Raw genomic sequence first — 57,671 nt, 5'->3', positions numbered from 1 at the left:
TGAAGGTGGCCGATGGCTACGGTATGACCGAGAATTTTATTTATGGTTGCTTTGCTCCGCCGGGGGAAGATCCTGTGCCGGGGACGGTTGGTAAGCCTTATCACGGCTGTGAAGTTAAGATTTCTGAGGAAGGGGAGATACTCTTTAAGAGCGGTTCCTTGATGAAGGGATACTATCTTGAACCGGAAAAAACTACGGAGGTAATACGGGACGGTTATTACCACACGGGTGATTCTGGATTTATTGATAAGGACGGTCTGGTACATATCACTGGGCGTATTTCAGAAACCTTCAAAACCAGTAAAGGTAAGTTTATTCAGCCCAGCCGACTCGAAGGGTTTTTTGGTAATGAGACTATGCTGGCCCAGCTCTGTGTCCTGGGGCACGGTATGGATCAGCCGGTAATGCTGGTGACTATCTCCGAGTCTGCTGAAAAATTACCACGGGAGGAAGTTAATGAGCATTTGCAGAAGCTACTGACTTCAGTGAATGATAAGTTACCGCAACATGAGCGAATTAAGACTATCTTTATCACCAAGGAAGAGTGGACACCCCTCAATGAATTCCTAACGCCGACACTAAAGATTAAGCGAAAGGTACTTGAAGCTCATTATCAGCCTTTATTTAAACAACACGTGGATACCAAGGGGATTGTATGGGAGCCTCGTACTGCGGTGAGTGAGGGCTCAAAAGAGGCTTCACTTGAACCTGTGAATTAATCGCCCCCGATTAATAGAAAAGCCCGGTGAATATTGATCCGGGCTTTTTTATTGGGTTGTTGGTTGCCTAGTTAGTGAGTGTAGCTCTGGCAGTGCTGGGATTTTCCTGTCAGTCCAATTTGAATACTTTCTGCTGAGCACTCGAAGTCATCATTAAATTTACAGTCTTCCATTTTGCAGGCACCAACTCCGGCGGTACGGGAGCTACTTGTATGACGGGAGTTGGTGAAGAAAGTATCACAGTCGGGATCGGCACCGTCACCAATGGTAATTGCTCTGGCGTGGCAAGCATCATTGGCGTTATAAGCACATTGGCTGGCGGCACATCGACTGACTTCGGGCATATCGGTTGCGATAATCATGGCAGTCCTCTCCTTAATAGTAAGTTGGAGACTAGACCAGCATGGTTGCATGTCAATGAAAAACCACAGGGTCTGTGTGGTATTTTTATTATCAAGGTGCAGCGACGCTGTATATCAGAATAACTTTCTTAAGAAATAGTTTTTATTCTAGTTTGTTATTTCAGCTGCGTCTTTGTCCCAGGCCATTAAAGCCAGTTTCTCAGTCTCGCCTGGCAATACAATTTGCTTCTCATGGGCTAGGCCGAGTTTTTTCAGTAATCGTATAGAGGGTTTATTTTTTGGTTGTACAATCGCAAGGATTCGCGTTAATCCCAGTGTATCCTTGGCGTACGTCATTACAGCTTTGGCAGCTTCTAAAGCAAATCCCTGGCCACGATAATCGGGTAAAAAGGCAAAGCCAATATCGGCTCCATTGAGCCCCTCTCGCTTAACCAGTCCGCAGATGCCTATTGCAGTGCCATTTTTCAAGGATACTTTATACATACCAAAGCCGTGCTCACGATACATGGCAATGGGACCATTTAGGATATAGTTGCGAGCCTCACTTTTTGTGCGAACTCCGCGATCGCCAATATTCTTTAGAAAATCGGCATCATTGAGTAGTGCCAGCATTAAACCGTTATCCCGGTCTTCATTAAGCTCTTGAATAACCAGGTTGTCAGTTTCCAATCGGAGCATTTGGACGGCCCCTATTTGTTCAATTTCACTGATGAGGGAAGGCTCTGAGGTGAGAAGAATCGTAGTTAAATTAAATAGAAGGGGAGGCTGTGCCCCCTGGCAGGGGGCACAGTTACCACTTAGAAGCGGTAAGTCAAATTGACAGAGGCAGATTCAGTCGTTGGGCGGGAAGCGACAGTTGCGCTAACAGCGATAGCGTCAGCTGCTTGCCAGCGAATACCGGCAATCATACCCATACCACCGTTGAAGATACCTTCGTCGACACTGGCATAGCTAGGCATGGCATTCATATTGCCTTCCATGGATTTTACACCCACTTCAATAGTGTCTTCTTCAGTACCGTTGGTGTCTTCATACCAAATTTCTGCATAGGCATTAATGGTGTCCCAGCTCTTATTGGCGAAAGCACCAAAACGCATATTTCTCAGGCGGCGCTCTTGATCACCGTAGTGCATACCCAGCGGGTCGAGCTCATTGCCACTCAGGTCGGTATAGGTAAAGCCTTCGATGGCATCTTCGGTGTAGCCATCTACATCCGTAGTTACCTTGGTGAAGCTTACAAATGGACCGAACTGGAAGGTTTCGCTATTGAGCAGGTTGGCACCGGCAGTGATACCCAAGGACAAGTTCTCGCCAGAGGTATTCCCGGTCAGGTTACCGTTATAAGTGTCGCCCAGAGAGACAGAACGGCTGACGTCATCGTAATCTACATCGGTCAGGGTCGCGTTACTTTCGACAAAGAAAATGTCGTAGTGCATGCGGCCAAAAACGCTGTAGTTGGTCGAGGTGGAATCAATAGCAAGCTGTGAATTATCCACATCAATATTGGAGCGGCTTACTGCAAAACCGATTTCCGCATTGTCGCGCACGGCGAAAGTCATGCCGAGAATATTGGAGTAGCCATCTCCCCTGACATTGGCGGTGTAATCTGTATCGTAGTCGACGTTACCCAGGGAGCTGCCGGCGAAAACGCCAGTCTGAGCGGAGCGGTAACGAACACTGGCCAGGCTCTCGTCAAGGCTGTTGGTGTGGGTGCGAGTAGCCTGGATTGCGATATCCGGCAGCTGACCGGCAACCTGAGCAGCATTCACGATTGCGGTGTAGTAGTCACCGAGGATTTCCTGACCAATTTGAGTGGGGTGAACACTGTCGTTGAAGATCAGCTTGTCTGCATCGGGGTCGGTGCCGTTAATGCCATAAACTGAGTGCTCAATACAGTCGTTGCCACTGCCGTCGTAACAGAACAGTTGGTTCTCTGAGGAAGATAAACCAAAGATGGTCGGGTTATTAAGGGCGACTTTCAGGATCCCTGCCTGGTCAACCATCAGAACGCCGTCGATATCCTTGGCCTTAGCTAACAGTGCTGAGTTGAAGGTTTCAGAAGTGCTACTTGCTTCGAAAAGTATCTCTTCGAAGGCGGTGGCCTGCTGGGCATCCGCATCTTCCTGGCTCACCAGTCCAGCATCAACTGCAGCTTGCAGAGCCTCTGCATTGTCGCTGGAGTAAACGGCCTCATATGCAGCAGCGTAAACGCCAGGAGTTTTGCTGACATCCGGTACATTGGATACGAGGATGTAATTGGCGCCTGCATCGGATAGGGCGCCAGCTGCGCTTGCCAGCATCGTTGATGCAACGTCCAGGTCCGCAGTGACTTCTTCGATGGTTGAGGTGCCAGCGACGACATCTTCGAAACCGCTGAGCAAGTCGTTACCACCGCCGTTTACCCAATAGAGAGCGTTGTGATCAGCACTTCCCAAAGTACTTTCCAGGTAGCCCATTCCCAGTGGATGTGGGTTACCGGAAGTTCCAGTAGTGGCTATAAGATCAGCAAAGGTGCCCTCAATGGCGTCGCCCATAGCAGAAGCTTGGGTCATCAGGTCAGCATAAGTTGCGGTATCACCTTCTGCCAGGGCAGCTTCGGCTTGGGCTACTAATTGGGCTGCAGTGGCCTGTTGTACCAGCAACTGGGTCAGGAGTTCGGAGTCCGGGTAGCTGGGAGTTAAGCCTTCGTCACCAGTGGTTGGCATCAGGGCGCTTAACAGGTTATGACGGCTCGGGTCAGCCTCCAGGCCATATGCTTGCAGGTAGGCTGCATAGTTGTCGGGACCGATGATATTCATCAGAACATCAGCTGCTTTATGCCCTCCTACGGCCCAGCCTGTACCAGCATTGCTCAAGCCAGCAGCAATCTGAGCAGTAACGGAAGCTTCAAGTTCCTCTGCACTCAGTGAGGGGTCTACGGTGGGTAGGCAAAAGGAAGATTCCATACCTGCACAAGACGGAGTTACGGCACCCAGGCCCAGATTCTGGGATAAAAGACTAATGGCTACTTCGCGATCGTCGCCCCCATTAGTGAATACATCGTAGTTGCCGACATCGGTCAGGCTGTCACCAAAGGCGATAACCTGGGAAAAGGCTGCCTCTTTGGCAAAAGCCGCAGAGCTTGTCATTGTTGCGAGTGCTATGGCCGCTGCGAGGCTACGCTTGGCGTTATGCATGGTTTTCTCCTTGTCGCGGTAATCTCACACCCGCGGAGACATCGGGAGCAGTCCAGAGGAAACTACAGGGCGCGAGTCTTTATTGTTCTTTGCTCCAGTACTTCTAGGAAGCCGGGCAATCTTAGCGGATTTGACTATGACTTGAAAATAAGTCACAAATCATTCCGCAAATCTTGGTTGGCCTTTAAGGCCCCTTTAATAGCTTTTATTCGGCTGGCGCAATATTACTTAATGAGGGTTTCCCGGTAAATGAGGTTTACCCCTAGATACACTCATTTTATAGGAAGCATTTTTTTATAATTTGATTTCTGTCAATGGCGAATTGTATCTGTGTGGTGGGGCTGGTTAATAGCTGCACTATTTGGGCAGAATGGTCATTAGATTTTGTGTTTTTAGTAAAATGATGTAACTCGGGCATTGGGTGTTTATGGTTTATGGAAAAGGGAAGGTGTCTGTCCCTCAAGAAGAAATCGAAATGAGTGCGATACGCGCACAAGGCGCCGGTGGCCAAAATGTAAATAAAGTTTCCAGTGCAATTCATCTGCGGTTTGATATTCGGGCTTCTTCACTTCCACAGTTGATTAAGGATGGTCTTTTAAAGTTAAAAGATCGTCGAATCTCCTCTGATGGCGTGGTGGTTATCAAGGCTCAGAGGTTCCGAACCCAGGAGAAAAACCGCCTGGATGCCCTGGAGCGACTGCAGGAACTGGTGGATAAAGCTGCATTTAAGCCAAAATTCCGCGTGGCCACAAAACCCAGTCGTGGTGCCAAGGAGCGTCGCCTACAAGCAAAAAGTCGCCGCTCTCAGGTGAAGTCAATGCGGGGTAGGATAAAAGACCAGCACTGATCCGGTTGTCCGAAATATAGAGGATAATTTTTCTTGGAAGTGTCTTTTTACTTGGTTCTTTGGTGCAAGTTTTCTGGTGGTTTATAAGTTGCATAGGGGGCAACCGCTGCAAGCCTGCCTTTTGTAGGAGACCTACTTTCTCTATTTATCATATGGTGTCAGTTTGGTAGTGATGGAGACCGGGATTAGAAATGGTTGATTCGCGACAATAGATAGAGACAGGAATTAATCTCTGCAGATTAGGGCCCGCAGAGGTAATCTTGGCTCTTAGTGGATTTTAGAGCAGGGTCACAGGTAGGGAGAACGGGCCAATACTTCCTGATACTCGGCTTCTCGTTGCATTAGTTCGAACTGCAAGCCAGTAATTTCCATCCCCAGTTCTGAATGCCTGACCTTTAGGCGAGTAATATCAGCGAGCAAAGTCACCCGCTCAGAGTTGTCGACTGTCTCATCTACCAATAAAGCACCGATCTCTGTCATATCATCGAGAATATGCTCTCTCGCCAGTTCCAGGTCATGAATTGCCGATACCAGTTCCTCGACAGCAGATTTGGCAAGAAAAATATCCTGGCCTGAATTGTATCCCCGCAAGAATAACCCTTCGAGGTCTGCGGGGCAGACCCCGTTATAGCTGTTGCCAGAGCGACCCTGATCAAAGCCGCGCAGCTCGGTGCAAAAAAGCTCTAGTCCTTCAGCTCGCCCATTGCGATAAGCCGTTGTATTGACTGACACACCGTACTTTGCACAAGCCTCACGACGCCCCCCTAAATAAGAAATGTCTCGACCTGCTGCACCATCTTCATACCCGATTGCCTGCCAGTCTGCGACATAGCATTCATCTTCGCTCATGGTGGCACATCCCGAGATCAATGAAACTAAAAGAAAGAGGAGTGCAATTTGAGAGGGAAATTTCACAGCGGTTATCCGTGTCGGTGATTTCACCAAAGCTTACTGTGAATTTCCTGACTGGAAGCTGAACTTTCTGTATTGCGTGAAATTATTCCATCGGATCTTTTTAAGAGAAGGTGGAGCAAGTATTTAGCTACCGACGACTAGTCTGATGAAGTTAGCGGATCAGTAATTGGAAGGCTTACTCGATGGGCGATTTCGTTGGGATGACAGCTCTTGAGTTGTTGCATGGATACAGGAAGAAGTCTTTCTCACCGGTTGAGGTTACCGAGGAGTTACTCAACCAAATTGAGCGACTTAATAGGCATGTTAAGGCTTTTTGTTTGATTGACAGAGAGACAAGCCTCGCCTATGCGCGGGAAGCTGAACACCGCTATATGTCTGGTAATGCGTGGGGATTACTTGATGGGGTGCCAGTGGCAATAAAGGATGTCTTCTATACACCGATGTGGCCAACGGTTTTCGGCTCCCAAATAATTGATCCAGAGACGACGCTGGGATGTGCGGCCCCTTGCATTGCGGCATTACAGCGCAACGGGTACACGCCAATAGGGAAAACTACGACACCGGAGTTTGGTTGGAAGGCGGTGACGGATAATGCCATAGACGGTATTACGAGAAACCCCTGGGATAGGGATAAGACATCGGGTGGTTCGAGTGGCGGGGCCGCTGTTGCAGTATCACTGGGATTGAGCCCTCTGGCTGTGGGGGCTGATGGTGGTGGATCTATCCGGATTCCTGCCAGCTTTTGCGGCACAGTTGGGTTCAAACCGAGTTTTGGGCAGGTTCCCCATTGGCCATTAGGTACCTTCTCCTCCCTAGTGCATGTGGGGCCCTTAGCATCGACGGTGGAAGACTGTGCACTGATGATGAATGTAATCAGTGAACCGGATCATCGGGATATCCGCGCAATACCTCGCCGGAACATTGATTTCCTTGCAGCTACAGAGGGAAGGTTGATTGAAAGAACAGGAAAGTTGTGTATTGCATACAGCTCCAGTCTTGGTTACGTAGAACCTGATCCCATGGTGGTGAGCAACGTTTCTGCTAGTGTAATGCACTTCCAGGAATTGGGTGCTGAAGTTGTAGAGGTTGACCCAGGTATTGATGATGCTAGTGCAGCTTTTGGCTGTCTATTTTGCGCGGGAATAGCGAGCATCTTTAGGGCGATGGATAGTACCAGGCGTCAACTGGTGGAGCCCCAATTGTTGGAGGTCGCAGAACAAGCGGACAAATTATCCTTACCTGATTATCTCGACGCGCTGAAGTGGCGAGATAATTTTGTCGAGCGATTACAGGAATTTTTTCTGAAATATGATCTGTTAGTGACCCCAACTTTACCCATTACCGCATTTAGTGCTGGGGCCAATGTGCCGGATAATAATCCAGGCTCTCTATGGTATTCCTGGACACCTTATACCTACCCCTTCAATTTATCAGGCCATCCGGCAATATCAATCAATTGCGGTTTTTCAGGGAATGGTCTGCCAGTAGGTCTGCAAATAGTAGGCAGAAAATATGCTGATGAGACCGTTTTATGTGCAGCCGCTGCTTTACAAAACCAGCAGGGATTAAAAAGGAGGCTTCCTGGTTGGGTAGATTCTGTATGAGTTGCAATCTTAAAATTCTTCTTGTAGATCTAATTAAAATAAAGGGCTGAAAAACCCTTTAGTTCAGAAATTATTCCTAGTTCTATTTGCTATTAATAGTGTTTTTATATTCTATGTTTTTTGTGTATTTGTGATCCACTTAAAGTTTATTGCGGCTCTTACGCTGAAAGATGCCAAATTGTTTTAGTATTTATTTGAATGTGCTAGCTTTTCCTTGCCGGATTGGTCAATCCGGTTTTGTTTGTTCTCTCTGCGCTTTTCGAAATTCGAATAATAAAAATATTTCTGGATTGTCCGCGATTGTTTATAGGTATGGCCTGTAGTTCCATCCTTATTGATTTTTATATTATTTGAATATTATTGAGATTCAAAACTGCTGTTTGTGCAGGCTTCTTGCATGTGTGTTTATTGCCTGCCTGTGTTTTTGAAATATCAGGGATTCGCAGGGGGCTAACTTAATGTGGAGAAGATAATGAAAAAAATTATTAGTAGGTCTTTAGTTGGGGTTCTTGCACTCCCCGGCGCTGTTATGGCAGAAGAGCTGTGGATAACTATAGGTAGTGATGGTTATAAAACCTTAAAGCAAAACAGTAGCCTGGTTGCCAAGCAACCACTCGCGATTCAAGGTGAGGAACGTAACGGAGTCACTATTCTAAAAGTTAATGAAAAGAATCTTTCCGAAATATCGACTCTGATGCATATCAACCATAACCGTTGTGGCGGCTTTATGGTACATGACTCATTGGAGGAAGCAGAAGCTGCCCAGGTTTCATCGCTGACGACAACAGTGAATAACGTGATCGCTTACTCTATTGATAATGCAGATGTGGTTAACGCCCTGCAAGCAGAGATCTCAGAGTCTAATATACGGTCGACTATTCAAAGTTTGTCGAATTTTACTAATCGCTATTACACCACCTCAACCGGCGTGGATGGTGCTGAGTGGATAAGGGATGAGTGGCAGGCATTAACGAGTTCACGAAGTGATGCTTCTGTCGAACTTTATAGCCATAGTTGGGCGCAACCCTCTGTAATTTTGACGATTCAGGGGCAAACTGATCCGGATGAAATTATCGTGCTGGGGGCGCACCTGGATTCTACGGTTGGTTTTGGTACTGGTGAAGGTACGAGAGCGCCGGGGGCTGACGACGATGCGTCTGGCATAGCAACATTGACAGATGTCATTAATGCAATTGTAGCTACAGACTATAAGCCGGATAAAACGCTGGCTTTTATGGGGTACGCTGCTGAGGAAGTGGGGCTGCGGGGGTCAGATGATATTGCCAGCGATTACAAATCACAGAATAAAAATGTGATAGGTGCCTTGCAGTTGGATATGACTAATTACTATGGCTCAAATAGTGATATCTATATTATTGGAGATTACACCAATAGTGCCCAGAATAGCTTTCTTGAGGATCTGGCCCAGACCTACCTGAGCGGCCTCACTGTTGGAACAACTTATTGTGGTTATGCGTGTTCTGATCACGCATCTTGGTATAACCAGGGGTATCCGGTTTCCTTTCCTTTTGAAGCGACTTTTAATGGCTCAAACCCTTATATCCACACTTCAAGTGATACCCTCGCCAATAGTGGTGGAGATGCCAGTCATGCGGTGAAGTTTGGAAAGCTTGCTGCTGCCTATGTCGCTGAATTGGCCAAGGGTTATATAGGGGATGATCCGGGCCCAGACCCCGATCCGGACCCCGATCCCGATCCAGACCCCGGTGAGGAACAAACAGAAACATTTAGTGGTGATGTGGGTCGAGGTTCGGAGGATCACTATGGACCTCTCAGTGTAACGCCCGGTACAGATTTTATCGCGGATATGACCGGTACTAATGATGCCGATCTATATGTCCGTTTTGGTGCGGCACCTACTTGGCGCTATTACGATTGCCGTCCCTATGAGGGAGATAGCTCTGAGAACTGTTCCTTAACCGTGCCAAGTGGTGAGAGTGAAGCCTATTTTATGGTGCGGGGTTACAGTCGCCTTGGATCGGATTATGAAGTTGACGTTACTTATACACCTCAATAGACGGTGCTGATTTCACCTATTTATTTTTTTAAGTGAATTCATTGCTGTCACTTTTGCTTCAGCCTTTCTAAAAGTCACGTTTGGCAGTTTTTGGTATTTGCTAAACGTGTACCCCCTCCTTTTAAAATAAATATCGCGACATTAATTTTTTGATTTGTTGGAAGTTGACATTTAATCGCGTAAAAGATCTACCCTAGGCGTGCACTAATTTCTGGCATGGATGCAATTTAACGGAACGTCAGTATGCCGCTTTTTTTGTTTAACCCCTGCACGGATCTAATTTGATGTGCATTGCTTTGATGAATTATCCGGTGATGTTCTGTTTGATGTTAATAATGAGAAGAGAGGGTGGTGAATATGAAGCGTTACTTGTTGAGACCTTTGTCATTGGCGGTGGCAGTTGCGATTTTTAACTCTGGTGGGTATGCGATTGCTGAGGAAAAGGAAGAGGGTGCCTCTAATACTGCTGATCGGGCAATGGAGGAAGTGATAACCACAGGTACACGCAAAGAGGGTGTATCTCCCACCGAGACTCTTTCTCCGGTAGATGTGGTTGGCGGAGAGGACATTGCGGATCAAGCGAGCTTTGATCTTACTGAGTCCCTGGCAAAAATTGCCCCTTCATTTAATACGCAGAGATTTCCAATTGCTGATGGTACCGCTTTTATCCGCCCGGTAACTTTACGTAATTTATCTCCAGATCAAACTTTGGTACTGGTCAATGGAACTCGCCGCCATCGCTCTGCGCTGGTTAATTTGCAGCTTGCCCCTCTGGGCACAGTTAACCAGGGTGCCCAAGCCGTCGACTTTTCGGCGCTACCCTCTATGGCTATAGAGCGAGTTGAGGTTTTACGTGATGGCGCTTCAGCACAATATGGCTCCGATGCGATTGCCGGTGTCGTTAACATTATCCTGAAGGATGATGCAGAGGGATTTAGCTTATCAGCTCAGACAGGGGAGTATTTTGAAGGGGATGGAACCCGGATGAGTATTGCCGCAAATACGGGATTTGCGCTGGGTAATACAGGATTTATTAATGGCACCGTTGAATTTTCCCGCGCAGATAAAACCTGGCGCAGCGAAGCGCGGCCGGATGCGCTGCAGGTAGGATCAGTTGTGGGAAATAATTTAGTACCACTGGATGGATTGGGGCAGAGATGGGGTGATCCCGATGTTGAGTCCCTGAAGTTTTTTATTAACAGCGGCCTGGAGATCTCTGATTCGATAGAGCTCTATGGAAATTTCGGTTATTCACAAAATGAAACAATTTCTGACTTTTTCTATCGTGGACCGGTGCTCGACCCAGAACACCAGTTTACTGCGAGAGGTACCCTGCAAGTAGACAGCCCCAATGATCCCCTTGATCCGAATAGTATCGACTACATGCCCGACCCAGCTCCCCAGTCTTTAGTGGATTCTATTTTAGCGCAAGGCCTAAACCCCTCGGATTACCTGGTAGCAGATACTACCAGCGACAGTGGGTACGTGTTGCGAAACCCAATTTATACTCAGTTCCCCGGCGGCTACAACCCTGAATTTGGTGCAGATATTTATGATATCGCTGCTGTATTCGGGGCGCGTGGAGAGCTTGCCAATGGTCTCTCCTGGGATCTACGCGGACGTTTGGCTGAAAATGAAGTGGACTATGTCCTGAAAAATTCCATCAATCCAAGTTTGGGAATTTTGTCTCCTACCTCCTTCAAGCCGGGCACCCTCACGCAGGAAGAGTCCAGCCTCAATGCAGATTTTGTCTACCCCATTGATGTCATGGCCTTTGCTTCGCCATTGAACCTTGCATTCGGCGCTGAGTGGCGTGAAGAGACTTACTCAATTGGTAGGGGGGATGCAGCGTCCACTGAGGTAGGTCCAACTGCTGCGTATTTTGGTGTGGGTTCAGATGGTTTTCAGGGGTTCCCGATTGAAGCGCTGGGCAGTTTCAGTAGCGAGAGTATTGCAGCTTATATTGACCTTGAAGCCGATGTGACTGAGGCTCTGACTTTGGGAGCGGCTTTACGGTTAGAGGAATATGATGAGTTTGGCTCGACATCGGATTGGAAATTGTCAGCACGGTATGATGTGAATGAACAACTGGCATTTCGAGCGACGGTAAATACTGGTTTCAGGGCGCCAACACCCGGACAGGTGAATACCTTAAATGTTACTACTACGACAGACTCCAGTGGCAACCTGATACCCAATGGAACCTACCCTGTGGCTCATCCGGTGGCATCAGCGCTCGGAGCCGTTGAGCTGGAACCGGAGGAATCCACCAGTTTCACCTTGGGTGCGGTTTTTGCCCCACTGGACAATACCAGTGTGACAATAGATTACTACAACATCGACATCGAGGATCGCCTGGCTCTGCGCAACAATGCCATCGGAGATGACGAAGTGATTCTGTTGCAAAATGCCGGTATAGAAAATGCAGCACTACTCAACGGCAGCAATGCAAACTATTTCGTCAATGCTTATGACTCGGAAGTGTCTGGTATAGATCTGGCAGTTACCAGTGATTTCGAGATTTTTGAAAGTTTATTAGTGGTGGATTTACGCCACAATCACAATCGCCAGGAAGTTACCAGTGTTACGCCAAATACCATCAATGCCTCACGGGTATTTGACCTGGAAAACCAAGTTCCTAGTGATCGAACGACTTTAACTTTTGACCTCGATACGGGTGATTTATTTGCAGGGTACCTGCGTTTTAATCGCTATGGCAGTTGGGAATCAACAGGCGGGTTGTTTGGTGCTGGGGATGCCAATGATACCTATAGTTATGGCAGTGAAATTCTCGTTGATATCGAAGCGACGTTTACGCTGTATGAAAATTATAAATTGTCGTTGGGGGGCGAGAATATCTTTGACGTAATGCCTGATGATGAGCAGGAGCCCACATTGCGATATCTCGGGGTACGCCATGCCCTCACATCACCATTTGGCTTTAATGGTGGTTATTGGTATTTACGTGCTAGCGCAGAGTTTTAAGCTGTATAAATAGGGGAGACTATTTAGCCTCGAGTCTTTTCCTGCTTTAACTCACAGCAGTAGCCCGGTAATTGTCCCGGGTTACTGTCTGTTTTCTTAATTGGTGAAGAGGATCTTCTCCAACGTCTAAGTGCCAGTTTTTGTGAATTCAACACGGGCATTAAAATCGGATACGATTTGAGGTTCATCAGTGAAAACCCCATCAATACCTTGAGCTGCCAACAGCATCAAATCGTTGGGGTCGTTGACGGTAAATACGTAGTTCTTAAGCCCGCGCTGTTTTGCATCGGCTATTAAATCTGCATTTATAAAATCTACGTTCGTATGTAATGAATAGGCCTTTAATGGAGCAGAGCAGGCTGCAAGATCGAGGGGAACACCGGAAACCAGAACTCCCCGCCGAACCTCAGGAGCTAATTGCAGGCACTGGTACAACTGGCGGTGATCAAAAGAGGAGACGATGTATTGCTCGTAGCTTGCACCAGTATCCTGCGTAAAGGTGTGGATTTCATCCGCGAAAAGGGCTGCACAGTTAGGCCCTTTCAGCTCGATATTGAGTTGGGCACTATTTCCCACAAGTTCCAGGACTTCCCTTAATGTAGGGACCTTATTCCCGCAAGGGAGAGGTCTCTCTTTCAGGGCATCGGGATGCATTTCAGTGATGAGTTCAGAGCCCGCGATTAGGCGTCCGAGTCGCCGGTCATGCTTGACCAGAAGCTGCCCACCAATATTCCACACATCAATTTCGATACCCCCGACGTTGAGTTCCAACGCATGCCCGATTGCTTGGAGAGTGTTTTCACTGGCTCGCTGTTGATAGCCCCGGTGGGCGAAACAGAAGAGCGTAGTTGAAGTCATGGCTTATCAGTCCATTTTCATGGTTTGCTTCAGACTGCCCTTGAATTATTACGAGGTCACTAATGCAACACCAAAGTTTCTGCCAAATACTGGTTAATTGGCATTAAAAAATTATTTTTATAGCCTTTGGGTAGTGATTAGGCTCCAAAAAGTGAGCTGCTACTCTCCAGCCAGTGCACGGTAACAGCCTTGATGAAAGACCAGGGGTTCACCACCAAAAGCGGCAAATTCCAGCACCTCTCCAAGCAATATTGTGTGATCTCCACCATCAATGCATTGCGCGCGGCGGCAATGGAAATAGGCTGCACACTCCTCTAGGCGAGGTATACCATTGGGGCCTTCATACCAGTTGACCTGTCCAAACTTGTCTGCCCCTCGACCAGCAAATAGGTTTGAGACATGTTGTTGGTCTGCTCGCAGGATATGCACGGCAAAGTGCTCCCGGGTGGTAAATGCTTTATAGCCCATGGATTGCTTATCGATACTCCATAGAACCAGGGCGGGGTCGAGGGAAACGGAATTAAAGCTGTTAGCCGTCATGCCGGCAGGTTGGCCATTGGTATCCTGAGTGGTAATGACGGTTACACCGGTAGCAAAGTGGCCGAGGGTGTCCCGCAGTAGCCGGCTTTGCTCGGGTGACGGGGAAATCGTACGGCTTTTCTCTGTCGTCATACTAGGGCTACTTGTACCAAAACTTTGAAGGGCCGCCATTTTAAGGCAAAAGTTAACGGTTTGCGCGCTTTACCTCGAATAGCTATTAAAATAAGTATGATTATCAGTCATTTTTTGACTGGTCGTTCATAATTGGCTGGCACTCTTGGCTGAGCCTTTCCCGGAGGGCGATCGCACTACCGGTAAGGGCAAAACCGAGTAGATTGCCCTTTTCGTCGCGAAATTCGGCGCAAACCCCTGAATCTTCTATGTTGATTTGCCAAGTCCCCTTGGTATCAGGGCTTGGCGGGCAAACGGTAGTTGGGTGCAGGGTTGTCTTTACGGCCACAGGAATAACGCCAAAGCAAACGGGAGTCAGATTTCCTGACAAAGTTTGTGCCAGACTCTTCGCACAGCTGATTAGGGGGGCGACAAAGAGTAGCCGATGGCCGTCTATTTCTGCGCAATCCCCCAGGGCGTAGATATCGGGATCGCTTGTTTGCAGATATCGATCTACAGCAATACCTCTTTGCACGGCTATACCGGCCATGGAGGCTAAGCCGGTGTTAGCCTCAAGTCCGAGTGCGGCGAGAACAACATCCGCTTCTATTTGCTCTCCACTACTCAGCTGGGCCCGGAAACCGGTGCTCAATTTCTCGATACGGTTTAATGATGAGCCCCCATGGAAGCGAACGCCATAGTCTTCCAGGGCCGTCTGCAGATCGCGCCCGGCGACTTCCGGCAGCAGTGTCGCCAGTGGCCATTGCTCCATGTCAACCAGATCCACTGCGAAGCCGGTCTGTATCAAATCGTTGGCAAATTCACAACCAATCAAACCAGCGCCCAGGAGTAGTATGCGCTTGCGCCCCACCACGGCAGTGCGAAAACGGTGGTAGTCTCTGAGATTATTTATGCGAAAGATATGTGATTGGGCATCCCCCTCATAGTGGGGAAGTTTGCGGCACTTGGCCCCGGTTGCCAGAACTAGCTTTCCATAGGGAATCTTGGATACATGCTCTGCACCATCCTGCTGAATCGTCAGAGTTTTGTTTTGGCGATCTATATGTATTACCCGCGTGTGAACCAGAATTTGTGCATTGAGTTCGCTAGCCATATCTTCGGCACTGGAAGTGCTGAGTTGCTGTGCAGTCTTGCCGTGAGAGAAAGAGGCTGACAGCAAAGGCTTGGAGTAAAAAGCTCCATCATCGGCAGTGATTAACAGGAGAGGAGACTGGGGGGTAAGCTTGCGAAACTCTCGCGCCAGATTATACCCGGCCAGCCCTGTGCCAATAATAACTAAAAGTGCTGAGGTTGTAGTGGTTGTTTTTTGGTTGGCTGAAGGGGACGGGGCGATGGGGGCTTGGCCTACAAGAACCATATCAAATTCTTGTTTACTAACGCCGCATTGAGGGCAATTCCATTCGTCGGGAATATCCTCCCACCGAGTACCAGGAGCAATGCCATCTTGTGGACATCCCTCGGCCTCATTGTATGTCCAGCCACATACCATGCACTCCCAGATCCGGAAGCCATCATTGCTAGCTAAGCTGGCTTGAGTGGTATCGGCGCCAATCTCCAGCATGGAGAAATCTTGTTTGGCTGCACCACACTCCGGGCAGTACCAGTCTTCAGGTATATCTTCCCAGCGAGTACCGGGAAGAATTCCATCCTCGGGCCAACCTTTGGACTCATCGTATATCCAGCCGCAGTTCTGGCACTGCCACTTTCTGTATGCCGACATGTTTCTCCACCAAGCAGGGTCGAGCCCGATAAATAAATACCGGGGCTTTCCCATTTATAGTGGTAAAAACAAAAGGAGTTGTGGTTGGGCGGTATTATTCCGTGCTGCGTTGGGCGATTTTGCTGAGAGCACTTTGATAAATATCAGCAATTTCCCCCGGGTGCTTGATTGAAATACCCAAATCGTGCACCAGGCCATCCTTGAGTCCATATACCCACCCATTGACGGTCAGTTCCTGGCCCCGACGCCAGGCATCGCGGACAATGGTGGTCTGGCAAACGTGTATTACCTGTTCCAGAACATTGAGTTCGCACAGTAAGTCTGTGCGTTGCTGTTGCTGGAAAAGATCTATCAAGGTGTGATGCTTATCCCTGACATCCTGAATGTGTCTCAGCCAGTTATCGATCAGGCCAAGCTGCTCGTTATTAAGTGCAGCCTGGACACCGCCGCAGCCGTAATGACCACAGACAATAATATGTTTTACTTTTAGGATTTCTACAGCGTACTGCAGTACTGAAAGGCAGTTCAGGTCTGAGTGGACTACTACATTGGCAACATTTCTGTGGACAAAAAGCTCCCCGGGTAATAGGCCGACAATTTCATTCGCGGGAACGCGACTATCAGCGCAGCCAATCCAGAGATATTCAGGGCTCTGCTGCTCAGACAGTTTAAGAAAAAAGTCAGGCTTATCTTCGCGAGTTGCCTCTGACCAATGTTGGTTGTTCTCTATTAAATGATTAAGCGGGTGCAATGAATCTATCCTGATGTGACCGTTTGGACAATTAGTCAGCAGGATAGCGACTTTGTTCGTGCGCGCCAAGTGTATCTGGTCTAATCTAAAAAGATGACTATTGCCTAAAACCTGGTCTAAAAAGGAATCTAAGATCATGGGAAGAAAGAAAAGCGCCATTCCCAGAAGGCGGCAGAGGGTTTCCAGGCACTCGAATTCAGTGGGGCGGCATCGCTTGAGAGTGCGTCAATTGCTTGCAAGACGGACGCGTTTGCGTAGCTATTTACAGCATTTTCCAATGGATGAAAAAGCCAATATCGAGGCAGTACCGGAAAAGAAGGGTGCTGAAGTTACGGAGTAAATCCGATATTGTACCCTCTGTTGTCCACGCTTTATCAGTGATCTATAAGTGTGGTGGATAAGTTGGCTGTATAAGTGGTTATTAAATTACATTCAATAAAACCGTTGAGCTAATGGAAAAGTAAAAAGAGAATCATATGGTGTTGTCAGGTTGTAATGTAGGTATTGATTTAAAAATTAGTTTGGCGAATTATGATGACTTGCATGATGCAAAAAGCATAATTGCTTTAATGGAAGAGTATGCACTTCATCCATTTGGTGGTGGTGAAGCTCTTTCTGATCATTGTCGAACAGGGTTGGTGTCGGCACTAAATGAATTTCCTGGAGCTTTTAGTATTTTAGCATATCGAGATGGTGGAGCTGTTGGTCTTATTAATTGCTTTACTGGTTTTTCCACTTTTTTATGTAAACCTCTTATTAATATTCACGATGTTGTTGTTAGTGAATCTGCACGAGGTTTGGGCGTTTGTACGGCTATGCTGGGTTTTCTTGAGAAAGAAGCAAAAGATAGGGGATGTTGTAAGTTAACCTTGGAAGTTCTACAAAAAAATTACACTGCGCAGGCTGCTTACCGTAAGACTGGGTTTAAACCGTACGCCATGGATGAGGAGTTCGGTCAAGCCGAATTTTGGCAGCGATATCTTTAATGTTCACCTTTTCAAATTTGTAGTCATTGTATGGAGCTATCTTCCGATAAGCCGTGGCTGTGATCTGAAAGCTACGGCTGACCAATACTGTTAGATATTTTATTGGTAGCTGCTGAAGTGCGATGTACCCCAATTATTAGTTCCATAGATTGGGTCTGTAGCCCTGAGACTTTACTGATTGATAATATTAAAAATAATGTCCATACAAACGGTGGTAGTAGATACACAGAAGCTTTATGGAAGGGAATGTTTCTTGGGGTTTTGGGTGTTTTAAGATTCCTAAATACCAACATCATATTTCTTGACTTCGGTGACGCTAGTGCGTGAAAGCTGGTAGGAGAAAGCGACATTTATAGGGATCTAATGGTTGTATTCCAGTAACATCATGGATACCTAAAGATATTGTCTCCGTAGCTCTTCTAAGAGAATTAGTAGTTAAATTAGCGATCCTCTATTCAAACAAATTTCTGACATGCCGTTGCGCCGACTTTTACTCGCCATGAAAGCCATTCATTTTGTTGTACCTGCAAGTTACTGGTTTCGATGAGTGATATGGCTAATGATAAAATTAGAGGGTTTACTCTTTGGTCATGCTCAAGAATTAAAGGCTACCAAATATATTTGGCTCATTCCCCCGGAAATCCTGTGCTGATAGCTGGAGTTTTATGCTTATGTGACGTGGGAAAAATTATTTGATGTTTATTGCGTCAGCTTGACGTTATTTCGCTTAAATAGTTTAAGTTTCTTTTGGGTGAATGAGAATAAAAGAAGAGGCTTTAAGTACTTTTGAAGATATAGGTTTTCCAATGATTGATAGTTGGTTCTAGGTCAGGAGTTACCTGGAATTTTTGATGAGCCTATTTTGGGGATACCTTAAATAAACCTCACTAGAGCTTTATATAAAACGTTCACTCTTTTGGTGCATCCAGCTGGAAAATTCTTCAACTACTTCAGGTTAAGTCATTCACTTTGGAGGTATTTCAGCTGTTTCATAGTTTTCCCTTATTTTTAAATCCTTGTGTTAGTCACTGTCTCCATAGTGTTTGGCTAAAGGAGGCGTAAAAAACGAGGTTAGCCTCCCTCCATGTGCAATACTTTTTGGGTACTGGACCGCCGGTCTGATGTACAGCGAGCAAGGAGGGAACCTGCGATGCGTTTAAATTCAACTTTGGCTCAGGGTCGCTATCACTACAGTTGTGATGGCAGGGAAATGCCTGTGCAAGATAGTTGGCAGTTAGGGAATGATGAGCAGGGGCGACGCTCGCTTGTCAGTCGGCGCTTAGTCGGGGACCAGGGGTTTGGTATCGAAGTATTTGCTCTTTTGGAAGGGGGGCTAGTGAGTGAGTGTGTTGTGCATTGGCGAGATGAAGTTGATGAGGTTAGCGCCCACTACAAGTTAATTCCAGAAGAGGGAAAGAGTCCTGCGATAGGTGATGATATTCAAGCCAGCTGGACAGGCCCCAATGGCCCTCAGCAACTCAATATCGAAGGGGAAGAGCGGCTATTGTTTCCACTGATGCGGGTTTTTATGGGGCCTGTCTTGTCGAGGTTGGTACAACATGAAAATGGCCTGGAAGTTGTGTCCCCTGATATTGTCGATCCATCTCAGCGGGGTAAGTTGCTCTCTCCTAGGGTGAGCCATCGCACGGCAAGATCAATGGCGGGGGATGTTTCGAGCCAGAAGGCTCAGGAACTGGGTTCTGATATTATTGCTTACATTTACCAGGGCGATGAAGCTGAAAGAGATGCCCATTGCTATGTAGATAGTCGGAGCCTGTTAGTGGGGTACGATTGGCCATCTAGTACTGGCCGCCTGTGGCAGGTTCGGCTGAGGGACTTGGAGTGGTCGTCGAGCTTAAAAGGACTACTTTAGCCCAGCTTGAGGAAACTTTATAACCACTATTGGTCACACAAATAGGCTTAAATGGAGATTGCTGTTTCTATACCTGTCATTATTTAGTTTTTGTTCTAGCTAAGCTGAAATAAGGGCTTCTCTAGCCTGATTGGCTGTCTTGTCACGATAATCGCAAAATTATGTAGTGGGACTTGTAATCCTCTCCAGTGTAAGCTTGCATCACGATTGCAATAAATGACTGGGGGAAAGCGTTTTGTCCTACTATCGAAGAAGGGTTTTTGCCGGGCTCACATTACTTTCTTCTGTTGGGTTAGTTGCACAGTTGCCAACAGCTTTAGCTGAAGAGGCGCCAGAATCAACTTTTTCTATGGATGCGGGAGAAAACCTGCAGACCCACCATAAGCGCTGCTTGAACGAGCAAATTCTTGTTTCGGATGCCGATGTCACGATAAGGGAAATCCGACGTATCTGCGCTGAAAGAGTTAGAGCTGAACTGACTCTTGAAGAGGATCCGGTGATAGCGGACTTTATTGTCGACGAGTATGAGGAAGACCTTCCGACAGATGAGATATTGTTAGGGGGCAGGGCTCAGGCTATCAGGGATGCTGCCAATAACCCTTTTACTTTAGCTTCCCATAAAGCTAACTACGTGCTGCCAATGGTCTACAACCCAGCCCCTGAAGAGGGAGGGGTGGCAGATATTGAAGGACCAGATAAAGCTGAGGATTTGGATAACGTCGAAGTACAGTTCCAGCTCTCTGTGCAAGTGCCTATTTGGCGGGGTTTTTTGGGGCAGGCTTCTGTACTGAGTGTCGCCTATACAAATCGTAGCTTTTGGCAGGCATACAACTCTGATAACTCCTCTCCCTTTCGTGAAACAAATCACGAGCCGGAATTGATTCTGAGTTGGCTCAATGATTGGAGCCTATTTGGCTGGAATAATGTAGCTAATCAGGTGGCGATTAACCACCAGTCAAATGGGCGCAGTGAACCCTATTCCCGCAGCTGGAATAGAATATATGCGAATTTCATTTTTGAGCGGGATAATTATTCAATCAGCCTAAAGCCCTGGTACAGGGTCCCTGAAGATAAGGATGATGATGATAATCCGGATATTGAGCACTACCTGGGGCATTTTGAACTAGGTGGGCGATACCGCGATGGAGATCACACGGTTTCACTGATGTTACGTAACAATTTGCGCTCAGATAATCGTGGTGCAGTGGAGCTGACCTGGGGCTTCCCTCTCGGGAAACGCGTCGATGGATATATCCGCTATTTCAATGGTTACGGCGAGAGCCTCCTTGATTATGATGAATCAGTGCAAACTTTAGGATTTGGATTTGTATTAGCCCAGGGGTTTTAGCCTTAACGACGAGGGCGTACTCGCAATGAATAGGCTCTCGTTTTTCCCTTCTTAACCTGACTTGTTATCAGGGTTTGTTCATGGCCTTTGATGATGGTTACCGCTTGAGTGCCCATGCGGTAATCACGAATACTGGCGGAGAAGTACTGCAGCTGAAAGCGACTTATGCTGAGCGTAGCTGGGGCTTGCCTGGCGGAGCATTAGACCCGGGTGAAACTGCCCATGAGGCATTGGTGCGGGAGTGCCATGAGGAACTTGGACGAGAAGTTAGAATAGAGTATCTCAGTGGCATCTACTACCACAACGCTTTTAATTCACATGTTTTTATTTTTCGAGCCCATTTCATTAAAGAGGGTGACTATATTCTCTCTGATGAACATTCCCAATGGGCTTACTTTCCGCTTCACCAATTATCCCAGGTACAACGTCACAGGGTCGAGGATTGCCTCACGTTTAATGGTATTGTGCGTAGCGCAAAGTTCTAACTTTATTATCTTCCTTGGCAATAGATCTGGTATGCCTGGGTACATTTGGCGAAAATCGCCAAATGCAATGTAGTCGCAGAATTCCCCTCCCTCCTACATTAGTATTTGCCCCCTGGTGTTTATTGCCCTGGAATTCCAGAGCCACCGCAACTCGCGGGGGCCTTATAAAAGTTAATAAAATCAAATAGTTGAATAATTGATACAGCAAGTTGTACTCACCTGCAAGCTATGCTGATGGATAAGAATTATGGGTTTGGAATTGAAGATGCCTGAGTTGGGCAACCTAAACGAAAACAGCCTTGAATTAGAGTGCCGGGTCGCTCTGGTCAGTTCTGATAGCAAATTGGCCAATGAGTGGATTACCGCTCTCAATAATACGGCAGCAGTACACGACAATCCTTTTGGCCTTCATTTTGAAGCCGTAACGCCCGCAGATGCTGAAAGGTTGGCAAAAGAAGAGGATTCCCTGCAAGCGGTCATTGTCGATGGTGGCAGTGACGGGCAGGGGCTGGATGCTGCAGATGACCTCGCTGACCGGATTCACGCTTTGCGTTCCCAGCTTAATATCTTCCTCGTAGCTCATAGTGGTTTTGCTGGAACAACCTCCAAGCCGGGCAAATCCGGTTCAAAATCCCTGGCAAATTTGCGTCGCCGCTTCGATGAGTTGTTCGACCGCCGTGAGGGTAATTTCAACCATATGTTCCGCTTGGTGCAGGCGTTTATTGCTCGAAGAGCTTCGACTCCTTTTGCCGACACCCTGAAAGAATACGTATTCTCAGCTCGGGATGCGTGGCATACACCTGGCCATTCTGGTGGTGACAGTTTGCGCAATAGTCCCTGGGTGGGGGATTTTTATCGTTTTATGGGTGAACATATCTTCAATACAGACTTGTCTGTATCTGTTCAAGTTTTAGATAGTTTACTCGAGCCCCACTCGGTTATTCAGGAGGCGCAGGATCTAGCGGCTCAGGCTTTTGGAGCTCGCCATACCTTTTTCCTGACCAACGGCACCTCTACCGCGAATAAAGTGGTTATTCAGCAAATTCTTGGCGGTGGCGGAAAAATTATCGTTGACCAAGCGTGTCACAAATCAGTTCACCATGCGATTGTGATGAATCGCTGTGAGCCGGTTTACCTGAAGTCTGTACTGCATCCAGAATTTGGAATTTACGGGCCGGTAAAGCGTTCGGATATTGAAGCTGCCCTGGATGAGCACAGTGATGCGCGCCTATTGGTAATTACCTCCTGCACATATGATGGATTGCGTTACGACCTTAAGCCAATTATCGACTACGCCCATGAGCGTGGAGTGAAAGTGCTGGTGGATGAAGCCTGGTTTGCCCACGGTTTCTTCCATCCCGAGTTGCGGCCTACAGCACTGGAGTGTGGGGCAGATTATGTGACTCAAAGCACCCACAAAATGCTGTCGGCCTTTTCCCAGGCCAGTATGATCCACGTGCAAGACCCGGACTTTGATGAATTCCGTTTTCGCGAAAACCTGAATATGCACGCCTCTACCAGTCCTCAGTACGCAATGATTGCGAGCCTAGATGTGGCGCGTAAACAAATGGCGATGGAGGGGTATGGTCGTTTGAAGCAATGTCTAAAGATGGTGGAAATTTTACGTAATGCCGTCAATGAGACAGGTGTGTTCCGCGCGCTAACACGTGATGACTTGATTGCTGATCCACTTGCCAGTGATAACATTCGCCTTGATCCCACCAAGGTGACTATTGATATTTCCAAGAGTGGTTACTCTGGCAATGAAATGCAGATTAAATTGTTTGATCAGTATGGCATCCAGGTGGAAAAGACCACCTACAATACCATTACTGTACTTGTAACCCTCGGTAGTACAGAGAGCAAATTACTTCGCTTGATTCATGCTCTTAAGCAATTGGCAGGAAATACTCACAAGCGTATTCATATCGGGTCGCCGAGGCGTTTGCCAGAATTTACCCGTTTTACATGTCTACCGGCTGATGCTTATTTTTCGGAAGCAGAAGAATTGCCGCTGATGGATAATGGCATAGAAGCTATTGAGGACCTGGTTGGTCGGACCAGTGCAGATGAAATTGTTCCCTATCCGCCAGGTATTCCGGTCCTTGTGCCGGGACAGGAAATTTCAGCCCAAATAGTACAGTTTTTACAGCAGCTACTTCAGGGGCAGAATACGATAGAAATTCACGGTCTTATTTTCCGCTCTGATGAGCCGATGCTAAGGGTTGTTAAGGAAGTCTCCAAGGGCAAAGCTGAGAAAGTGCAGTCTTCTGGAGAGAAAAAGAAAGGAAAATAGTAAAACTCCATAATCCGGCATGGAGGCCGGTATGCTCGAAAGTCCACAATCTGTGTTGATAGCCGGTGCTTCCGGTGGCATAGCGCAGGCCATTGGCGCCGAAATTATTCGGCGCTACCCTCAAGTTACATTATTGACCTTGAGCCGAATCACTGTTGATATGATTCCTGGCCATGTCGGTGAGCGACACCATTTATCCGTTTGTCTAGAGCAAGCCGAGTCCATCGATATTGTTGAAAATTTTTTGGCCGAACACTCTGAGCCTCCAGGTTGGGTAATCAACTGCTGTGGCATTTTACATGATGAGTTCCACGGACCGGAGAAATCCCTATCGCAATGTGATGATCACTGGTTATTGCAGTCGATTCAGGTCAACGTACTTTCCCATTTACATTTAGCGCGCGCACTGGATGGATTCTTGAAGCGCAGACGCCCTTTGTTGTGGGCGTCGCTTTCGGCAAAGGTGGGAAGTATCACGGATAACCAGCTCGGTGGCTGGTACAGCTACCGGTGTAGTAAGGCCGCATTAAATATGCTGGTTAAGAACCTGTCTATTGAGTGGGCGCGGAAACTGGAGGAAAGTTGTGTGGTAGCGATTCACCCAGGTACGACAGATACTTCACTATCCAAACCTTTTCAGTCTAATTTGCCCCCAGATAAACTCTACACCCCTGAATTAAGCGCGAATCGTATTGTAGATGTCTTGAGCCAACTGGCATGGTCAGACACCGGGAAATTACTGTCATGGGATGGAAGTCTTATACCCTGGTAGCGATCAGCGTGAAATAGGCGCGATAGTAGCTGTTTTCGTATCTTAAGTTACAAGAGGGTTTCCCCGCTCCAGAATAGTGGCGATGTCAATCCCGGTGGGTAGGCTTCCAGTATTGTGTGTGCCGTTAATCCCTATTCTTGATTTGATAAAGGCATCAGTTACACAAGGGCTACTCCCCTGTAGCAGAAGGTGCGCCTGCATGGTCAGGGCCATTTGATCAATAATATGACGTGCACGGTATTCAAATTGATTTAGGTCGGAAAGGTCGTTTCTTAACTTGTCGACTGCCGTATCAAACTGTGTGTTTATGCCTCGACTAATGTTTAATTCATCAAACCAGTGACTAATTACTGCAGGAGTTTTAGTGATGGCACGTAATACGTCCATCGCTTGAATATTCCCTGAGCCCTCCCAGATTGCATTTATCGGAGCATCTCGGTACAGCCGTGCCGTAATAAAGTTTTCAATAGCTCCATTACCTCCCAGGCACTCCATAGCCTCATAGGCGTGATGAGGACTGCGTTTGCATATCCAGTATTTTCCCACCGCGGCCCCGAGTCTGAGTAGCATTTTTTCGTGTTCGCTGCCCTCTTGATCCATTGCTCTGGCTATGCGCATGGTAAAGGCAATTGAGCCTTCCACCTCCAATTGAAGGTCGGCAAGTACATTTTGCATCAGTGGTTGATCAATCAGCTTTTTGCCAAATGCTTTGCGCTCACTAGCGTTGTAAATTGCCTGGATAACAGCTTGCCGCTGCCCTGCAGATGAGCCCATCATGCAATCAAACCGCGTAATCGCTACCATCTTGATGATGGCGCTGACCCCACGCCCTTCTTCGCCGATTAGCCAGCCCAATGCGCCGCGTATCTCAACTTCTGAAGAAGCATTGGAAACATTGCCACACTTTGTCTTCAGGCGTTGAATCTCCAGCTGGTTCTTCGATCCATCCGGCCTCCATCTTGGAACCAAGAAGCAGGATAAGCCACCGGGTGCCTGGGCAAGAATTAAAAAGGCATCGCACATAGGGGCGGACATAAACCATTTGTGCCCTAATAATTCATAGGTTCCATCGGCGAGGGGAATTGCAGCGGTGGTATTTGCCCTGACATCTGAGCCCCCTTGTTTTTCGGTCATGCCCATACCGATCGTCAATGAGTTTTTCTCAAAATATGGGCGATTACTTCCATCGTAAGTGCGGCTGGTTATTTTGGGTATCCATTCGATGGCGATTTCAGAGTTTAGCTCGATAGTGGGCACTGAGGCGAAGGTCATAGTGATAGGACACCCGTGACCGGCTTCAAGCTGAGTGTGCAAGTAATTTTTTGCAGCTCTGGCCACGTGGGCACCTGCGCGTGGGTCGGTCCAGGGAGAGCTGTGTAAACCTTCTGAAAGTGCCAGCTGCATTAGCTGGTGATAAGAGGGGTGGTATCGAACCAAATCAATGCGGTGGCCGGAACGATCGTGACTTTCGAAGATAGGTTTAAATTCATTAGCGGCATAACCCCGCTCAATCATTTCTGGCCTGCCACACACCTCCCCATACCGCTCCAGGTCATCTTCAGCCCAATGGGCCCCATTTATATGTACGGCTTCCTTTAACGCCTGATCAGCAATATAGAGGTTATGACCAGAAAGCGGGCAGGGCTGGTTGGCAACCTGATAATTGGTTTTGCAATCTGATGTGTGGATCTCACTGTTCATAACTTCACCCTGGAGGATGTAGATTTCTATTTGATGCTGTAATTTAACTTGTACGGTTTTGCCAATTTCCCTAGGGGAATATTACAGACATAGCCGAGTATGAGCATAAAACAAGCTTTTCCTGATTACTATTTAAGCTGTTCAGTTCTAAGTCATGATTTTGCCGTTTTTATTTGCAAGGCTTGGTTCTATGAATTTTCAGATGATTTTACTCGATCAAATATGGCTTAAAAGTAATAAGATGAAATTTATATTTTATTGCTATCGAATATCGCTTTGTCAGTCTTTCTCTGATGAGGCTAGAACCATATTAAGTTTGTCGCCTTATTGTTCGTATAAGTTTTTTTTGTCTTAAGTTGTTCAAAATAAATTTGTTAATAATGTGGATCAGTACAAAAAAATGATATTTATAGAGCTCTATTGCTGATAAAAAATCTATACCAAAGCATGTTTGTTTTTCTTTTTAGTTTACTGATCCATGATACCTTTGTATTACAAAATGGTATTAGAGAATCAAGTTGGCACACTTAAGATTGAATTTTTGATATCTAGATCACTACCGGTTGCAGTTAATGAGTTGATCGAATAGATTTAGCTCACAGCGTAAGATGAGCGCGGGAAATTGATAAAAAATAGTTAGGCTGGTAACAGGCTGAAATATAAAAGGACTGCACATTGGGGGAACCCAGATGAATTTGCATAAGGATTATGCACCATTAAAGGTTGTTAGCCCTAAGTCAGAAAAAACAGGGGTTACGGTTGCCTTTTTGACCGCATGCGTCAATCTTCAATCCTCAATATTTGCCGGGCGAATTGAAGATGAGTTTAAGACTACCTGCGCTATCCTTCAGCGCTCAACACTTTCATCCCTAAGTGGTATTAAGGCCGAATACCTTCTTCTTGATTGTGCCGATGTATCCTCCTCAGATCTGGAGCATCTTTTGAGGGAGATACACACCCTACCCACACCTCCTAACTTAGTATTGATCAATGTCGATCAAAAGGCCGATATTGATTTTGTTCTGCATTGGGAAAAAGTTCTGGGGTTAATACCCTCCGAGTGTGAAGCAAAAGTCATTATGGAGAGGTTGGGCAGGATATTCTCGGGAGAGTATTGGTTTCCAAGAGATGTTCTCCATGATTTTCTCAGGCAACACAGAAAGCCTAAAAAATGGTGCGATAAGGCTTCAAATCTCACACAGCGAGAACGGCAAATTTTACAGTTGATCTGTGACTGTAATACCAATGCAAATATAGCCGAAACATTATGTGTTAGTGAGCACACCGTTAAAAGTCATTTATACAAGATCTATAGAAAAATCGGCTGTAAGAATCGGTTAGAAGCAAGTAGTTGGGCCAGTCAAAACTTGTAATATTATGAAATCACTATTTTTGTGCGCAACTGTGTTAACAGTTGCGCTTTCGTGTATCGTTCACAAAAGTTACGCTCAAGAAACAAGTGATCAAAGCGCTGAGGAATCCCTGCTTACTGGATTGGTAATTGATAATACGGTAAGCGGTATAGGTCATGAGTTCGCTAGATCGCTATCAATTTATATAACAACTAATTTGACAGGATTCGACTATAACCTGACCGTGCATGAAAGGCCTTCGGCAAGGTGGGGCAGTGTTGTTTGGGTGACCTTTGAGAGCAAGCAAGTCTTTAAGACTGTCATTTATCCTGGGCGGAGAAAGTTCGGCGCAATTGTCGAGCAGGCTGCTTCGCAAATAAATAATAATGTGAGGCAGCAGAGGTTGCAGGATCTTTTATCTCAAAATGTTGATTTGGCGGGGGATGAAATATAATGAAATTTTTATTTACAGCGGCTTTTTTATTATTTTCTGGCTCGGTGTTTGCAACAGAACTCGTGTACACGCCTGTGAATCCATCGTTTGGGGGTAATCCTCTTAATGGTAATTATTTACTGAATAATGCTAGTGCACAGAACAGTAAAAAAGATCCTGATGCTAAGGATTCGCCGTACTCTGACTCTTCTTCCCTGGATAGATTTACTGACACGTTAGAATCTCGTCTGCTCTCACAGCTACTAACAGATGTGGGAAATGGAAATGACGGTACTTTGGTAACTGATGACTATATCGTAAATATTGTTGATATTGATGGTGAATTGACGATCACCATTACCGATGCTGTTACGGGTGAGATATCTGAAATTGTAGTTGTAGGTCTTAATCCAAGCAACTAATAAAATTATATTTGCAAGCTTAGGTTTTGTGGGGTGGTGCGATGTTATCGAGAATATTTATTCTAATTATTATTTTTAGCATTAGTGGGTGTAGTTCTGTTAAAGAGGCGTTGTTCGGTCCTGGACAACAAAAGGCAACTTTGACGGATAGAATGAGCACCTATTCTGACTTAGTCAGTTTGCCTGCTCCTAGAGGGAAAATAGTTGCAGCAGTGTACGGTTTTAGTGATCAAACTGGACAATATCGGCCAGCGCCCTCCAGCTCATTCTCAACCGCAGTGACTCAAGGGGCTGCAGCTATGCTGGTTCAGGTTCTGAATGAATCTGGGTGGTTTGTGACTCTTGAGCGGGAGGGTTTACAAAACCTCTTAACCGAAAGGAAAATAATTAGAGCTGCACTGAAAGAGCAGGACAATCCTGCCAGTCCTGTATTCGATCTGCCTTCTCTTATGTCAGCCAATATTATGCTAGAGGGTGGGATAGTCGGTTACGATACAAACATTAAAACAGGTGGCGCGGGGGCACGTTACTTCGGTATCGGTATTTCTGAACAATATCGTGTAGATGAGGTTACTGTAAATCTGCGTGCAGTAGATGTCCGAAGTGGGCGAGTTCTAAGTAGTGTTTTAACGAGCAAGAAAATTTTGTCGAGGCAAGTTCAAGGCGATGTTTACACTTTTGTGGAATATAAGCGCTTACTTGAAATAGAGGCGGGGATGACAACTAACGATCCAGCTCAATTATGTGTTCTTTCTGCGATAGAGTCGGCGGTAATTCATCTTATATCCCAGGGGGTTAATGCTAATTTGTGGGCGTTGGAAGATAATAGCCAATACCCTATGTCTGTCCTCAGTGAATATTCTGCGACACCAGTAAAAATATTATAAATGTTTGGCGGATATTAAATTTTATTGGCATGTTGATTTAGAGGTATATGTAATTTAGTGAAATGGAATTTTATTAAATTATATCTATGTATTTTCATGTTTGTGTGTGTAATTTGGTGGAATTGAACTGTTTTATTTTTTGTGTGTTTTGATTTGAATCACCACCTTAATACAAAAGTTTTACGTTCTTCTTATTCTTTCCTGTTAAATATAATCTTTCTTCTGATTTAAGATATATTTTTTTTACCTATAGTGTCCATGTTGTTTCTTATAGTTGTTAACCGTTCTTATTGGAGAGGTGGTTGGTGATTGCTACAGCTAAACGAGTAACGGCAATTTTATTTCTGTTTCTGGTTTTACCGCTTTCGGTGTGCTGGGCTTCTGATTTAGATGACCACAATGAATTGTCTGCGGGGCAGGGTGCTCTGGATCTTCTTTTGTTAAGAAAAGATTCAATTACGGGTAATTTGGCCCAGGTTTCACAAGTAGGTGATTACAACCTTGCTGAAGTTACCCAGTCTGGTCTTTACAACCAGGCTGTCCTGATCCAGGAGGGTGGCTCCAATGCAGCGTTGGTGCAACAAACAGGCGATTCTAATTATGCTGCGATATCGCAGTCAGGAGCCTACAACCAAGCTACAGCGATACAGAGTGGCGTAGATAATGTGGCTTTAATTAGCCAGGTTGGTTACGGAAATTCTGCAAACATTATTCAAAATGGTGATGGATTGTTTGGTTATGTCGCGCAGTTCGGTGACGACCATGCGGTGCAACTGGTGCAGTACGATTAAGGCATTGCACTATTTTACTTGTATTTATAATTTTATTCCGAGGGAGATTGATAAATGAAAAAAATTACACTTGCTGCTGCTATCGCTCTGATTGCTAGCGCAGGCCAGGCTTTAGCCGACAATAACTACGGTGATCAGGTGCAGGTCGGTGACAATAACTATGCTGATGTTACCCAGGTATATGCGGCTAACAATAATGCTGCTTACCAGTGGCAAGAGGGCAATGATAACTTAGCTTCTGCATCTCAGGATTATGCCGATGATAACTACATAGACCAGACCCAGCTCGGCGATCGCAATGCTGCTTTCACTAGCCAGTCAACCCAAATGGGCAGTGAAGCTTTGACCTACCAAGATGGGGAAGGTAACTATGGAACTATTCACCAGTTTACAGGATCCTACAATAGTGCTTATGCTACGCAATTTGGTAGTGAAAATTTGATCCATTTGGATCAGTATACTGACTCTAACTTTAACTATGCCGATATGTATCAGGACGGCAATGACAACATGGGCGTTCTGCAACAGGAAGGTGATGGCAACTACTTCGTCAGCACCCAGGTTGGAGACAACAACGGTGTTTGGAACAGCACCTGGTACTCCTCATTTGACGGTTTTGTAGGTGGTCAAGTAGGTGACTTCAACGTAGGTACTGTTTATCAGTCAGGTGCCGAGAACACTGCAAATCTGATGCAGAGTGGAGATATAAACCTGCTCGACTTGTCTCAATCCGGCATTAGCAACACCGCTACTATTCTGCAGCAAGGTGATGCTAACGCTGCTTTTGGTTACCAATCCGGTGTTAACAACGTTGCCAATATTACCCAGAATGAGACCAATAACTTCGGTTCTATGGCTCAATTCGGCAATGATAACACCGCTAACCTTGTACAAACCGGTGACATGAATAGCGCTGATTTCGGTCAGTATGGCGATGCTAACCTGGCAAATATTGATCAGACAGGCAACAGCAACTACGCCTATGGTTACAGTGCTGGTGTTGCAAATACTGTAGATATTGATCAAGCGGGTGAGTTGAACCTGGCAGAAGTTCACCAAGATTTTGGTGGCGATAACCTGATTACTGTGGCTCAAACTGGTTATGAGCATTCCGCTCATGTTGGGCAGGGCGGCTATGAGAATGTTGCTACTGTTAGCCAGAGCAGTGCATACAATATGGCGAGCATTGAGCAGGTTGGTGCGAGCAACGTTGCCACCATCACTCAGAACTGATTCTGAAAAGACTCAGGTATGAATAAACCGCCCTATGGGGCGGTTTATTTGTGTATAAAATAGCTGCAGAGACTTCTCTAAAATTAGATTGATTAAATGGTTCTCTGCCCGCAAAAATTGAGAGTCAGCTCTAATAGCCCTGTCCATGGGGATTGCTGACCACTACCACCTTTGATAGAGACATCTATAGCACGAGCGCGAATTAATAAGCTTTCTAGTTGCTTCCTATTAAGTCTGTGTAGGGCTCCTTGGACCAATGGTTGTCGCTTTTGCAGCCGAACCAATCTCGCTAGAGGTTGGCCTTGATCCAGTTTTTCCATGATGTCGAGAAGAGTGCGAATTTCTCTTGCTATTGCCCAAAGTACAATGGGTGGTTCAATACCTTCGACCCTCAATCCGTCGAGTGTTTTGACTGCTTTGGCTGAGTTGCCAGAGAGTGCTGTGTCAATTAGGTCAAAAACACTGTAACGGGCGGAGCTGGTGACACTATGCTCCATCATTTCCCGGGTGATTTCTTGCCTGGGGCTGGAAAGCTTAAGTTTTTCTATCTCCTGGCTTGCGGCAAGCAGGTTGCCCTCTACTCTCTCTGCCAGGATTTGTACTGCTTCTGGTTCGGCTGAGAGGCCTGCAGATGCAAGGCGCTGGTTGATCCAGCGGGGCATTTCCTGAATCGTCACAGGCCATACCTGAACCAATACTCCCGATTGTTCTAGGACTTTGACCCACTTGCTGTTGAGCTGCGATCTATCAAGTTTCGGTAATACCAGTAAAAGCAAAAGATCTTCACTCGCCAGTGAGGCAAACTCTTGCAGGGCTTTACTGCCCTTATCCCCAGGTTTACCTCCAGGCAAACGCAGCTCGACGAGTTTTTTTTCTGCAAAAAGAGACATATTTCCGGCTGAAGCAACCAGCGTGCTCCAGTCAAAATTATGTTCTGCGTGAATAAGTTCTCTCTCGGTGAAACCGTGCTTTTTCGCTGTTGAGCGCACTAAATCGCAGCACTCTTGAACTAATAAGGGCTCATCACCAGTAATAATAAAAATTGGTGATAGGCCCTTTTTTAGATTTTGCGATAATTGATGGGGGTTAACGCGCATTAATAAAACTAACCTAGTAGCTCTTTTCTTCTAATGAAGCATTCACATCGATACGCCGTAAGCGGTCGATAATGCGCCCAATAAGCTCCCGCTGCATCTCCGCGCGCAAGGTATTTTCCTCTTCACTTTTACTGACAATTTCATCGACATCCCACTCCAAGGTGCGGTAAACGTCTGCCTGTGCTTTATTTAGGAGGACTTGGCCTGAAGCTGTGCGTACGCTATAGATTGCACTGGTAATTAATTCGTATTCAGATGCTCGCCCTTCAGAGTCTACAGCTACGGTTAGTTTTCTTTCGGTTTCCTGGTGAATGATGAGTGTATAGTCAGCTTCTGCAGGAGATTCGGCCATAGGCACACCCGCATTATTGAGCAGTCGCGTTAATTGATCTGCGATATCACTGCGAGGGTCTACTGTGGATATATAGAGTGTACTACCGGGAGGAAAATTCTTAGGGGCGCCTCTTAGATGCCAGCCGCAACCGGCAATAGTGATAGCGAGAAGAAAAATAAAGGCTCGATTTGCGATTGTTTTCATAAACTACTTGCCATGGTCTTGTCGGCTACAGCGAGCTGACTTAAGTGAGCCGGGAGTGAAACTCCCGGCATCATATTGCGGGTCTTTACTTGGCGACAATATTAACCAGCTTGCCAGGTACGACAATTACTTTGCGCACCGTAGCTTCACCGATAAATTTCTGAACGTTCTCATCGGCGAGGGCGAGTTTTTCCAGGCTCTCTTTGTCTGCATCAGCAGGCGCATCCAGTTTTGCGCGTACCTTGCCATTGACCTGGACGACCAAAGTAATCGAGGTGCGCACCAGTGCTTTTTCATCTGCCATTGGCCAAGGAGAATCGATTAGGGCACTGGTATTCCCCAGCACCTGCCACAGTTGGTGACAGATATGAGGAGTAACCGGAGCCAACAGCAAGACGGCGGTCTGTAGGGCTTCTCTCTCTACAGCCAGTCCTTGATCACTGTTGCGATCTGCCAGCTTGCCGACTTCATTGAGCAATTCCATTACTGCTGCGATAGCGGTATTAAAGGTCTGGCGGCGGCCATAGTCATCCCCCACTTTTTGGATGGTCTCGTGGGTCTTGCGGCGCAGCTGCTGTTGCTTGTCATTGAGGGACTGCTGGTCGATCTGTGCTTCACTGGAGCCCGCTGCAATATGGGCGTGAACGGTCTTCCAGAGTTTGCGCAGGAAGCGGCTGGCACCTTCCACACCGGCATCGTGCCACTCCAGAGTCTGCTCCGGAGGGGCGGCAAACATGGTGAACAGGCGAACGGTATCGGCACCGTACTCCTCAACCGCAGCGTGAGGGTCTATGCCATTGTTCTTGGACTTGGACATCTTTACCACGCCGCCGGCAATAATCTCTTCGCCGGTGGCTCGCTCAATCGCTTTGGTCGGCTTGCCCTTGTCATCGCGCTCGACGTCCACATCGGCGGGGTTGATCCAGGTCTTGTGGCCGTGTTCTTCCTTGTAGAAGGATTCGGCTAACACCATGCCCTGACACAGCAGCTGCTTGAAGGGTTCATCGCTATTGACCAGGCCCTCATCCCGCATCAGCTTGTGGAAGAAGCGCGCGTAGAGAAGGTGCAAGATGGCATGTTCAATACCGCCGACATACTGGTCCACTGGCAGCCAGTAGTTGGCGCGGTCCGGGTCCAGCATGCCCTCTTCAAAATCGGGACAGGTATAACGGGCGTAGTACCAGCTGGACTCCATAAAGGTGTCGAAGGTATCGGTTTCACGTTCTACGGGAGTGCCGTTGAGTTCGTCTTTACGCCATTCGGGGTCGGCTTTAATAGGTGATTGAACGCCGTCGAGCTCGACATCTTCCGGCAACAGGATCGGCAGCTTGTCTGCGGGTACTGGTATTTCTCCGCCGTCGGCCAGGTTGAACATGGGGATGGGCGCACCCCAGTAGCGCTGGCGGGAGACACCCCAGTCGCGCAGGCGATAGTTGGTCTTAACCCGACCCTTACCTGCAGCAATCAGCGCTTCGGAGATCGCAGTAAAGGCGCCATCAAAATCCAGGCCGTCAAAACTGCCAGAATTCACCAGTTTGCCTTTCTCTGTATATGCCTCTTGTTCCAGGTCGATAGACTCGCCGTCGGCAGCCTCGATAACCTGGATAACAGGCAGCTGGTATTTTTGTGCAAACTCCCAATCGCGCTGGTCGTGTGCCGGTACTGCCATCACCGCGCCTGAGCCGTAATCCATCAGAACATAGTTGGCCACCCATACGGAGACTTCTTCACCGCTGATGGGGTGAATTGCCTTGAGCCCGGTATCCATGCCTTTCTTGTCCATCGTGGCCATATCGGCTTCGGACAGGGACTGCTTTTTGCACTCGGCGATAAAGGCTTTGAGTTCGGGGTTGGACTCGGCAAGCTCCAGGGCGATAGGGTGCTCGGCAGCCAGGGAAACATAGGTAACGCCCATGAGTGTATCCGGGCGGGTGGTGTACACATCGAAGTGGTCCATGCCCGCAATAGATTTGGGCAGGGCAAAGCTCAGCTCTACTCCCCGGCTCTTGCCGATCCAGTTGCGCTGCATGGTGCGCACCTGCTCGGGCCACTCGGGCAGTTTGTCCAGGTCTTCGAGGAGTTCTTCCGCATAGTCGGTGATTTTGATAAACCATTGGGCCAACTCGCGGCGCTCAACGGTGGTGCCACAGCGCCAGCAGGCGCCATCTTCGACCTGCTCATTGGCCAGTACGGTCTGGTCGTGGGGGCACCAGTTCACTGCAGAGTTCTTCTTGTAGACCAGGCCTTTTTCGTAGAGGCGGGTGAAGAACCACTGTTCCCAGCGGTAGTAGGTGGGCTGGCAGGTGGCCAGTTCGCGGGACCAGTCAAAGCCAAAACCCAGGGCCTTGAGCTGGCCTTTCATGTACTCGATATTGGCATAGGTCCATTTGGCTGGAGCGGTCTTGTTCTGGATGGCCGCATTCTCTGCCGGCAGACCGAAAGCATCCCAGCCCATCGGGTGCAACACGTTTTTGCCCTGCATGCGCTGATAGCGAGTAATTACATCGGTAATGGTGTAATTGCGCACATGCCCCATGTGTAGCTTGCCGCTGGGGTAGGGGAACATGGATAGGCAGTAGAACTTTTCCCTGCCGGCGTCTTCCTTTACTTCAAAGCTCTTCTCGGCCTCCCAGAATTCCTGGGCGGAAGCTTCGACTGCGGAGGGGTTGTACTGCTCTTCCATCGATTCGGGACCTATACTCTGTGATCAAAATTTGCGGGAAACTGTTCAGTGTTTATTGGGGGATGTGAACGCTTGTCAATCGGTAAAGATTGATCGCGATCAAGTTTCGCTCCCAGTGCATCTTTTACGATGCGTAAACGCGGGATTATAGGAGGGATACCGTGACGAAGGAACCAAAGTTGCCGCCGAAGGACGATCTGATTAATGAGTTTCGCGAAGACTTTGAAGATTTGGTCGAAGGTGAGCTGGCTGTTGAGAATCTCACCGCCAATAAGATGGCATTTTTGCGCGCTTGGCTGAAAGATGACCTGCATCGGGCTGCTGACTATATCCGGGGACTAGGTGGGGAATTGAAGACCCTGGAGGAGCGCAGCGGCGATTGGCTGCTGGATGCGGCGGACCCCACAGAAACCGCCTGGCCAAACTTAATGCGATGCATCAAAGAGGGCAAGCCCTGGGCTTTGGCCGGCGAGTTTGTAGGGCCGGATGAGGAGTTGCAGTGTTTGGGCTGTGGATACCGAGCTATGCCGCCGGCAAATACCCAGATTACTCCCTGCCACCGGTGTGGTTATGGATGCTTTCGCCAGATTGAGGGTGGTCTCGAGTATTGAATGGGCTCTATACGGCGGCGGCCACGCTTCTGATGCCTCCAGCAGCCCCATTGTTGGGGCTGTTGGTTGCATTCCTTTTGCGATTCTCTTCATCCGGGTCCCAGCTTGAGAAATGCTCTCTACCCTTGGCTGTGATTTCCTTTTGTGTGCTTTGGTTAGGGGCGACTCCGGCATTCTCATCCTGGCTTGGGGATCGATTGGGCAAAGTACCTTATCAACCCCATATAAGGCCTGAGGCTGTTGTGATCCTTGGTGCAGGGCGTTATCGCGACAGGTATTCGAATAGGGAGAGACTCTCTGCGGCGAGCCTCGAAAGAGTTGCCGGTGCTGTCGAGCAAGCACCAGAAGACTTACCGATTCTGGTTTCTGGCGGTCGGGTTCACAGCGGAGAGCGGCTGGCAGAGTCTGATTTAATGGCTGCGTTGTTGGAGGAGGAGTTTTCCACTCCGGTCACTTGGCGTGAAGATTGCAGTCGTACTACTGCAGAGAATGCAGTAAATAGTGCTGATATTTTGCACAGTGCTAACGTGAGGTCGGTTTTTTTGGCCACTCACTGGTGGCATATGCCTCGCGCAGCGGAAATTTTTTCCCGCGCTGGCTTAGAGGTACAGCCCCTGCCGGTTGGGAGTGCCGGAGAGTTGATGCCCCGCGCTCAAACAGGTGTGGGGCGCTGGCTGCCCAATGCTGTCTCCCTGCTAAGGACCCAGGTCTACTGGCGGGAAATACTGGCACGGATCTGGTATCGGTGGAGTTCGCTACCGTCCATCAGAAAATGTTGAGGATGGATAAGGAACTTTTTGATAAATGTAATCTCAGAGGCCTACAGGATTTGAGGGATCAGGCGTCGAGCCCAAATGTTTGAGAGCTCTTGATTGCTAGTTGTACCGGGCTTAGGATGACTGGCGCCACAGGACATACCCATTGATTACCTTTTTATATGGAGTAGCGGCTGTGGATAAGAAACATAACAATAATCGAGATAACCTTATGATGAAGGGCATCCCACTTTCTTTCTCTCCGATACAGTTACATAACCGGTTAAACCGGGCTGTTTGGATTGGCTTCAAGCGGGTTGAGCAAGATGGCCGCACACTGGTTTTTCTGTGTGCCGGTGGCGATAGCGGCGCCCAACTCAGTAAAAATTTTGAGACCTTTGCCGGGCAGATAGTTCGGGAGTTCGGTTTTGCTCCCGCCGAAGTGGAGTTTATCGAGCTGCGTTCAAAAGCTGAGGAGTCCCATTGGTATCGCTGGCATGCCCAATGGGTGGGGTCTGCGCCAATGGAGTGCCACGGCGACCTGGTGACCAGTGAATCTAGCCGACGCTACTTAGCTCAGGCACTCGAAAGCGATATGGCCGCAGCTTAAATTCATTTGTTCAGGCGCTGGCTTTAGTGGTAGCGCCGTTACCCTTGAGCAGGTCTGAGAGGGCCTGTTCCAGAGTTGGAAATTGGAAGGTATAGCCGGTTTCCAGTGCTGTACAGGGCTCGACCCTATCACTGGCTAGTAGTAATTCATCAGCCATCTCTCCAAAAGCTATCTTTAAAGCCCAGGCCGGTAAGCGTAAAAACGCCGGGCGATGCAACTCTTTGGCCAGGATTCGGGCAAAGCTGTTGTTGGTTACAGGTTCCGGTGCACCTCCGTTAAATGGACGGCAAAGTTGATTGTCGATGGCGTGTAATATCAGCCCGACTTCGTCTTCTTCGTGAATCCAGCTCATCCAGTGCTCGCCCGAGCCCATGGGGCCGCCAAGCCCGAGACGAAATGGTGGCAGCATTTGGGGAAGGGCGCCACCGCGCATGGAGAGAACGATAGCTGTGCGGATAATGCCTACCTTAACGCCAGAGTGCTGCAGCGGGAGCGTGGCGGCCTCCCAGTCCCGACACAGCTGTGCGGCAAAGCCCCCTCCTGGAGCGCTGTCTTCTTTCAGTAACTCCCCTCCGCGATTGCCGTAATAGCCGATTGCGGAGCCGGACAAGAAGTAGGATGGCTTGTCTCTTTGGCCCAGGGTCCAGCGAACCAGCTTCTCTGTTGTGTCCAGGCGTGAACTGCGAATCTCAGTGCGATATTTTTCTGTCCAGCGACGGGAGATGGGGGCCCCGGCAAGGTTCACAATAACATCTACGGGCTGGTTTACCTCTGCGGGATCGCGGCAGGCGTTGGCTGATTCGCCACATAAGTTTCGAACCCTGTCCGGATGTCGGCTTAATACCGTAATAGTATTGCCTCGCTCCAGCCAGCGTCGACAAAAGAGTCTGCCTATAAGCCCGGTGCCACCGCTAATCAAGCAATGCATGGGGAATCACCTTGCCTTATATTCGCTAGAAAATTGAATGGAGCATAGCAGTGATATTCAGTGGCGGTAGCTTACCGATGGCCACCCGGCAGGGAGTGGTTTTAATCGGGTAGCTCGCCACTGAGAGGGGAGTTGGATTGGGGTTCCACCCTACGGCGTAAAAACAGGGCCAGGGCCAGCATTGGGAGCGCCAAGGCAAATACCAATGAGATGCCGGCTAGCATAAACGGAGTGGCGCCACTCATCGCTCTGATATCCCCGGTCATATTCGCGCGCTCGAATTGGGGGAGTTTTTTAATAACCTTCCCCTTGGGGTCCACAATTGCCGTCACACCAGTATTTGTCCCCCTCACCAGGTAGCGACCAGTTTCCAAAGCGCGCATCTGCGCCATTTGCATATGTTGTAAGGGGCCAATAGAGGTCCCGAACCATGCATCATTGCTAATGGTCAGCAAAACCTGGGAAGACAGTGCTGAGTCGGCAACCAGCCTGGGATAGACAATCTCATAGCAGATAAGCGGCGCCCAGCTTGCACCAGCAGCATTGAGCGGCGATTGTTCGTCCGGGCCTGAGCGGATAAAGGAAGTGGGGAGATTAAAAAACTCGATAGTGCCCCGAATAAAATCCTCTAACGGTACATACTCACCAAAGGGGACCAGGTGGCGCTTGTGATACACGCTGGGGCTCTGGCCAAAAACAGCGGCGGAGTTGTGAATACTCGGCCGCTCCTGTGCCGAACCCCGGGTGTCATAGAGAATACCGGTGATCAAATCGATGTTGGTAGTCTCAGCATTGCGTTGCAGCGCCTGCATAAGGTTGGGGGCTTGCCCGTAGAGCATGGGCAGGGCGGCTTCGGGCCAGATAATAACGTCTACATCCTGATCGCTAAGGGCGCGAGTACCCTCCTGGTAGCGACTGATAGTTTCCCCGCGAAACTCTGGCAACCACTTCTTTTCCTGAGGAATATTAGCCTGCACCAGCCCAACGCTGATAAGAGGACCTTTTGCGGAGGTCCACTCCACTTGGGAGAGGGCAGCTCCTATTGGCCAGGGGGCCAGTGCCGCAGTGAGTAGAATGATGTGGCTGTGCCGCTTGAGCGGGGATAGGCGGCCACTGACAACCAGGGCCAGCACTGCGCCGGTAAATGCCAATAGCAGGCCTATGCCGTAGACACTCAAAATCGGCGCCCAGCCCGCTAGCCAGGTTTCTGTATGGCCATAGCCGGCGAAGAGCCAGGGGAAACCGGTAAAGGCCCAGCTGCGCAGCCATTCACTGATAAACCACAATGCGGCAAAAGCCAGAGCGAAGCTGAATTTATTATCTGTGAAGCGGCCCAGAATGTAGAAGGGCGCGGCTAACAGCAGCGCCATAATAGCGACGAAGCTTCCGGTGAGGGCCAGTCCTAATGGCACCGATGAGTTGCCAAAATTTGTAATCGAAACGTAGACCCAGGAAGCCCCGCTGGCGAAGAGGCCCAATCCATAGCAGAGGGCGAGCCAGAAGCTTTTGCGACCCGGTAGCACCTGCCCTTTGGCTGCAGAGAGCAGAATCCAGGCGAATAGTGTCAGGGACAGCAGGCCACATACCCAATAGTTAAATGGGGCAAATGAAAGTGTCATCAACCCGCCAGCTACAACGCTGGCGAGAGGAGAAAATAATCTGCGCATAAAGTTGTTGTCAGGATACCCCGTTCGCTCAGGGTATCAGTGTATTAAGGCTTGCAGTAATGAGCGGTACTCAGCTGTCTTCTTCTGGCGGTTTGCGCATATGGGCAACCCGCAAAAGGTGTATCTGGCGGCTGTCTGCATAGAGTACCCGGAACATAAAGTCACCCAGTCGGGTGACTTCGTCACGGCCCGGCAAATGGCCGAATGATTGCATAATAAGACCGCCGACAGTGTCGAATTCTTCATCACTAAAGGCGCTCTCGAAAAATTCATTGAACTCTTCAATGGGAGTCAGAGCTTTAACGATAAAATCGTTTTCCCCAACTTTACGGATATAACTATCCGCTTCTTCCTCGTCGGTCTCGTCTTCGATTTCACCGACAATTTCCTCGAGGATATCTTCGATAGTCACAACACCGGATACACCGCCGTACTCGTCTATCACGACCGCCATATGGTAGCGGTTCTCACGGAACTCGCGCAGCAGGATATTGAGGCGCTTGCTCTCGGGAATAATATTGGCTGGGCGGATCAGGTCTTCGAGCTGAAATCCGTCGAAACCTTTCAACAGGAGAGGGAGCAGGTCTTTGGCGAGCAATATCCCGCGTATATCATCGACACTTTCGCCGACGACAGGGAATCGGGAGTGCCCCGAATCAATAATTTTGGGGAGGAACTCTTCCGGCTTATCGTGAAGGCCTACCACAACCATTTGCGAGCGTGGAATCATAATCTCGCGGACTTGCTGGCTGGAAACGTCCAGTGCGCCTTCGATAATAGAGAGCGCTTCAGCATCTACCAGCTGATTTTCAGCGGCGTCCTTAATGATGTCCAATAATTCGTCGCGAGACTTGGGTTCAGCTGAAAAGGCGCTGAACAGCTTTTCCAGCCAACTTTTTTCACTCGCGCGGGATTTGCTCGCTGAGTGACTACTTGGGGGCTCGTCTGTGGTCATGGAAGTGGCCATGCTCCGGGGTTCTCTCGTTTGTAGATAAAATTCAGTAGCAGTTTGCCATTACTTCGGTGGTACAGCGGCTATCATCCCACTTCATCCAGTGGGGCGTAGGGGTCTGCAATGCCGAGGTTGGCGAGCAACTTCGTTTCCAGGCTTTCCATAACCTGAGCGTCTGCATCTTCGATATGGTCATAACCTAGAAGGTGCAGTGTGCCATGGACCACCATATGTGCCCAGTGCGCCGATAGTGATTTGCTCTGTTGCTCCGCTTCCAGTTCAACTACTGGGGCACAGATCACAAGATCTCCAAGCATCGGGAGATCCAGCTCCGCAGGAAAATCGGTAGGGAAGGATAAAACGTTAGTGGGTTTATCCTTGCCACGATACTGGTGATTAAGTTCCTGGCTCTCACTTTCGTCCACGATTCGCACCGACAGTTCCGCTTCGTTGCGGTGGCCGGTCAAAGCCTTGGATACCCAGTTGCTGATAGCCTCATCGGAAGGGATGTCGTGGCAGCGGCTGACCCGCTGCACATCGAGTATTAAATCAGTCATAACTCAGGTGCGGACTCTAAGCGGCATTCTCATCGGCTTTATTGGAAATTCGATCTGCCGAGGCCATTTCCAGCTCAGCTTCATGAATATCGTAGGCCTCCACAATGCGCTGCACGAGGGGGTGGCGAACCACATCCTTGGCTCCAAAGTGGGTAAAGCTGATTCCGTTAACCCGCCCCAGTACTCCAACAGCATGGCGCAAACCGGAAGCTTGGCCACGGGGCAGGTCGACCTGGCTGGGGTCACCGGTAATTACGGCGGTTGAGCCAAAGCCAATCCGCGTGAGGAACATTTTCATCTGCTCGCGGGTGGTATTTTGGCTCTCATCGAGAATAACAAAGGCGTTATTCAGGGTGCGCCCGCGCATATAGGCAAGGGGAGCCACTTCGATAACGTTGCGCTCGATCAGCTTGCCAACAGTTTCAAAACCGAGCATTTCGTAGAGGGCGTCGTAGAGTGGGCGGAGGTAAGGGTCTACCTTTTGGCTCAAGTCACCGGGCAGGAAGCCCAATTTCTCGCCGGCTTCAACGGCGGGGCGGACCAGGAGGATTCGCTCAACTTCATCCTTGAGCAGAGACTCCACAGCACAGGCTACTGCCAGGTAGGTTTTACCGGTACCGGCGGGTCCGATACCGAAATTGATATCATTGGTCTGCACAGCGCGAACGTATTTACGCTGATTGAGCCCTCTGGGGCGTACCGAGCACTTCTTCGTGCGAATCAGTACTACTTGGTCAGCTTCGCTGGAGTCACCGCTACCATCCTGGCCGGTGAGTTCTTCAACTCCCGCTTGCTGCAGAGCCAGGTGAATCTCATCTGGAGTGAGATAGTCCTTGGTACCGGTTTCCTTGTAGAGCCTACTGAGTAGTTCGCCAGCGGCACGCGCCGATTTGGCATCGCCGAAAAATGAAAACTGGTTGCCACGATTTCGAATTTCGATATCCAGGCGCTGTTCTATTTGGCGTAGGTGTTGGTCGAACTGACCGCAGAGATTGGCGAGACGGCGTGCGTCGTTGGGCTCGAGAGTGATGCTGTGAGCGAGGGTTTGTGTTTCCAAATTGGTTTCCGGCACCTTTAATCCAGGGGTTATATTGCTAGGGTATACCCATTTTCCCTAAAGGGGAAAGAGGTGATTCCTACAAATAGGTTCTAACTTTACCTGATTTTAATTACGGGGCGTAATTTGGGGGGCAAGTTGAGCCTAATTTGGCGGCAGGATGTGCTTTCGAAGTACATCTTGCCGCTATTTGAGGTAATCACAAAGTCTTAGAACAGGTCTTCTTCCAGCTCAGATGTGACTAAAGTACCGCGCAGGGAGTTTGGCAGGGCCTCTTCAATCACAACATCGGCAAATTTACCGATCAGGGCGAGGTCGTCCGCACGGAAGTTGACTACCCGGTTGTTCTCGGTGCGGCCTTGCAGCTGTCCGGGGTCCTTTTTGGAAACGCCGGTTACCAGCACACGCTCGGTGTTGCCAACCATGCGGCGCGCAATAGCTGCAGCCTGCTGGTTAATCCGCGCTTGCAGCAGCTGTAGGCGCTGCTTTTTCACCTCTTCCGGCGTGTCATCGGCCAAGTCGGCAGCTGGGGTGCCCGGGCGAGGGGAATATATAAAGCTGAAGGAGATATCGAAGCCCACGTCCTGGATTAGGTTCATGGTCGCTTCAAAGTCCCTGTCAGTTTCGCCGGGGAAGCCGATAATAAAGTCTGAAGACAGGCAGATATCCGGGCGAATTTTCTTCAGGCGGCGGATCTTGGATTTGTACTCCAGGGCGGTGTGGCCGCGTTTCATTGCCATCAGAATGCGGTCGGAGCCACTCTGTACGGGCAGATGAAGGTGACTAACCAGTTCTGGTACCTGTCCGTAGACATCGATCAGCGCATCGGAGAACTCTACCGGGTGAGAGGTGGTATAGCGGATACGGTCGATGCCATCGATCGCTGCCACATAAGTGATCAACTCGGCGAAATCCACTTCGTGGCCATCTTCTCCCGTAGCGCGGTAGGCGTTTACGTTTTGCCCAAGCAGGTTCACCTCGCGGACACCCTGGTCTGCCAGATGGGCGATCTCTTCGAGTACATCGGCCACAGGGCGGCTGACTTCTTCGCCACGGGTGTAGGGAACCACGCAGAAAGTACAGTACTTGGAGCAGCCTTCCATAATAGAGACAAATGCGGTGGCGCCGTCGGCCTCTGGCTGGGGCAGGCGATCAAACTTCTCGATCTCTGGGAAGCTCACATCGACGATAACTGCGCCGCTTTTTTGCTCTTTGGTCTCCATCATCTCCGGCAGGCGATGCAGGGTCTGGGGACCAAAGATCAAGTCTACATGGGGTGCGCGCTTGGCAATCGCCTCGCCTTCCTGACTGGCTACACAGCCGCCAACACCAATCACCAGGTCGGGATTTTTTTCCTTCAGGTGCTTCCAACGGCCCAGCTGGTGGAACAGCTTTTCCTGGGCTTTCTCGCGGATAGAACAGGTGTTGACCAATAGTACATCCGCCTCGTCGGGATCGTCGGTAGGTACCATGTCGTGGGACTCGCCGAGCAGATCGCGCATCCTCGCGGAATCGTACTCATTCATTTGGCAGCCGTGGGTCTTAATATATAGCTTTTTCACCGATGTTTCGGACATATCGCGCCTGGTTAAAAACTGGTCAACAATTAGGGTGGGGCATTATAGCGATACGACCCGGCACTGCATAGATGGCTATATTAGCTGTTGCGAACCTGTGCTATTCTTGCGCGCTTTTTCGGGCTTTGCCCGTTCTTTGATCAATTTGAGCTTCGGGGTCATCCCCATCCTGAGAGACTTATGGCCAACCCGATTTATAAAGTTATTTTCCACAATCAAAACCAAGTGTACGAACTCTACGCTCGGGCCATCTATCAAAGTGATATGTACGGCTTTATCGAGGTGGAGGAGTTTGTATTTGGGGAAAAGGCTCAGCTTGTGGTCGATCCCAGTGAGGAAAAGCTGAAAACCGAATTTGCTTCGGTAACCCGTTCCTATATCCCGATGCACAGCATCGTGCGTATCGATGAAGTGGAAAAAGAGGGCACCGGCAAGATTGTTGAAGTAAAGGGTGACAAAGTTGCCAAGTTTCCTTTTGCCCCGCCTATCCGTCATCCCCAGGACACAGAGTGAGCTTTATTTTTACTCTGAATCAGGCCGGGCTCTATGCCCGGTTTTTAGCGCCAAAATCATCCGCTGCACCTTTTTTTCCTCTGCAATATAAGCTTCAATAAAAATCCTCCTGACTGTCATCAAATCGCTGCAAAGTGGTTGCGCTGACGATCAACGCCGTTCTGTATTTAGTTGATCTCAATTTGCTAGCAAGAGAGCAAATACGGATTTATCGATTTTTCTCAAGTTAGCTCAAGCGACGACCTATATTTTTGCCGCGTATCTGCCCTGATTTTTATGGGCTGATAACTGGTACAGACTGGAACTTTGCTATGAGCAATCGCTATCGCGCACTGTGGATTTCCGATGTCCATTTGGGCAGCAGAGACAGTGAGCCCCATCGACTTGCAGATTTTCTGGCTCAGAATCGCGCCGATACGGTCTATCTGGTTGGGGATATTTTTGATATGCAGGCACTCGCTCAAGGACGAGGTACATGGTGTCAGGCCTCTTCGCTGCTACTGGAAATGCTTTCCGAATTAAGTAGCCTGACGCCTGAAGTCATTTATATTCCTGGAAATCACGACGCGCCAATGCGCAGCTGGGCCGGAAAGCGGCTCGGCAATATCCGAATTGAAAAAGACTATATCCACACTGCTTCTAATGGGCGCCGCTTTTGGGTAACCCACGGCGATCAGTTTGAACACCGAATTAAAATAAATCCAATCAGTTACCATATCGGCGATCGCAGTTATTACCTGATGCTGCGCTTTAATCGCTGGATCAATTATTGGCGCAATCGGTTTAACAAGCCTTGGTGGTCGCTGGCCAGCCAAATAAAAAATCGTGTGGGTGCTGCTCGACAAATGATGAGTGATTTTGAGGATGTCGCCACCCGTGAAGCGATATTGCGGGGGTTCGATGGTGTTATTTGTGGCCATATCCATAGGCCTGCCCTTAGAAATAAAACAGTGTGTGGGGATGCTGTGACCTATGCGAATTGTGGTGATTGGGTCGACTCTATGAGTGCGGTTGTAGAACAACAGGATGGCAATTTAGATCTTTTACATTGGTATCGGACTCCAAAAATTGCCAGCATAATGACAGAGGTGGTTGCGGCATGATTCATCTTGAGACTCTTTTACAGAAAAACGCCTGGTACAGCGCGGCACCACAAAAAACCACGCGAAAATTGGTTTCTGCCACAGTAAAGAAAATCTGTTGTGAGGAGCAGCTACAGGAATTTACCAGCAGTTACCCCCACCTTGGCGGCCTGGATTTTATTCGCCAAGTATTCGATGACTTGAATTTTCGCTACGAATTAAATCCATCAGAGTTGGCTCGGGTTCCCACTAGTGGGCCGCTGGTGATTGTGTCTAATCACCCCTTAGGAAGCCTGGATGGTCTCGCTCTGATCGATATGGTAGCGCGGGTACGGAAAGATGTTCGAGCTGTCGCAAGCCAATTATTATGGAACATAAAATCCCTGCGCCCCTGTTTATTGCCCGTAGATAACTTTAATGGGCGTACCCGTCGAGCCGATATTGAAGGTATCTATAGCCATTTAGGTGACGGGGGAGCGATTATTATTTTCCCGGCGGGAGAAGTATCCAGGCTCACCCCCCATGGGGTTCGGGATGGACGCTGGAATTCAGGCTTTGCCCGTTTTGCGGAAAAAACCAATGCGCCGATATTGCCGGTGCAGGTTTTAGGGAGAAATTCTTGGTGGTTCTATGGCCTCTCAATGTTGAACAAGCCTCTCTCGACTTTATGGTTGATTAGGGAGATGTTTAAACAGGCCAGCCGCAGTATCGATATTCGTATAGGACGTCCCCTGGAAGCGGAACACTTTCGTAGCTGGCCGCTAACACCCCGCGCCAAGGCTGCCTTGTGGCGCAAACATGTCTACCAATTACATCGTTCGCCGGCCCCTCTGGGACCGGAATTAATTGTTGAAGCTGAGCCAAAAGCCGATGTAGCGCGAGTGGTTGAGTCCTGTGTATCACTCTCTGAACTGGGTAATTTTTCTGTGCGTTTATATCGGCAGAAAGCAGATTGCCCCGTCATGCGGGAATTGGCCAGAGTGAGGGAGATTGCTTTTCGCTCAGTGGGGGAAGGGACCGGGCAGAGCCGGGATTGGGATGCGTTTGATGCTCATTACGACCATCTATTGTTGTGGGATGCAGAAAATCGACAGATTGCAGGAGCTTACCGCATAGCAGCGACCGAGGCGCTCTCGGATGATCAGATATACAGCAGTACGCTATTTAATTACCCGCAGCCTCCTCGGCAGTGCCTGCCAGATTCTGCTGAGCTAGGGCGTAGCTTCCTACTGCCGGAATATTGGAGAGGGCGCGGGTTAGACCTGCTCTGGTGTGCTATTGGACAGTGGGTATTGCGCAATAAGGTACGCTACCTATTTGGCCCAGTGTCTATGCCCGGTACATTTTCCGTGAGAGCGAAGTCCGTTATTGTGCGCTATTTTTCCCATTATTTTGCTCCTGAAAACTCCTTGGGGGATGCTCGACTGCCATTTCCGGAAGCACAATCTGAACTGCCTGAATTACTTGGGGATTCGGTGTCAGATATGCGTCAATTGAAGCATATTTTGCGTGAGGAGGGCGTTATGCTACCTCCCCTATTTAAAAAGTATGCCTCTGTTACTAAAACGGGAGGGACCAGTTTTCACGCCTTTAATATTGACCCGGATTTTTGCGATGCTGTGGATGGGCTGGTCGTTGTTGATTTATCAAAAGTGGACGAGAAGTTTGCTAAACGTTATTTATCCAGCTGACTTAGAAGTGACTCTTTATGAAAAAGGCAGCGTAAAGCTGCCTTTTTTGAAGATTCAGGAAATCTCACCTGGCATTTTGGATGGTTAAATTTTGCCAAGCTTTTTACGTAGACTCACCAGTTTGACACAGAGGACGAAAACAGACATTGCGGTATCCAGTTCTTCCAGCGGTGGGAAACTGGGTGCAATACGAATATTGCTGTCCTCAGGGTCCTTACCATAAGGGAAGGTAGCGCCGGCAGGTGTTAATTTTACTCCGGCATCCGCAGCCATTTTAACCACTGCTTTTGCGCAACCGGGAAGGGTATTAAAGGAAACAAAATAACCCCCTTCAGGTTTTTCCCAAGTACCCATATCTGCATCGGTGAGGGCATTATGTAAATGCTCCAGAACACACTCGAACTTCGGGCGAAGAATATCTGCATGTTTATGCATGTGTTCTGTCAGGCTGGTGTATTCGGTAAAAAATCTCGAGTGACGCAATTGGTTGACTTTGTCAGGACCAATGGTCATTGCCTGCATTTGGCCTTTGAGGGAATCGAGATTTGCCTGGCTGGCGCTCACAAACGCAACGCCTGCGCCAGCATGGGTGACTTTTGAAGTTGAGGCAAACTGTATTACGGAGTCTGCAGTATCATTTTCCAGGGTTGCTGTGCGAATATTTGGCAGATTTACATAGTTGCCAATGTCGTGCACCGAATAGGCATTGTCCCAAAATATCCGGAAGCTAGCGCCGGCAAATTGTCCCAGCTGCGCCAATCTTTCTACAGTTTCCTTGCTGTAAGTGGCTCCTGTTGGATTTGAAAACTTGGGCACACACCAGATACCAACAATCTCTGCATCTTCGCGCACGAGCTTTTCCACAAGCTCCATGTCGGGCCCCTGCTCTCCCATGGGCACGTTAATCATCTCGATACCCAGCTGCTCACAGATCGTAAAATGGCGGTCATAGCCGGGAACAGGACAGAGAAATTTGGGAGCTTTTAATTCGCGCCAGGGGGTAGTGCCCGCAAAGCCGAACAGGTAACCGGTGACTAGGGCGTGATACATCAGTGTGAGAGAGCTGTTGCCTCCGGCAATCACTTCGTTGACCGGCACTTGAAGCATTTCGGCTCCCAGCTCCCTTGAGCAGGTCAGGCCGATTAAGCCACCGTAGTTGCGAGTGTCGGTACCGTCTGCCGCTCGATAGTCACCGGAGAGAATTCCATCAAGTTTATCGGAAAGTTTTAATTGCTCCGCCGAGGGCTTTCCACGTGTGATATCCAGGCTTAACTCGTGTTGACAGATCTTGTTGTAGTGAGCGCTTAATTCTTTTTCCCACTCGATCAATTGTTCCTGTGTGGCGGATTCGATATGCACTTGAATTCCCCTGGCTGGTAATGTGAGTTGGCGAGCTTATCAGCCTTAGGTCGCTTTCGTCAGCAGGAAATCACACATGATTATTAGTTTCTCTTGAATCTATTGGGTGGAATTTATCCTGGATACGCTAGATTTTTGAGGTGTCATGTCGTTCATTAGTTCGGCGGTGGTGTTGGGATCTGGGCGTCTGATTATTGGCTGGCTAGAGAGCGGAAGTCCTGGGCATAGTCGCGCAGAGTTTTGCTTAGATGACGGCGTTGTGTGGGGCTGGTACTGGATAGAATTTGTTCTCCCAGTTCGCGAGCTTGGGTTTTGCGCTGCTCTTGCGCCTTGCGATATTCGTCGGACCAAAGTTGGTCTGGGTTTTCCAGCAGACCGCGCAACTGTTGTTGGTATCCATCAGGCTTCTGTCGGAGAAGCTCAATGGCATGTTGCTGCCAAATCATATGTTGTTCGTTACGTAAAACAGGGTTGTACTCTACCTGCTTTACCCAGGCTGCGATCAGCTGCTTTTGTTGCTCGGTTAAACTTCCCAGCCATCGCCTGCTCTCCCGGCGAATTTGCCGATCGCGGTGTCGTTGTATTTTCCAAGGCGAGCGCTGCCATTTTTCCAGTGTTTTCTGCTGCTTTTTGGCCAAGTTGTGTTGCAGGCGATCAATCTGTTGTGGCGTTAACTGCGCCACAATAGGAAGCATTAAGTTGAAGGCGTTGTTACTGGCGCTTTCGATGAAGTGGTACACCTCTTTTTCAACCGGAGCCAGCTGAGGATTCTCAAGTTGACCTTGATCTACTTTATCTGCCAGTTGGCTCAGGAAATCGGCATATTTTGGTAGCTGTGTTTGGCGGTGCCAGTGAAAGAAGCTGTTTAGAGCCCCTTGAAACTCCAGCTCTTGCTGGGAATTTAAGTCGACATAGTCACGAAGCTTCCAGCGTATCCAGTAATCAATGTTGTTATAGGCGAATTGAATGCTGGAGCAGCTGCTCAGTAAGCTCGCAACTACAAGGAGAATGATTAAACGCCATTTTTGTGTGGTGTAACTGCCCGGGGTTTGGGGCATTGATCCTTCCTGTAGGTATGATCGAGAGCAACTGATAGGGGTGCCTTAAGCATAGATTAAAAAGGTATACCCAATTCCAGTTTTGTTGTGACAGTAATGGGGTATCGGGTTGGCGAGCTAGTGGGCGTTTGAAAACAAAGCAGGACGATTAATGGCGTCAATTAACCGAGGCGAAGTACTGCTGGGCATAGACTGATTGATGGAGCTCGGTATTAATGTGAGAACTGGGTTCATATTTTGAGTGAGTCAGGTAGGAAGTATTATGGTTACCACGGTCATGGAGGCTGAGGCTCGTGAGGCGCCGGATAGGATTGCTGAACAGCTGCATTCCAATGCCAATATAATGTCCCATCTGGGAGAGCGGCTGCGCCAGAAGCCTCCTCGTTTTGTGATGATTGTGGGGAGGGGTTCTTCTGATCATGCGGGCGTCTTTGCCAAGTATCTGATAGAGATTGAAACTGGTACCCCTACTTTTGCTGCCGCACCGTCGGTCTCCAGTGTTTATGGTCGCAAATTAAAGCTCGATGAGGCCCTGGTTATCGTCATTTCCCAGTCTGGGAGAAGCCCAGATATTCTGACCCAGGCCCGCATGGCGAGAGAGCAGGGGGCTTATACAGTCGCTTTGCTTAACGATGAAGATGCGCCGATTAAAGATGTGGTTGACTTGGTAATACCCCTAAAGGCTGGCCCGGAAAAAGCGGTTGCAGCTACAAAAAGTTATCTAGCGACCCTATCTGCGATACTGCAGATGGTCGCCAATTGGACGCAGGACCCCGCTCTTTGTAGTGCTCTGGAAAAGTTGCCGGAAACTTTGAGATCTGCGGTGCGGGCAGAAATTCAATTGCGCCCGGAAAACCTGGCCTCGGTACAAAATCTGGTAGTTTTGGGGCGGGGTCCCGGTTATGGGATTACCCGGGAACTGGCGCTGAAGTTAAAAGAAGTCTGCAATATCCATGCGGAGTCCTATTCCAGTGCGGAATTCTTGCATGGCCCCGTTACGCTGGTGGAAGGGAAATTGACAGTGGTGAATGTTCCAATCGAGGATGAGTCATTCCCCACACACAGCCAGCAGATCGATGAAATTCGACGGCGTGGGGCGGCTCTGATTAATTTGCATGTGCCGAGTAAGGGGGTTCACCCGAGGGTGGCTCCACTCGCGCTGTTGCAGCGTTTTTATATCGATGTGGCCCACGTGGCGGTAAGTCGGGGGATTAATCCCGATGAGCCGGCGGGTTTAAAGAAAGTTACTCAGACAGTCTGAATAAAACAGAAAATAATATTTGGGAGGGGGAAGTGGGGGTTATCCTGATTGCTGAAAAGCTATTTGATGGCGAGCGCATACTTGCAGATGTTGCTATCACCATTGGAGATAGCGGACTGATTTCCGCAGTGGGTGGGGGTGTGAGTTCCGATGCTGAGCGCTTACCGGGTTTGTTGGTGCCGGGCTTTATTGATATCCAGGTCAATGGTGGTGGTGGTGTACTGTTTAATCAGGAGCCCTCAGTTAATGCGCTTCAGAAAATAAGCGAAGCCCATAGTCAGTTTGGTACCAGTGTTTTCCTGCCCACCTTGATTACGGATAGCTTTCCAGTGATGCAGCGGGCAGCCGATGCGGTAAGTGGGGCCTTGTCCAGCGGTGTTCCGGGTGTGATTGGAGTACATTTTGAGGGGCCGCATTTAAGTGAGGCCAAAAAGGGTACCCATGAAGGAGGGTTTATCCGCTCTTTGAGTCATGAGGAGCTCTCCCTCTACGCCCGGGAAGACCTGGGAATCCGCTTGGTCACTCTGGCGCCAGAATGTGTATCGGTATCCGATATCCGAAAGTTGGTTTCCCTGGGGGTTCATGTTTGTCTCGGCCATTCGAATGCGAGTGCTGAAATTGTTGAAGCTGCGTTGGATGCTGGAGCGACAGGATTTACCCACTTATACAATGCAATGTCCCCGTTTCATTCGCGTGAGCCGGGTATGGTGGGGGCAGCCCTGATCCGGGATGACGCCTGGTGTGGATTAATTGCCGATGGCCACCATGTCAGTACCGGCGCTATGGCGTTAGCTTTGAAAGCAAAACCTCGCGGTAAGTTGTTACTGGTAACCGATGCAATGTCGCTAGTGGGCAGTGATGCCACCAGTTTTCCCCTATTTGATCGAGTGGTTACACGAGAAGGGGATAAACTGACCTCCAGTACCGGAGAATTAGCGGGTTCTCACTTAGATATGATCGGTGCGGTTAAAAATATCCGCGACTGGTGTGGGATTGAATTGCCGGAAGCGCTGCGCATGGCAAGTTTGTATCCGGCGCAGTTCCTTGGTCTGGGAGCAGGTGTAATCACTGAAGGGGCCCGAGCGGATATGGTTTTATTAGGTGAGGATCTGCAAGTGAATAGGACCTGGAGCCTGGGGCGTGAAATTTATCGACGAAATTAACTTTCCAGATCTCTCTTAAGCTGAAGGGGTTATTTGGGCGCGGGGCCAGTGGATTGTCGAATAATTAACTCGGGGGTGAAGCTACGGTATGTTTCACTCTCTTGCCCAGAACCATTGAGTTCTTTTGAACTTTTACACTGAATTTTCTCAAGCAGTAATTCTGCTGCCGAACGGGCGATTTCCTGGTTGGGTTGGTGTGCGGTTGTAAGTTTGGGCCAGGTTTGTCGAGAAAATGGGCTGTCTTCAAATCCTGCGATAGAGACTTGCCCGGGAACATCAATCTTTAACATACGGGCGGCAAATAGAGCGCCCGCTGCGATTTCGTCATTAGCGGCAAATATTGCTGAGGGAGGTTTGTCGCTGTCGAGGATCTTTCTCGCATTGATCTCGCCCGATTCAAATGAATATTTCCCTTCAACAATCAAATGTCGGTCTACTGCTATTCCTGCATCTTCGAGTGCCTGGCTGTATCCATTTTGGCGCCCCAATGTGGAAAGGTGCTCCTCGCCTCCGCTTAAATAAGCGATACGCTTGTGCCCGAGTGAAAGTAGGTGCTGGGTAATATTGTAGGCGGCCTGGCGGTCGTCAATCTGTATAGACTTTCCCTTTGCTTTCTCTGTATTGGTGGAGGAAATAATTCGCACAAATTCCACATTCATGGATTGGAGCGTATCGATAAAAGAAGGTGACTCTGAAAAAGGGGGGGTCAGGACCAATCCGGCTACTTTGCCGTGCTCGACAAGTTTATTTAGGTCGTTGTGGATAACTGGAGATTTCGAATTGCAAGGATGGATAAGTAGCTCATACCCTTTTGCTCTGCAGGCTTCCAATATGCCGTTTTGCATATCGATAACGTAGTGGGCATTAGGGTTGTCATAAATAAATGCGATGGAATAGGAGTGTGTCCCCGCCAGATTCCGCGCTGCCAGACTGGGTGTGTAGTTCAGGCTTTTGACTGCGTCGAGCACTTTTTGCCGAGTGGCTGCGCGTACAGAGGGCTCATTATTGATCACCCTGGACACTGTTTTGATAGATACGCCGGCGCGCTCGGCAACATCGTTAATTGTGACTTTCATGCATCAACTAGTTCTATCTGAGCCTTGGCCTTGCTGGCATCGACAAGTAAGTATTGCTGGAAGGTGGGATTTTAACAGTTATGAGTCTGCAATTAGCTTATGGGGTGCGCCTCCTTTCTTAATTTGTGGGTAATTTGTAGTTTTTTATCCCAATTCTTTGAGACTCCCAGACCTTATCATTTGTCTGTAAAAATCCTACACCTAAGTGAGGCCAACCTTTCACTTTGTGACTGAATGAAGTCATTAAGTTTCCCAGTATTAAAGAAAATGATGGCTTTTACGCCAAATACTTCCTATCTGCCTGTCCCCCTGGTCAACATCTTCAATCACTATTTGAAGCCTCTTGAAGTTTTTTGTAGTTTTACTACATAATGCGCATCAATAAGATTGAGTGGCTACAGATTGGGTGAATTACTCAAGCCGGGCGTCCAAAGTCTCTACCACCTCAGTGGGGAGGAGGTTCCGGCATTGTTGGATCACTAACATTCAGCTCTAAGAGCGGGAAGAGGTTCGGAAGTGAGATTTCTACCCGATAACAGGATTTCCCATGAGTCTCCATAAGCAGTCTTGCCGTGGGCTGAAAGGTTGTCCGCTGGAATAATTGGGTTTCCAGCGATCTGATAAAAGCAACTTTGTTCCTCCTGCTTCAGGTTTACGATTGGGCAATAGGACATTGATGGCACTACAACCAAAGGGTTGCAGTGGGAGCCATTCCGCCGAAAGGCGCTCCACGGAAAGATAATCACAGGTGGCTGATGCCACTGAAATGTGACCCTGGTGGTTTTTGTAACTAGAGACCACCTCAACAGAGTTATTACGGAATAGTCATGGTTCACAGCAAGCTTCAGACCGTTACCGGACGCATCATTAAGCGCAGCGAAGAAACTCGTGCAGAGTACCTGGCGCAGGTTGAGAAAGCGCATATTGAAGGGCGGGCAGCGGCACATGTGTCTTGCGGAAACTTGGCCCACGCAATAGCCGCATCTCCGGAAGGTGATAAGCAGTTGATCGCCTCTGGGCGGGGGCCGAACCTAGGTATCGTCAACGCATACAACGATATGTTGTCCGCTCATCAGCCTTATGGTGCCTACCCTGCTCAATTGAAAGAGGCAGCTGCGCGCAATGGCGCAACGGCCCAGGTTGCCGGTGGCGTACCGGCAATGTGCGATGGGGTGACTCAAGGGCGTGCAGGGATGGAACTCAGCCTGTTTTCGCGGGATGTGATTGCCATGTCCACAGCAATCGCGCTTTCGCATGATGTTTTCGAAGGAGCCATATTCCTGGGTATCTGCGACAAAATTGTCCCCGGCCTGGTTATTGGTGCTCTCTCTTTTGGCCACTTGCCTTCAATTTTTGTACCTGCGGGTCCAATGCCCACAGGCCTGTCCAATGCGGAAAAAGTCCGGGTTCGCCAGTTGTATGCTGAAGGTAAAGTAGGGCGGTCTGAACTATTGGAAGCCGAGAGTGCTTCCTACCACAGTGCCGGCACCTGCACCTTTTACGGCACTGCCAACAGTAACCAGATGTTGGTAGAAATTATGGGACTGCAATTGCCCGGCAGTTCCTTCGTAAACCCCGGTACTGATTTGCGCTCGGCATTAAATGAAGCTGCCGTGGCGCAATTGGTAAAAATTACTGAACCGAGCCAGCACACTTCGGTGGCTAAAATTCTCACCGAAAAAGCATTTGTCAACGGAGTGGTGGGATTGCTCGCTACCGGCGGATCCACAAACCACACATTGCACCTTATTGCGATGGCGCGTGCAGCAGGTATTCAGTTGACTTGGCAGGATATGGCCGACCTCTCTGAAGTGGTGCCGCTGCTTTGTCATGTGTACCCGAACGGCACTGCGGATATCAACCACTTTGCCGCAGCCGGCGGTATGCAGTTCCTGATTCGCGAACTCCGCTCCGCTGGCCTTTTACACGATGATGTGCACACGGTACTCGGTAATTCCGGTCTCGAACCCTACTGTGAAGACCCCTTCCTCAACAGTGATGTTGGCGGTGTGGTTTGGAAACCCACTCCAGAAGAGAGCGGTGATACGACGGTCATTCGTCCAGCCACTGACCCTTTCTCCCAGCATGGTGGTTTGCAGTTGCTCGAAGGAAACCTTGGGCGCAGTGTAATCAAAGTCTCTGCGGTTAAATCTGAGCATCTCAAGGTGAAGGCGCCTGCCATTGTCCTGGATAACCAGGACGACCTGCTCAAGCGATTCAAAGCCGGTGAGCTAGAGCGTGACTTTGTCGCTGTAGTGAGATTCCAGGGGCCTCGCGCCAATGGTATGCCTGAACTGCACAAGCTGACACCGACGCTGGGGGTGCTGCAGGATCGTGGCTTTAAAGTGGCATTAGTCACCGATGGGCGTATGTCCGGCGCTTCCGGGAAAGTCCCAGCGGCCATTCATATGTCACCGGAAGCCGTAGAAGGCGGTGCAATTGCCAAGGTGCAAGAGGGTGACATGATTGAACTCGACTCAGAGGCTGGTGTTTTACGCGTACTGGTAGATGAAGCTGAATTTAATGCCCGCCAGCCGGCCCAGTGTGACCTGTCTGAAAGTGCCCGTGGTACCGGCCGTGAACTATTCGCTAATATGCGCGGGCTTGCCAGTGGTGCAGAGACCGGTGCAAGTATTCTTTATTGATTATTACGGAGCCAAACAGGCTCCGAGACAAGAACGATCTCAGAGCAAAATTTATGATTAACCCTTTTGATATGGTGTTATTTGGTGGAGGCGGAGACCTTGCACTGCGCAAGTTACTACCGGCACTTTACCGAGCATTTAGAGAGGGCAGCTTGGTTGAGGGCTGTCGCATCCTTCCGGTGTGTCGCCGCCAGTCAGATGTTGATCAATATATCGATACAGCCCACCAGGCACTGCAAAAATATCTCCGTGAGGGTGAGTACAGTGCTTCGAGCTGGGACCAATTTAGCCAATTACTTTGTCCGATCGCACTGGATATCGCCGTACCGGATAGCCAGTGGGATCACCTGGCAGAAATTCTCGGTTCCGACTCAGAGCGGGTTCGTATTTTCTATTTGGCAATACCGCCCGCAGTATTTGGTCCCTGTTGTGAAAACCTCTCAGTAAAAGGCCTTATTACTGGAAATTCCAGAGTCGTAGTGGAAAAGCCACTGGGCTATAACGCCCAAACCTCTGATGAAATTAACAGTAAAATTGCCAGTTACTTCCCGGAAGATAGTATCTTCCGTATCGATCACTACCTGGGTAAAGAAACTGTCCAAAACCTTCTTGCACTGCGTTTTAGCAATGTATTGTTTGAGCATCTTTGGGATGCAAAAACCATTGATCATATCCAGATCAGTATTTCAGAAACCGTAGGCCTGGAAGGGCGTGCAGGTTTTTATGATGAAACTGGTGCTATGCGGGATATGGTGCAAAACCATCTGCTGCAACTGCTGTGCCTTATCGCCATGGAATCTCCCAACAGTATGTCGGCGAAGAATATCCGTGCAGAAAAAATTAAGGTGCTTGAGGCTTTGCGCCCGCTTACCGGAAACTTGGTCGATAAAAACGTTGTGCGTGGCCAGTATATAGCTGGGCAAATCAATGGCAATGATGTTCCTGGTTACCTCGATGAGCTCGACGGTGGAACCAGTTCAACCGAAACCTTCGTTGCCATTCGAGCGCATATCGATAGTTGGCGTTGGGCAGGGGTGCCGTTTTACTTGCGTACTGGTAAACGCATGGAAAAGCGCTGTGCCGAAATTGTAGTGCAGTACAAAAATGTTTCTCATCATGTGTACGATGAGTCAGCCGGAAAGATTGTTCCCAACCGTTTGGTTATTCGCTTACAGCCAGAAGAAAGTATCAAACTGGTTTTGATGGCGAAGAAAATGGACAGTCTCACCACCGAGTTGCAACCGGCTGAATTGAATTTAACCCTTTCTGATACTTACGACAGCTTCCGCAGCGACGCTTATAAGCGCCTGATGTTGGATGCTGCAGCAAATAATCCCGCGCTCTTTATCCACCGTGACGAAGTTGCCGCTGCCTGGGCGTGGGTGGATCCAATTATTGAGCATTGGCGCGAAACGGCTAATCAGCCGCAGCCCTATCCTGCAGGTAGCTGGGGGCCAGAAGAGGCAGAAAAACTGCTGTCACGCAGTGATCGTCATTGGTTTAACGCGCAGTAATAATCTGGAAAGCCGGCACAGCTATTAATTTTACCGCGCTGGTTTCCACTA

49 protein-coding genes (1 of these 49 cut by a window edge) are annotated in these 57,671 nt (G+C 48.7%); 28 read left to right on the top strand and 21 right to left on the bottom strand.

Annotated features, from left to right (window positions below; genetic code table 11):
• A protein-coding gene (locus ACJJII_RS01595) for an AMP-binding protein (protein ID WP_444918077.1) crosses the window boundary here: on the top strand, positions 1 to 719 show its final stretch. Its footprint begins 997 nt before the window's first position; only the last 719 of its 1,716 coding nucleotides appear in the window; its start codon lies beyond the left edge, outside the window; it ends in the stop codon at positions 717 to 719.
• Positions 720 to 790: 71 nt separating this feature from the next.
• On the opposite strand, the gene ACJJII_RS01590 is transcribed toward ACJJII_RS01595, so the two are convergent.
• The 3 genes from ACJJII_RS01590 to ACJJII_RS01580 all read right to left on the bottom strand — a co-directional run bounded on the left by ACJJII_RS01590 (position 791) and on the right by ACJJII_RS01580 (position 4,257).
• Positions 791 to 1,081: a DUF1540 domain-containing protein gene (locus ACJJII_RS01590; RefSeq protein WP_413663139.1), complete on the bottom strand. Its 291-nt coding sequence runs from the start codon at positions 1,079 to 1,081 to the stop codon at positions 791 to 793.
• Positions 1,082 to 1,228: 147 nt separating this feature from the next.
• Entirely contained in the window at positions 1,229 to 1,759 is a 531-nt protein-coding gene (locus ACJJII_RS01585) for a GNAT family N-acetyltransferase (protein ID WP_444918076.1), read from the bottom strand.
• Positions 1,760 to 1,878: 119 nt separating this feature from the next.
• Positions 1,879 to 4,257 carry an autotransporter domain-containing protein gene (locus ACJJII_RS01580; RefSeq protein ID WP_444918075.1) on the bottom strand — a complete coding sequence of 793 codons (2,379 nt, stop codon included), beginning with the start codon at positions 4,255 to 4,257 and terminating at the stop codon, positions 1,879 to 1,881.
• A gap of 427 nt (positions 4,258 to 4,684) precedes the next feature.
• Here ACJJII_RS01580 and arfB point away from each other — a divergent pair, with 427 nt between their 5' ends.
• Positions 4,685 to 5,104 (top strand): alternative ribosome rescue aminoacyl-tRNA hydrolase ArfB, encoded by a 420-nt coding sequence (gene arfB / locus ACJJII_RS01575; RefSeq protein WP_413663136.1) that lies wholly within the window; start codon positions 4,685 to 4,687, stop codon positions 5,102 to 5,104.
• A 288-nt stretch (positions 5,105 to 5,392) separates the two neighbouring features.
• Here the strand turns inward: arfB and ACJJII_RS01570 are convergent, their stop codons facing one another.
• The gene (locus tag ACJJII_RS01570) at positions 5,393 to 5,953 is read right to left on the bottom strand and encodes a DUF2799 domain-containing protein (RefSeq protein ID WP_444918074.1); all 561 of its coding nucleotides are present in this window, start codon (positions 5,951 to 5,953) and stop codon (positions 5,393 to 5,395) included.
• Between the two features lie 248 nt (positions 5,954 to 6,201).
• On the opposite strand from ACJJII_RS01570, the gene ACJJII_RS01565 reads away from it, so the two are divergent.
• The 3 genes from ACJJII_RS01565 (at position 6,202) to ACJJII_RS01555 (ending at position 12,646) form a co-directional block, all read left to right on the top strand.
• Positions 6,202 to 7,623: an amidase gene (locus ACJJII_RS01565; RefSeq protein ID WP_444918073.1), complete on the top strand. Its 1,422-nt coding sequence runs from the start codon at positions 6,202 to 6,204 to the stop codon at positions 7,621 to 7,623.
• A 472-nt stretch (positions 7,624 to 8,095) separates the two neighbouring features.
• Positions 8,096 to 9,661 (top strand): M28 family peptidase, encoded by a 1,566-nt coding sequence (locus tag ACJJII_RS01560; protein WP_444918072.1) that lies wholly within the window; start codon positions 8,096 to 8,098, stop codon positions 9,659 to 9,661.
• A 357-nt stretch (positions 9,662 to 10,018) separates the two neighbouring features.
• Positions 10,019 to 12,646 carry a TonB-dependent receptor plug domain-containing protein gene (locus ACJJII_RS01555; RefSeq protein WP_444918071.1) on the top strand — a complete coding sequence of 876 codons (2,628 nt, stop codon included), beginning with the start codon at positions 10,019 to 10,021 and terminating at the stop codon, positions 12,644 to 12,646.
• Positions 12,647 to 12,772: 126 nt separating this feature from the next.
• Here the strand turns inward: ACJJII_RS01555 and ACJJII_RS01550 are convergent, their stop codons facing one another.
• From ACJJII_RS01550 to can, 4 genes are all read right to left on the bottom strand, one after another.
• Positions 12,773 to 13,504, bottom strand: coding sequence for a glycerophosphodiester phosphodiesterase (locus ACJJII_RS01550; protein ID WP_444918070.1), 732 nt, complete (start codon positions 13,502 to 13,504; stop codon positions 12,773 to 12,775).
• A 159-nt stretch (positions 13,505 to 13,663) separates the two neighbouring features.
• A complete protein-coding gene (locus ACJJII_RS01545) occupies positions 13,664 to 14,176 on the bottom strand; it encodes a flavin reductase family protein (RefSeq protein WP_413663130.1) in 513 nt (170 codons plus the stop codon).
• Positions 14,177 to 14,279: 103 nt separating this feature from the next.
• Positions 14,280 to 15,896 (bottom strand): FAD-dependent oxidoreductase, encoded by a 1,617-nt coding sequence (locus ACJJII_RS01540; RefSeq protein WP_444918069.1) that lies wholly within the window; start codon positions 15,894 to 15,896, stop codon positions 14,280 to 14,282.
• 94 nt (positions 15,897 to 15,990) lie between these two features.
• Positions 15,991 to 16,647, bottom strand: coding sequence for a carbonate dehydratase (gene can, locus ACJJII_RS01535; RefSeq protein WP_413663129.1), 657 nt, complete (start codon positions 16,645 to 16,647; stop codon positions 15,991 to 15,993).
• Between the two features lie 136 nt (positions 16,648 to 16,783).
• Between can and ACJJII_RS01530 the strand changes: the two genes are divergently transcribed.
• The 7 genes from ACJJII_RS01530 (at position 16,784) to ACJJII_RS01500 (ending at position 24,407) form a co-directional block, all read left to right on the top strand.
• Entirely contained in the window at positions 16,784 to 16,987 is a 204-nt protein-coding gene (locus ACJJII_RS01530; protein WP_413663128.1) for a hypothetical protein, read from the top strand.
• 136 nt (positions 16,988 to 17,123) lie between these two features.
• A complete protein-coding gene (locus ACJJII_RS01525; protein ID WP_444918068.1) occupies positions 17,124 to 17,633 on the top strand; it encodes a GNAT family N-acetyltransferase in 510 nt (169 codons plus the stop codon).
• Positions 17,634 to 18,783: 1,150 nt separating this feature from the next.
• Positions 18,784 to 19,506, top strand: coding sequence for a hypothetical protein (locus ACJJII_RS01520; protein WP_413663126.1), 723 nt, complete (start codon positions 18,784 to 18,786; stop codon positions 19,504 to 19,506).
• A gap of 235 nt (positions 19,507 to 19,741) precedes the next feature.
• Positions 19,742 to 20,854, top strand: a complete 1,113-nt coding sequence (locus tag ACJJII_RS01515) for a phospholipase A (protein WP_444918067.1) — start codon at positions 19,742 to 19,744, stop codon at positions 20,852 to 20,854.
• An 80-nt stretch (positions 20,855 to 20,934) separates the two neighbouring features.
• On the top strand, positions 20,935 to 21,339 hold the full coding sequence (locus tag ACJJII_RS01510) for an NUDIX hydrolase (protein WP_444918066.1): 405 nt from the start codon (positions 20,935 to 20,937) through the stop codon (positions 21,337 to 21,339).
• Between the two features lie 247 nt (positions 21,340 to 21,586).
• Entirely contained in the window at positions 21,587 to 23,635 is a 2,049-nt protein-coding gene (locus ACJJII_RS01505; RefSeq protein ID WP_444918065.1) for an aminotransferase class I/II-fold pyridoxal phosphate-dependent enzyme, read from the top strand.
• A gap of 31 nt (positions 23,636 to 23,666) precedes the next feature.
• Positions 23,667 to 24,407 carry an SDR family NAD(P)-dependent oxidoreductase gene (locus ACJJII_RS01500; protein ID WP_444918064.1) on the top strand — a complete coding sequence of 247 codons (741 nt, stop codon included), beginning with the start codon at positions 23,667 to 23,669 and terminating at the stop codon, positions 24,405 to 24,407.
• A gap of 42 nt (positions 24,408 to 24,449) precedes the next feature.
• On the opposite strand, the gene ACJJII_RS01495 is transcribed toward ACJJII_RS01500, so the two are convergent.
• The gene (locus tag ACJJII_RS01495; protein WP_444918063.1) at positions 24,450 to 26,108 is read right to left on the bottom strand and encodes an acyl-CoA dehydrogenase family protein; all 1,659 of its coding nucleotides are present in this window, start codon (positions 26,106 to 26,108) and stop codon (positions 24,450 to 24,452) included.
• Positions 26,109 to 26,797: 689 nt separating this feature from the next.
• Between ACJJII_RS01495 and ACJJII_RS01490 the strand changes: the two genes are divergently transcribed.
• The 6 genes from ACJJII_RS01490 (at position 26,798) to ACJJII_RS01465 (ending at position 31,226) form a co-directional block, all read left to right on the top strand.
• Positions 26,798 to 27,481: a helix-turn-helix transcriptional regulator gene (locus ACJJII_RS01490; RefSeq protein WP_444918062.1), complete on the top strand. Its 684-nt coding sequence runs from the start codon at positions 26,798 to 26,800 to the stop codon at positions 27,479 to 27,481.
• A 4-nt stretch (positions 27,482 to 27,485) separates the two neighbouring features.
• On the top strand, positions 27,486 to 27,914 hold the full coding sequence (locus ACJJII_RS01485) for a CsgE family curli-type amyloid fiber assembly protein (protein WP_444918061.1): 429 nt from the start codon (positions 27,486 to 27,488) through the stop codon (positions 27,912 to 27,914).
• Entirely contained in the window at positions 27,914 to 28,315 is a 402-nt protein-coding gene (locus ACJJII_RS01480) for a curli assembly protein CsgF (protein ID WP_444918060.1), read from the top strand. Before ACJJII_RS01485 ends, ACJJII_RS01480 begins: the two co-directional genes overlap by 1 nt.
• A 41-nt stretch (positions 28,316 to 28,356) precedes the next feature.
• On the top strand, positions 28,357 to 29,202 hold the full coding sequence (locus ACJJII_RS01475; RefSeq protein ID WP_444918059.1) for a CsgG/HfaB family protein: 846 nt from the start codon (positions 28,357 to 28,359) through the stop codon (positions 29,200 to 29,202).
• Between the two features lie 305 nt (positions 29,203 to 29,507).
• Positions 29,508 to 29,993 (top strand): hypothetical protein, encoded by a 486-nt coding sequence (locus ACJJII_RS01470; protein ID WP_444918058.1) that lies wholly within the window; start codon positions 29,508 to 29,510, stop codon positions 29,991 to 29,993.
• Between the two features lie 54 nt (positions 29,994 to 30,047).
• The gene (locus ACJJII_RS01465) at positions 30,048 to 31,226 is read left to right on the top strand and encodes a hypothetical protein (RefSeq protein ID WP_444918057.1); all 1,179 of its coding nucleotides are present in this window, start codon (positions 30,048 to 30,050) and stop codon (positions 31,224 to 31,226) included.
• Between the two features lie 92 nt (positions 31,227 to 31,318).
• Here the strand turns inward: ACJJII_RS01465 and holA are convergent, their stop codons facing one another.
• The 3 genes from holA to leuS all read right to left on the bottom strand — a co-directional run bounded on the left by holA (position 31,319) and on the right by leuS (position 35,544).
• Positions 31,319 to 32,323, bottom strand: a complete 1,005-nt coding sequence (gene holA / locus ACJJII_RS01460) for a DNA polymerase III subunit delta (RefSeq protein ID WP_444918056.1) — start codon at positions 32,321 to 32,323, stop codon at positions 31,319 to 31,321.
• Positions 32,324 to 32,336: 13 nt separating this feature from the next.
• On the bottom strand, positions 32,337 to 32,861 hold the full coding sequence (locus tag ACJJII_RS01455) for an LPS-assembly lipoprotein LptE (protein WP_444907431.1): 525 nt from the start codon (positions 32,859 to 32,861) through the stop codon (positions 32,337 to 32,339).
• A gap of 85 nt (positions 32,862 to 32,946) precedes the next feature.
• A complete protein-coding gene (gene leuS, locus ACJJII_RS01450; protein ID WP_444918055.1) occupies positions 32,947 to 35,544 on the bottom strand; it encodes a leucine--tRNA ligase in 2,598 nt (865 codons plus the stop codon).
• A 161-nt stretch (positions 35,545 to 35,705) separates the two neighbouring features.
• Here leuS and ACJJII_RS01445 point away from each other — a divergent pair, with 161 nt between their 5' ends.
• The 3 genes from ACJJII_RS01445 (at position 35,706) to ACJJII_RS01435 (ending at position 37,520) form a co-directional block, all read left to right on the top strand.
• Positions 35,706 to 36,155 carry a zinc ribbon-containing protein gene (locus ACJJII_RS01445; RefSeq protein WP_108734284.1) on the top strand — a complete coding sequence of 150 codons (450 nt, stop codon included), beginning with the start codon at positions 35,706 to 35,708 and terminating at the stop codon, positions 36,153 to 36,155.
• Positions 36,156 to 36,352: 197 nt separating this feature from the next.
• A complete protein-coding gene (locus ACJJII_RS01440) occupies positions 36,353 to 36,934 on the top strand; it encodes a YdcF family protein (protein WP_282931508.1) in 582 nt (193 codons plus the stop codon).
• A gap of 172 nt (positions 36,935 to 37,106) precedes the next feature.
• Positions 37,107 to 37,520 carry a hypothetical protein gene (locus ACJJII_RS01435; RefSeq protein ID WP_413663111.1) on the top strand — a complete coding sequence of 138 codons (414 nt, stop codon included), beginning with the start codon at positions 37,107 to 37,109 and terminating at the stop codon, positions 37,518 to 37,520.
• A 10-nt stretch (positions 37,521 to 37,530) separates the two neighbouring features.
• Here ACJJII_RS01435 and ACJJII_RS01430 read toward each other — a convergent pair whose 3' ends face one another.
• From ACJJII_RS01430 to miaB, 6 genes are all read right to left on the bottom strand, one after another.
• Positions 37,531 to 38,448: a TIGR01777 family oxidoreductase gene (locus tag ACJJII_RS01430; protein ID WP_444918054.1), complete on the bottom strand. Its 918-nt coding sequence runs from the start codon at positions 38,446 to 38,448 to the stop codon at positions 37,531 to 37,533.
• 101 nt (positions 38,449 to 38,549) lie between these two features.
• Complete coding sequence (gene lnt / locus ACJJII_RS01425; protein ID WP_444915681.1) at positions 38,550 to 40,115, bottom strand: apolipoprotein N-acyltransferase; 1,566 nt, start codon at positions 40,113 to 40,115, stop codon at positions 38,550 to 38,552.
• 70 nt (positions 40,116 to 40,185) lie between these two features.
• Positions 40,186 to 41,082, bottom strand: coding sequence for a CorC family transporter (locus ACJJII_RS01420; protein ID WP_413663108.1), 897 nt, complete (start codon positions 41,080 to 41,082; stop codon positions 40,186 to 40,188).
• Between the two features lie 71 nt (positions 41,083 to 41,153).
• A complete protein-coding gene (gene ybeY, locus ACJJII_RS01415) occupies positions 41,154 to 41,624 on the bottom strand; it encodes an rRNA maturation RNase YbeY (RefSeq protein ID WP_444918053.1) in 471 nt (156 codons plus the stop codon).
• Positions 41,625 to 41,640: 16 nt separating this feature from the next.
• The gene (locus ACJJII_RS01410; protein ID WP_413663106.1) at positions 41,641 to 42,696 is read right to left on the bottom strand and encodes a PhoH family protein; all 1,056 of its coding nucleotides are present in this window, start codon (positions 42,694 to 42,696) and stop codon (positions 41,641 to 41,643) included.
• A gap of 194 nt (positions 42,697 to 42,890) precedes the next feature.
• Positions 42,891 to 44,258 carry a tRNA (N6-isopentenyl adenosine(37)-C2)-methylthiotransferase MiaB gene (gene miaB, locus ACJJII_RS01405; protein ID WP_413663105.1) on the bottom strand — a complete coding sequence of 456 codons (1,368 nt, stop codon included), beginning with the start codon at positions 44,256 to 44,258 and terminating at the stop codon, positions 42,891 to 42,893.
• 180 nt (positions 44,259 to 44,438) lie between these two features.
• On the opposite strand from miaB, the gene ACJJII_RS01400 reads away from it, so the two are divergent.
• The 3 genes from ACJJII_RS01400 to olsF all read left to right on the top strand — a co-directional run bounded on the left by ACJJII_RS01400 (position 44,439) and on the right by olsF (position 47,544).
• Positions 44,439 to 44,771 carry a DUF1820 family protein gene (locus ACJJII_RS01400; protein ID WP_172975496.1) on the top strand — a complete coding sequence of 111 codons (333 nt, stop codon included), beginning with the start codon at positions 44,439 to 44,441 and terminating at the stop codon, positions 44,769 to 44,771.
• Between the two features lie 311 nt (positions 44,772 to 45,082).
• On the top strand, positions 45,083 to 45,874 hold the full coding sequence (locus tag ACJJII_RS01395) for a UDP-2,3-diacylglucosamine diphosphatase (protein WP_444918052.1): 792 nt from the start codon (positions 45,083 to 45,085) through the stop codon (positions 45,872 to 45,874).
• Positions 45,871 to 47,544 carry a bifunctional ornithine lipid synthase OlsF gene (olsF, locus tag ACJJII_RS01390; RefSeq protein ID WP_444915682.1) on the top strand — a complete coding sequence of 558 codons (1,674 nt, stop codon included), beginning with the start codon at positions 45,871 to 45,873 and terminating at the stop codon, positions 47,542 to 47,544. Before ACJJII_RS01395 ends, olsF begins: the two co-directional genes overlap by 4 nt.
• A gap of 84 nt (positions 47,545 to 47,628) precedes the next feature.
• Here the strand turns inward: olsF and ACJJII_RS01385 are convergent, their stop codons facing one another.
• Together ACJJII_RS01385 and ACJJII_RS01380 are read right to left on the bottom strand one after the other, a co-directional pair.
• On the bottom strand, positions 47,629 to 48,903 hold the full coding sequence (locus ACJJII_RS01385; protein WP_444915683.1) for an aspartate aminotransferase type Ic: 1,275 nt from the start codon (positions 48,901 to 48,903) through the stop codon (positions 47,629 to 47,631).
• Positions 48,904 to 49,094: 191 nt separating this feature from the next.
• On the bottom strand, positions 49,095 to 49,961 hold the full coding sequence (locus tag ACJJII_RS01380) for a DUF6279 family lipoprotein (RefSeq protein ID WP_444915684.1): 867 nt from the start codon (positions 49,959 to 49,961) through the stop codon (positions 49,095 to 49,097).
• A gap of 262 nt (positions 49,962 to 50,223) precedes the next feature.
• Between ACJJII_RS01380 and nagB-II the strand changes: the two genes are divergently transcribed.
• Both nagB-II and nagA read left to right on the top strand, forming a co-directional pair.
• Positions 50,224 to 51,222, top strand: coding sequence for a glucosamine-6-phosphate deaminase NagB-II (gene nagB-II, locus ACJJII_RS01375; protein WP_444915685.1), 999 nt, complete (start codon positions 50,224 to 50,226; stop codon positions 51,220 to 51,222).
• Positions 51,223 to 51,254: 32 nt separating this feature from the next.
• Positions 51,255 to 52,385: an N-acetylglucosamine-6-phosphate deacetylase gene (gene nagA / locus ACJJII_RS01370; protein WP_444918051.1), complete on the top strand. Its 1,131-nt coding sequence runs from the start codon at positions 51,255 to 51,257 to the stop codon at positions 52,383 to 52,385.
• 29 nt (positions 52,386 to 52,414) lie between these two features.
• On the opposite strand, the gene ACJJII_RS01365 is transcribed toward nagA, so the two are convergent.
• The gene (locus ACJJII_RS01365; protein WP_444918050.1) at positions 52,415 to 53,461 is read right to left on the bottom strand and encodes a LacI family DNA-binding transcriptional regulator; all 1,047 of its coding nucleotides are present in this window, start codon (positions 53,459 to 53,461) and stop codon (positions 52,415 to 52,417) included.
• An 827-nt stretch (positions 53,462 to 54,288) separates the two neighbouring features.
• On the opposite strand from ACJJII_RS01365, the gene edd reads away from it, so the two are divergent.
• Positions 54,289 to 56,106 carry a phosphogluconate dehydratase gene (edd, locus tag ACJJII_RS01360; RefSeq protein ID WP_444918049.1) on the top strand — a complete coding sequence of 606 codons (1,818 nt, stop codon included), beginning with the start codon at positions 54,289 to 54,291 and terminating at the stop codon, positions 56,104 to 56,106.
• A 53-nt stretch (positions 56,107 to 56,159) separates the two neighbouring features.
• The gene (zwf, locus tag ACJJII_RS01355) at positions 56,160 to 57,620 is read left to right on the top strand and encodes a glucose-6-phosphate dehydrogenase (RefSeq protein ID WP_444915689.1); all 1,461 of its coding nucleotides are present in this window, start codon (positions 56,160 to 56,162) and stop codon (positions 57,618 to 57,620) included.
• Positions 57,621 to 57,671 lie beyond the last annotated feature (51 nt).

It is taken from the genome of Microbulbifer maximicatervae (SeqCode) (assembly GCF_052467825.1).
This window is presented reverse-complemented; position numbering and strand designations above follow the sequence as displayed.

Coding starts and splice junctions, on each gene's coding strand:
- ACJJII_RS01590 (WP_413663139.1), bottom strand. CDS start 1,081: ATGATTATCGCAACCGATATGCCCGAAGTCAGTCGATGTGCCGCCAGC.
- ACJJII_RS01585 (WP_444918076.1), bottom strand. CDS start 1,759: ATGCTCCGATTGGAAACTGACAACCTGGTTATTCAAGAGCTTAATGAA.
- ACJJII_RS01580 (WP_444918075.1), bottom strand. CDS start 4,257: ATGCATAACGCCAAGCGTAGCCTCGCAGCGGCCATAGCACTCGCAACA.
- arfB (WP_413663136.1), top strand. CDS start 4,685: ATGGTTTATGGAAAAGGGAAGGTGTCTGTCCCTCAAGAAGAAATCGAA.
- ACJJII_RS01570 (WP_444918074.1), bottom strand. CDS start 5,953: ATGAGCGAAGATGAATGCTATGTCGCAGACTGGCAGGCAATCGGGTAT.
- ACJJII_RS01565 (WP_444918073.1), top strand. CDS start 6,202: ATGGGCGATTTCGTTGGGATGACAGCTCTTGAGTTGTTGCATGGATAC.
- ACJJII_RS01560 (WP_444918072.1), top strand. CDS start 8,096: ATGAAAAAAATTATTAGTAGGTCTTTAGTTGGGGTTCTTGCACTCCCC.
- ACJJII_RS01555 (WP_444918071.1), top strand. CDS start 10,019: ATGAAGCGTTACTTGTTGAGACCTTTGTCATTGGCGGTGGCAGTTGCG.
- ACJJII_RS01550 (WP_444918070.1), bottom strand. CDS start 13,504: ATGACTTCAACTACGCTCTTCTGTTTCGCCCACCGGGGCTATCAACAG.
- ACJJII_RS01545 (WP_413663130.1), bottom strand. CDS start 14,176: ATGACGACAGAGAAAAGCCGTACGATTTCCCCGTCACCCGAGCAAAGC.
- ACJJII_RS01540 (WP_444918069.1), bottom strand. CDS start 15,896: ATGTCGGCATACAGAAAGTGGCAGTGCCAGAACTGCGGCTGGATATAC.
- ACJJII_RS01530 (WP_413663128.1), top strand. CDS start 16,784: ATGGGAAGAAAGAAAAGCGCCATTCCCAGAAGGCGGCAGAGGGTTTCC.
- ACJJII_RS01525 (WP_444918068.1), top strand. CDS start 17,124: ATGGTGTTGTCAGGTTGTAATGTAGGTATTGATTTAAAAATTAGTTTG.
- ACJJII_RS01520 (WP_413663126.1), top strand. CDS start 18,784: ATGCGTTTAAATTCAACTTTGGCTCAGGGTCGCTATCACTACAGTTGT.
- ACJJII_RS01510 (WP_444918066.1), top strand. CDS start 20,935: ATGGCCTTTGATGATGGTTACCGCTTGAGTGCCCATGCGGTAATCACG.
- ACJJII_RS01505 (WP_444918065.1), top strand. CDS start 21,587: ATGGGTTTGGAATTGAAGATGCCTGAGTTGGGCAACCTAAACGAAAAC.
- ACJJII_RS01500 (WP_444918064.1), top strand. CDS start 23,667: ATGCTCGAAAGTCCACAATCTGTGTTGATAGCCGGTGCTTCCGGTGGC.
- ACJJII_RS01495 (WP_444918063.1), bottom strand. CDS start 26,108: ATGAACAGTGAGATCCACACATCAGATTGCAAAACCAATTATCAGGTT.
- ACJJII_RS01490 (WP_444918062.1), top strand. CDS start 26,798: ATGAATTTGCATAAGGATTATGCACCATTAAAGGTTGTTAGCCCTAAG.
- ACJJII_RS01485 (WP_444918061.1), top strand. CDS start 27,486: ATGAAATCACTATTTTTGTGCGCAACTGTGTTAACAGTTGCGCTTTCG.
- ACJJII_RS01480 (WP_444918060.1), top strand. CDS start 27,914: ATGAAATTTTTATTTACAGCGGCTTTTTTATTATTTTCTGGCTCGGTG.
- ACJJII_RS01475 (WP_444918059.1), top strand. CDS start 28,357: ATGTTATCGAGAATATTTATTCTAATTATTATTTTTAGCATTAGTGGG.
- ACJJII_RS01465 (WP_444918057.1), top strand. CDS start 30,048: ATGAAAAAAATTACACTTGCTGCTGCTATCGCTCTGATTGCTAGCGCA.
- holA (WP_444918056.1), bottom strand. CDS start 32,323: ATGCGCGTTAACCCCCATCAATTATCGCAAAATCTAAAAAAGGGCCTA.
- ACJJII_RS01455 (WP_444907431.1), bottom strand. CDS start 32,861: ATGAAAACAATCGCAAATCGAGCCTTTATTTTTCTTCTCGCTATCACT.
- leuS (WP_444918055.1), bottom strand. CDS start 35,544: ATGGAAGAGCAGTACAACCCCTCCGCAGTCGAAGCTTCCGCCCAGGAA.
- ACJJII_RS01430 (WP_444918054.1), bottom strand. CDS start 38,448: ATGCATTGCTTGATTAGCGGTGGCACCGGGCTTATAGGCAGACTCTTT.
- lnt (WP_444915681.1), bottom strand. CDS start 40,115: ATGCGCAGATTATTTTCTCCTCTCGCCAGCGTTGTAGCTGGCGGGTTG.
- ACJJII_RS01420 (WP_413663108.1), bottom strand. CDS start 41,082: ATGGCCACTTCCATGACCACAGACGAGCCCCCAAGTAGTCACTCAGCG.
- ybeY (WP_444918053.1), bottom strand. CDS start 41,624: ATGACTGATTTAATACTCGATGTGCAGCGGGTCAGCCGCTGCCACGAC.
- miaB (WP_413663105.1), bottom strand. CDS start 44,258: ATGTCCGAAACATCGGTGAAAAAGCTATATATTAAGACCCACGGCTGC.
- ACJJII_RS01400 (WP_172975496.1), top strand. CDS start 44,439: ATGGCCAACCCGATTTATAAAGTTATTTTCCACAATCAAAACCAAGTG.
- ACJJII_RS01395 (WP_444918052.1), top strand. CDS start 45,083: ATGAGCAATCGCTATCGCGCACTGTGGATTTCCGATGTCCATTTGGGC.
- olsF (WP_444915682.1), top strand. CDS start 45,871: ATGATTCATCTTGAGACTCTTTTACAGAAAAACGCCTGGTACAGCGCG.
- ACJJII_RS01380 (WP_444915684.1), bottom strand. CDS start 49,961: ATGCCCCAAACCCCGGGCAGTTACACCACACAAAAATGGCGTTTAATC.
- nagB-II (WP_444915685.1), top strand. CDS start 50,224: ATGGTTACCACGGTCATGGAGGCTGAGGCTCGTGAGGCGCCGGATAGG.
- ACJJII_RS01365 (WP_444918050.1), bottom strand. CDS start 53,461: ATGAAAGTCACAATTAACGATGTTGCCGAGCGCGCCGGCGTATCTATC.
- edd (WP_444918049.1), top strand. CDS start 54,289: ATGGTTCACAGCAAGCTTCAGACCGTTACCGGACGCATCATTAAGCGC.
- zwf (WP_444915689.1), top strand. CDS start 56,160: ATGATTAACCCTTTTGATATGGTGTTATTTGGTGGAGGCGGAGACCTT.